A 53386-nucleotide genomic window follows, 5' to 3' on the forward strand; every position below is an offset into this window, starting at 1 on the left:
CTATTTGCTGGGCGGCGGCGGCGGTATGATGATCGCACTGGTGTTCGCTGTCGGCATGAACTTGTTCGGCTACTGGAACTCCGACAAGATGGTGCTGCGCATGTACAATGCACAGCAGGTGGATGAACGCACAGCCCCGGATTATTACCGCATGGTGAGCGGACTTGCCGCCAATGCCGGTCTGCCCATGCCGAAGGTGTTCATCATCCACGAAGACCAGCCCAATGCTTTTGCCACCGGGCGCAATCCCGAAAATGCAGCCGTCGCCGCCACCACGGGTCTTCTTCAGCGCCTGACGCCGGAAGAAGTCGCAGGCGTGATGGCGCATGAGCTGGCGCATGTGCAAAACCGCGATACGCTCACCATGACCATCGTGGCGACGCTGGCTGGCGCCATTTCGATGCTCGGCAACTTCGCTTTCTTTCTGGGCGGCAACCGTGAAAACGGCAATGGCGTCATTGGCGTCATCGGCACCATTCTGGCGATGATCGTCGCGCCCTTTGCCGCAATGATCGTGCAGATGGCCGTCAGCCGTACCCGCGAATATGCCGCCGACAAACGCGGCGCGGAAATCTGCGGCAATCCGCTGTGGCTGTCTTCCGCGCTCAACAAGATTGCGCGCAGCGCCAAGGCTACCGTCAATGAAAATGCCGAACACAACCCGGCAACCGCCCATATGTTCATCATCAATCCGCTGAGCGGACGCGGTGCCGACAATCTTTTCTCGACCCACCCGGACACCGATAATCGCATCGCAGCGCTTGAACAGCTGGCCGGGGAAATGGGTATTCGCTCGGCCGGAATGGCTCCGCGCGCTGCTGCCCCTTCCCAAAGCAGTGGTCCATGGGGTAATGCAGGCGATAACAACAGTGGCGGTTCCGGCTATCGGGGCCCATGGTCCTAAAAGCGTATGCCAAAAAGCGCACAGCCATTTTTGGATGAGATGCGCGCCAGATAAAGTAGAACAGCGTGAACGATAAGAAACCCGCGCCAAAGCGTGGAAACAACAAGCCGTTAGTACAGAACAATACAGTGGATCGCCCGGGCTTGCCGGCGCGCCAATGTGCGGCGCGTCTGCTGGGTGCGGTGATAGAAAAGAACACCTCACTCGACGGACTGACCGACAACAGTCACGGCCACCCGCAATATCTGGCGCTGGAACCCCGCGACCGTGCGCTGGTGCGCGCCATTCTCGGCGCAAGCCTGCGCAATCGCGGCGCTATCGAACGGGCCATTTCCAAGCGTCTCGACCGGCCTTTGCCGGAAAACGCCGTCGCGCTCAAGCATTTGCTGCACGTCGCTGTGGCGCAGATTTTCTATCTCGACCTTCCCGACCATTCGGCCGTGGATCTGGCGGTGGAAGCCGCCAATGGTGATCCGCGCAACCGCAAATATGCCGGTCTGGTCAATGCATTGTTGCGCCGTCTGTCGCGCAACAAGGAACGCGCGCTCGCACATACATTGCTACCGGAAGGCAATGTGCCCGAATGGTTCTCCAAGAGCATCGTCGATGCTTACGGCGCGGAAAAAGCCGCAGCCATCTTTGCCATGCATGCCTATGAGCCGCCGATCGACTTCACCGTGAAGGGCGATCCGAAAGTCTGGGCTGAGAAACTCGGCGGTATTGCATTACCGAACGGCTCGGTTCGCGTGCATACCGTTGATGGCGCGCTGACCGACCTGCCCGGCTTTGCCGAGGGTGACTGGTGGGTGCAGGATGTGGCGGCAAGCCTGCCTGCGCGCCTGATGGGCGAAATCAAGGGCAAACGCGTCGCCGATCTTTGCGCAGCGCCGGGCGGCAAGACGGCCCAGTTGGTTCAGCAAGGTGCTGATGTCACCGCGCTCGATCTGTCCGAAAACCGGTTGAAGCGTCTGCGCGGCAATCTGGAGCGCCTCGGTTACGAGGCGAAGACCGTTGCGACCAATCTGATGGATTTCGTGCCGGAAGAGCTTTTCGACGCTGTGCTTCTCGACGCGCCCTGTTCGTCCACCGGCACGGTGCGTCGCCATCCCGACGTCCCGTGGACCAAGACGCCGCAAGATATCACAAAGCTCGCCGACCTTCAGGGCAAGCTGCTGGCCCATGCTGCAACGCTGGTGAAGCCGGGCGGCGTGATCGTCTTTTCCAATTGCTCGCTGCATCCGCTTGAAGGCGAGGAAATGGCTCGCAAGGCGGCGGAAAATCCGCTGCTGGAACCCTTCCCGATCACCCTTGATGATTGTCCCGGCCTCGAAGGGCTGATCACCGGCGAAGGATATCTGCGCTCCACGCCAGCCGATCTGCCGTCAGACCGTTTCGACGACGATCCGCATATGGCGGGCATGGACGGTTTCTTCGCAGCACGCTTCAAGCGGCGCTCGTGAGCCAGCCAAATCGTAAAAATTGTCATAACGGGTAGCGATACCCGTTATGGTTAACGCTCGATTCATCATTCTATAGAATTGTAAAGAAGGCCGGAATTCTGACCCGGCCTAGAGGATTAGAGCATTTCCAGCAAAAGTGCGAAGCGGTTTTGCGTTGGATATGCGTAAACACAATGACAAACGATACGGAGAAAGACCGGGTGGCAGTCGCGCTGAGCGAAACCCCTCACCTTTGGGGACTGGCCGTAGCACAGGCGTGGCGCAAGTTCAGCCGCCGCCTGCGTATGGGGCCGCTCTACAGCTGGCGCTTCACCGGCTTTACGCCCGACCGTATCCTGATTGCACCGCCGGATCTGCGTGTTGCCGACCCGCAGCTGGCGCAGGAATTCTATCACGGGCGCTTCGCGCTTGCAGGCCGTCTCGTCGAAACCGGCGGGCTTTCGCCCTTTGCCGTCGAGCCGCCGACACCCGAATGGGAAGCAGCGTTGCAGAGCTTCGGCTGGCTGCGCCATCTGAAAAGCGCAAACAGCGAACTGGCGACTGCCAATGCGCGGGCGCTTGTCGATGACTGGATGCGCATGTTTGGCAAGCGCATCGGCGGCCTCGCCTGGGCGCCGGAAGTGACGGCGCAGCGCATCATCGCCTGGTTGCAGCACTCCAATCTTATCCTTTCCGGCGCAGAAATGCCCGCCTATCGCAAGTTCATGCGTTCTCTCGCCATGCAGGTTCGCTATCTGCGCACGGTGGCAGGTGCGATGGACGACGGCGAAGAGCGGCTGCGCGCACGTATCGCGCTGGCTTTCGCGGCGCTCGCATTGCCGGTTTCGCCACCGACCGCACGTGCGGCCCGCCGCAATCTCGAATATGAGCTGAAGCGCCAGATTTTGCCCGATGGCGGGCATATCTCGCGCAATCCGGTGACAGTTCTGGAGTTGCTGGCTGATCTTCTGCCACTGCGCCAGACCTATGCCAATGGCACAGAATCGCCGCCGAAAGCCCTGATTGAAGCAGTGGAGCGCATGCTGCCCGCATTGCGCTTCTTCCGGCATCAGGATGGCAGCCTTGCGCTGTTCAACGGCGTTGGCCCGACCATGCCGGAGCGCATCATCTCCGTGCTGCGCCACGATGAAACGGCTGGTTCACCGCTGACCCATGCGCCCTATTCCGGCTATGAACGTCTTTCCATGGGATCGACGACCATCATCGCCGATACGGGCCTGCCGCCGCCGGTCACCGCATCGAGGGACGCCCATGCAGGCTGTCTCGCCTTCGAAATGTCCTCCGGACGCCAGCGCTATATCGTCAATTCCGGCATCGACCGTTTCGGCCCGCCGGAATTTCGTCCATTGGGACGCTCGACCGCCGCCCACTCAACGGCGACCATCAACGACACATCGTCGTGTCGGTTCAGCCTCAATGCCGGGCTTTCCAACATGATCGGCACGCCGATCATTGCCGGGCCGACGCGCGTGCAGCGCGACCGTATCGAAGAAATGGGCCGTCAGGGTTTTGTGGCAAGCCATGACGGCTATGCGCGCCTGTTCGGCATTTATCACGAACGCCGCCTCGTGCTCTCGCACAATGGCAGTGTCATTCAGGGTGCCGACCGCTTCTATCGCGGCGACGGGCGGCCATTGAAATCCAATGGGCGCGACAATATTGCGGTGCGGTTCCATCTGCACCCCACGGTCGATATTTCCTACGATGAAAATGGCCTGATCGTCCTGTCTGCTGACCGCGACGACACCTGGGTTTTCTCCTGTTTCGAGGTCGCGCCACAGCTCGAAGATACGATCTTCTTCGCCGGTTTCCGCGGGCCTGTCACATCCAAACAGATCGTACTGTCTTTCCCGGCTTCCGAACTGCCGGAGGTTAACTGGCAGTTCAGCCGTGTGGCGCTGGGAAGCTACGTCTGACCCACCCTTCCGGTCACGGATGCGGCGACGGGAAGCCGTGCCGCTCCGTTAACGCGGCCAGAATTTTGTGCGGATCGGCAATTAGCGAGCGCCCCTGATAAGTGCCCGTTTCGAATGACGTGCGGTCGCCATCTTTCAAAACCAGCAACGGCAGAGACTGATTTTCCTCACCCGCAAGCTGGATCACCTTCTCGCGCGGTCTTGCAAATGCGATGCGCTCGATCTTCAAATCTCCACCGAGCGACGGAAACGACGCCAGAACACCCTCGATCAGCGCGCAATGCCAGCAGTAGAATTCCTGTCCGGGATAGGCCGTATCTTTGAAACCCGGCGTCAGAAGAAACAACGTATCTTGGGTCATTTTGCTTTAGCCTCAGAGCGAATGGATTTACAAATCACTGTTACATCATTCCATAGCAGTTCTTCACCAAGCCGTCTTCAAAAGTGAGTAACCGTTGCGGAACTGGATGCACTGCATATCGTTCCGGTTCGACACCGGTCCTCAACAACAGGAGTTACCCCATGGGCGAAAAGATCAACCAGCGCATCGTGCTCGCATCGCGTCCGGACGGACGCCCCACGGCGGAAAACTTCCGGCTTGAGGAAGCGGCAGTTCCGGGCGCTGGCGAAGGCGAAGTGCTTCTGAAGCTGCGTTATCTTTCGCTCGACCCCTATATGCGCGGCCGCATGAGCGCCGCCAAATCCTATGCGGCACCAGTGGAGATCGGTTCGGTCATGGAAGGCGGCACAGTGGGCGAAGTGGTTGAAAGCCACAGCGCAGGCTTCGCGCCAGGCGACTTCGTACTGTCCCATTCCGGCTGGCAAAGCTATGCGGTGGCCAATGCCTCAACCTTGCGCAAGCTTGATCCCGAGCAGGCGCCGTTGACCACCGCGCTTGGCGTCCTTGGCATGCCGGGCTTCACCGCCTATTCCGGCCTCTTGACCATCGGCCAGCCCAAGGAAGGCGAAACCGTTGTCGTTGCAGCAGCTACCGGTCCCGTTGGTTCCGCTGTCGGGCAGATCGCCAAGCTGAAGGGTGCACGGGCGGTCGGCATTGCGGGCGGCGCGGACAAGTGCAAGGCGCTGATAGACGAATTCGGTTTCGACGTTGCCGTTGACCATCACAGCCCGAACTTCGCCCAGGAACTGGCGCTGGCCTGCCCGGACGGTATCGACGTCTATTTCGAGAATGTCGGCGGCAAGGTTTTCGCAGCGGTCTTCCCGTTGCTGAATCCTTTTGCCCGTGTGCCGGTTTGCGGGCTCATCGCGCAATATAACCAGAGCGGCCCATTCGACGGTCCCGACCGCCTGCCGCTTGTTATGCGCGATATCCTGTCCAAGAGCCTGACCATTCGCGGCTTCATCCAGCGCGACTTTGCCGATCAGCGCCCCGCTTTTTATCACGATATGGCAAAATGGATCGCCGACGGTCAAATCCGCTATCGCGAAGACATTGTGGAAGGGCTCGAAAACGCACCGAAAGCCTTTATTTCGATGCTTGAAGGCGGCAATTTCGGCAAGCTCGTCGTAAAGCTCTCATAGAATACAACTATTCCGCTTGCAGAACCACGTTGCAAGCATAATGCTACACCGGGTTTCGGGGATGCGAGTCACTTCGGCGAGGCAGGCAGATCATGGGTGAACGCCAGCAGGCTGGCATAGGCGAGGATGCAGGCGGTCCGGGACGCGAGCGCCAGGAAGAAGCGCGCCGTATTCTGGATCGGCTGGACCGCGAACAGACCGGGGCGGAAGGTCTCGTCCGTCGCGGTTTTGCCCGCACCACCAATCACCTTGCCGCCGGGGACGCGCCGGAAAACGACCGCATCGAACTCTGGGCCACCCGCATCGGACGAACCCTCGGCCTTCTCATCACGCTGGCGATCATCGTCTGGCTCCTCTTTTATCTCATGCAAAGCTAGGTCTAACATGACGCTTTCTGCGCCTTCGGACGCGACAACCGTTATTGTCATTTCAAGCCATGTCGTGCGCGGTTCGGTGGGCAACCGGGCCGCTGTTTTCGCATTGGAAACACTGGGGTTTCCTGTCTGGGCCGTGCCAACCGTAGTCCTGCCCTGGCATCCCGGCCATGGCCCAGCCGGGCGCATCGTGCCGCCGCCGGAAGAATTTCTGCGCCTTATGCAGGATCTTCAGCGCGCTCCATGGCTTGGGGAAGTCGGCGCAATCCTGACGGGCTATCTCGGCCACCCGGAACAGGCGGCAGCCGTTGCTGAGTTGGTCAAGGGCGTCAAGGCCCAAAACCCGAACGCCGTCTATCTCTGCGACCCGGTGATCGGCGATGAGAAAGGCCTCTATGTGCCGGAGGCAACCGCTATCGGCATCCGCGACAAACTCATGCCGCTTGCCGATATCGCCACACCCAACCGGTTCGAACTGTCCTGGCTGACCGGCGTGCCACTGGAAGACAACAAATCGCTGATGGAAGCTGCACTGGACGCCGGACCGGCAACCATGCTTGTCACCTCCGCCTTCCCGCTGATGGCTGGCAGTATCGGCAATATATTGCTGACGCCGACCATGGCGCTGATGGCCGAGCATCGTCGTGTGGATGGTCCGACCAACGGACTTGGCGATCTGACCTCTGCTGTGTTTCTCGCGCGCCGCCTTTCCGGGCAATCGGAAGAAAAGACCTTGCAGAGCACAACGGCTGCTGTGTTCGAAATCATGGCGCGCTCGGCAAAACGCGGTGCCGATGAACTGATGCTGGAAGCCGACGCCTCCAGCCTTGCCACGCCCATGGCCATGGTGCAGACGCGACGTCTTGTACACCCAACCAAGGGATTGCGCGCTTGACGCGTGAAGCGACGCCCGTTGCTGGCGTCGATGGCTGCCGAGGCGGCTGGATCGCCGTGTCGGGCGAAGGCAGTGGCATGCGTGCCGACGTTTTCAGCAGCTTTGCTGCACTGATTACGGCGCTGCCGGATAATGCCATTATCGCGGTTGATATGCCGATCGGATTACCGGAAACAGGCACACGCGCAGCCGAACGCACAGCGCGGGCGCATCTTGGCGCAAGACAATCGAGCCTCTTTTCCATTCCTCCGCGCGAAGCCGTTTATGCCGAAGATTATCGCGAAAGCTGTGCCCGCTCGATGGAGCGGTCCGATCCACCCCGCAAGGTTTCCCGACAGGCCTTTGGACTGTTTCCGAAAATCCGCGAACTCGACACGGTTCTGCGCGGCGAGCCACGCTTGCGCGAACGTGTGATCGAATCTCACCCGGAACTCGCCTTCGCCATGCTGAACGGCGGCCCCGGTGGTCCCAGCGCCATGACGCTGCCCAAGAAGATCAAAGGGCGTGTCAATCCAGAAGGCATGGCCGAACGCCAAGCCTTGCTGATACGCTGTGGTCTGTCAGAAAATTTTGTCAGCCTGCGCGCTCCACGTGGCGCAAAGGATGATGACTTTCTCGACGCCTGCGCCATGTTTCTCGTGGCCAGACGTTATACGCACGGCGAAGCCCGAGCACATCCTGCCCTTGCCGAGCATGATGCACACGGTCTGCGAATGACGATATGGGCCTGATCATTTTGATTGATCTCGGTTTTCGATAAGGATATTGAAACGCCATGGCTGATCTTCCGGACACACTCCTCTCGGGTTACAAAACCTTCATGACGGAGCATTTCGCACGGGAAACCGCGCGCTATCGCGAACTGGCGGAAAAAGGACAATCACCGGAAACTCTGGTTATTGCCTGCTGCGATTCCCGCGCTGCTCCCGAAACAATCTTCAACTCTGCGCCCGGCGAAATCTTCGTCCTGCGCAATGTTGCCAATCTCATTCCCCCTTACGAGCCCGACGGCGAGTTTCATGCGGCATCGGCTGCGCTGGAATTCGCAGTGCAAAGCCTCAAGGTGAAGCACATCGTGGTCATGGGCCATGGACGATGCGGCGGCATCAAAGCTGCGCTCGATACGGAAAGCGCGCCTCTGTCGCCCGGTGATTTCATCGGCAAGTGGATGAGTCTGATTGCGCCTGCGGCTGAAGCTGTCAGCGGCAACAGCCTGATGACGCCGACCGAGCGCCAGACAGCACTGGAGCGCATTTCGATCCGCTATTCGCTGAATAATCTGCGCACCTTCCCTTGCGTCGATATTCTGGAGAAGAAGGGCAAGCTCAGCCTGCACGGCGCATGGTTCGATATTTCGACCGGTGAGCTTTGGGTAATGGATCACCAGACCGGCGATTTCAAACGCCCTGAAGCCGGCGAACCCATTTTGTAAATCTTGCCAGACGGCAATAAAAAGCCCCGGTTTGACCGGGGCTTTTTTAGTTTCAGAACATGAGGAGCGCTTCAGCAGCGCTCCATCATTCTTCTTAATTCCCGTCGATAGCCTTGCCCATGACGGCGATGGCGCGCTGGTAAACCTGCGCTGCATTCCAGCCCTGAATCGCGCCGTAATTCGGCTCACCCGGCTGATAGCCTGCACCACGGCTCCAGCCATGGCCAACCAGGAAGTTGGCGGTCGAATGAAGAGCGTCCGCCTTGTTCTTCAGATCGAAATGGGCACCGCCCGAACCGCTGACGCCGTATTTCAGGACGTTTGCCGGCATGAACTGGGTCTGGCCAACTTCACCATGCATGGCGCCGACAGCCTGCGGGCTGAGGTCGCCCTGATCGACGAGCTTGAGTGCGGCATAGAGCTGTTCGGTGAAATATTCGGTACGGCGGCAGTCATAGGCCAGCGTTGCAACGGCCGAAACCGTGTTCTGCTTGCCCAGATAGTTGCCGAAGCCGGTTTCCATGCCCCAGATCGCGATCAGCGGACCGGCAGGAACACCGTAACGCTTTTCGATATTGGCGAAGAGAGCCGCATTCTGCGCCTTCATGGCCTTGCCGCGCTTGATGATCGTATCCGCGCCGCGCTTCTTCATGAAGTCTTCGAAGGAGAGCTTGAAGCTCTTCTGGTTGCGGTCGGCATTGATGGTGGCCTGCGCATATTTGGTGCTGGCCAGCGCGCTGATGCCCGCCTTGCCAACGCCGCGCGATGGCGCTTCCTTCAGGGTCTGCTGCAGCCACGCATTGTAACCGGCAGCATTATTGCCGCATTGTGCGGCCTGCGCCGCGCCTGCACCCGCAAACATGCCCGCTGCAAGAACTGTCGCCGCCCAAATCCGGCCCTTGGCAGTCAACGCCATTCTTATCTCCTTGTGAGTGATCTGCTGTGAACTGTTCCGCGAAAATGATTCGCCTTATGCGGGAATTTGCCATTCCCACACCGTAATGTCATCGGCGGATATGCGCTAAATCGGGTGAAAGAACGGCAAAACGACCGAGTTTTGCTTGACATTCCGCACTTTGAGCCCTAATCCACCCCTCAATCTATCCGCGATCTTCAGAACGCGAGCCACCGACCGGGACCCATTTTGGTATAAAGCGATCCCGGAGGTCCACATCCGACAGCGCGTTGCGCCCTCGGGTGCTGTATCGCTTTGGGTGCTTCTTGAACTGGCAGACACGCGGGACGATCTATCCCGGATAAGCCTCCCGCCTACTCCCGGATATAAGGAAACGCGATGTTTGAATCACTTCAGGAGCGTCTTGGCTCCATCCTGAACGGCCTCACCGGACGCGGCGCTCTCTCTGAAAGCGACGTGACGGCAGCGCTGCGCGAAGTGCGTCGTGCGCTCATTGAAGCCGACGTTTCGCTGGAAGTGGTTCGTTCCTTTACCGACCGCGTTCGTGAGAAGGCAGTCGGCGCAGAGATTCTCAAGAGCATCAAGCCCGGCCAGATGGTCGTTAAGATCGTCCATGACGAGCTTATCGAAATGCTCGGCACCGAAGGCGTTTCCATTGATCTCAACGCGCCTGCGCCAGTCGTCATTATGATGGTCGGCTTGCAGGGTTCGGGTAAGACGACCTCCACCGGCAAGATCGCCAAGCGCCTCACCGAGCGCCAGCGCAAGAAAGTACTGATGGCGTCGCTCGATACGCGCCGTCCGGCCGCGCAGGAGCAGCTTCGTCAGCTGGGCATCCAGACCGGCGTCGACACGCTGCCGATCATCGCCGGTCAAACGCCGGTCGAAATCGCCAAGCGCGCCGTTCAGGCCGCCAAGCTTGGCGCGCATGATGTCGTCATTCTCGACACCGCCGGCCGCACGCATATTGACGAGCCGCTGATGGTGGAAATGGCGGATATCCGCAAGGCCGCCAATCCGCATGAAATTCTGCTCGTTGCCGACAGCCTGACCGGTCAGGACGCTGTCAATCTGGCGCGCAATTTTGATGAACGCGTCGGCATCACCGGTATCGTTCTGACCCGTATGGACGGTGACGGTCGTGGCGGTGCAGCCCTTTCGATGCGCGCGATCACCGGCAAGCCGATCAAGCTGATCGCCACCGGCGAAAAAATGGATGCGCTTGAGGAATTCTATCCCAAGCGTATTGCCGACCGTATTCTCGGTATGGGCGATATTGTTTCGCTCGTCGAAAAAGCTGCTGAAAACATCGACGCGGAAAAAGCCGCTGCGATGGCCAAGAAGATGCAGTCCGGCAAGTTTGATCTCAACGATCTCGCCGACCAGCTGGGCCAGATGAAGAAGCTCGGCGGCATGGGCGGCATCATGGGCATGATGCCCGGCATGGGCAAGATGAAGGATCAGGTTGCTGCAGCCGGTCTCGACGACAAGGTCTTTGACCGCCAGCTCGCCATTATCGGTTCCATGACCAAGGCTGAGCGCGCCAATCCGGACCTGTTGAAGCACAGCCGCAAGCAGCGCATTGCCAAGGGTTCCGGTACCAACGCCGCTGACATCAACAAGCTTCTCAAGATGCACCGCCAGATGGCCGACATGATGAAAGTCATGGGCAAGGGCAAGGGCGGAATGATGAAGCAGATGATGGGCGGTCTTGCCAGCAAGATGGGCCTTGGTGGCGGCATGGGCGGCCTCGGCGGCATGCCGGATCTGTCGAAGATGGACCCGAAGCAGCTTGAAGCGCTTGCCAAGCAGGCGGAAGCGGCTGGTCTGACGAAAGGCGGCGGCTTGCCTGGACTTTCTGGCGGCGGTCTCCCCGGTTTGGGCGGCCCCAAGCTTCCGGGTCTTGGTGGCGGCCTTCCAGGTCTGCCGAAGAAGAAGTGAGCATTATGAGCGACGAACAGAACACTGCACCCGCCGAACTTCTGTCACTGCGTGCCTCCATCGACAATATCGATGCGGCGCTGATCCATATGCTGGCCGAACGCTTCCGCTGCACAAAGGCAGTGGGCGTGCTGAAGGCCGAACGGGGCCTCGCCCCGGCTGACCCGGCTCGCGAAAAGCGTCAGGTCGAGCGCCTTCGCGCTCTGGCCGTCGACGCCCATCTCGACCCCGATTTCGCCGAAAAATTCCTGAACTTCATCGTGAAGGAAGTCATTCGGCATCATGAGCATGCCGCTGCCAATCACAGCGGAAAATAAATAGCCGATAACGGCTTGATCCATTGCCCTGACGGGCAGAACTACCGATAGCCCGTCAGGGCCAAACAATTGTCTAAAGGAAAGAAAAAATGTCCCTCAAGATTCGTCTCGCCCGCGCTGGCTCCAAGAAGCGTCCTTACTACCACGTCGTCGTTGCCGACGTCCGCAGCCCGCGTGACGGCCGTTTCATCGAAACCGTTGGCGCATGGAACCCGATGCTGGCCAAGGACGCTGAACGCGTAAAGCTCGACGCCGACCGCATCCAGCATTGGATCGCTCAGGGCGCACAGCCGACCGATCGCGTTCTGCGCTTCCTCGACCAGGCTGGCATTGCCAAGCGTCCGGCTCGCAGCAACCCGACCAAGGGTGAGCCAGGTAAGAAGGCTCAGGAGCGTATCGCTCTGGCCAAGCAGGCTGAAGAAGAAGCTGCTGCCAAGGCTGCAGAAGCCGCTGCTGCTGCAGCTGCTCCGGCTGAAGAAGCTGCTGCAAGCGAATAATCTTTCGCGCAGTTTGCGTGTTTGAGAAAGCGGCGGAGCAATCCGCCGCTTTTCTTTTATGCACTGGCCTTCATTTGTCCGGAAAGACTTGCCGTGAGGTCTAACTCCCACGTCTGGCCGATCAAATCGACACCGAAGGAATGGTGCGGCGCTTCTTCGACAAGCCTGAACCCAGCCCGCTCATAAAGACGCCGTGCAGCTGTCAGCACACTATTCGTCCAGAGTGTGAGGCGCTCATCGCCGACAGCACGTGCACGCTCGATGCAGGCGTTGACGAGCTTCGCTCCGACACCCGCGCCCCGCGCATCCGGTTCGACATAGAGCAGACGCAGCTTGCCAAGTTTAGGCTGGTCGCCCTTGACCAGAAAGACCGATCCCACGATGCGACCGTCGATTTCCGCCACCCATGCCGCATCATGCGCAGGGTCGAAAGCCTGCTTGAAATCGGCGAGAATGCGGGCGACGAGTGCTTCATAATCATTGTTCCAGCCATATTCGCCGGTATAGAGAACGGCTTGGCGATGGATGATCCAGCCGAGATCACCGGCTTTGAGATCACGCAAGAGCACCTGCCCGGTCTGACCTTCGTCGAAAACGCGCATGATCGCATCGGTTGCCGTCAGCAGATCGCGGCGGCGGTCAGGTTGTAAACCATCGAGAAGTTCGCCCACGGCATCGCAGGTATTGCGCTCCAGAGCGCTGAATGTCGTGCAGCCAGCCTCGGTCAACAGAATGGGGCGGCTGCGACCGCCTTCCGGATGCGGCTCCGTCTCGATCAATCCGCGCTCTGTGAAGCGCTTCAATGTCCTGCTCAGCTGGCCACGGTCAAGTCCCAGCGCCCGCATGATATCCGCGGCAGTCGGCGCGGAACGATGTGCGATTTCGTAAAGAATGCGCGCCTCGGTCAAGGTGAACGGGCTCTTGTCGAGATGAGCGTTCAACAGGCCAAGGCGGCGCGTATAGACACGATTGAAAGCGCGCAATGCGCCAATGTCATCTCGCTTTTCCACTTCCGTCATCGCTTCATACGCCGTGGCGCGGCGTCTCCCTATGTTGACTCTATCAATATCCAAAGTGTTGACTAAGTCAACATAGAGTTGAAACGCATGGCATACTCTCACCAAACGGACTGGACGAGGCGCGAAATTACGCTATCTTATTGATTTGACGGCTCGCATTTGCGTGATTGCGAATATTCGGGCCACGACATCAGTATTCGGGCGCTTGGCAAAGCGTCCTTTTTCAGGAGAAACCCATGTCGGCTGCGACGGTTGCCTCTTCTTTTTCTTTCCGCCGTATTTTCATTGCTCTTGGTCTCACCCTTCTTGTTCCGCTGCTCTCCGCATGCGGTTTCAACACGATCCCGACCAATGAGGAAAAGGCCAAGGCCGCCTGGAGCGAGGTGCAGAACCAGTACCAGCGCCGTGCCGATCTCGTGCCAAATCTGGTTGAGACCGTGAAGGGCTATGCGGCCCATGAAAAGGACACGCTGCAAGCGGTGATCGATGCGCGCGCCAAGGCGACGCAAGTGCAGATCACGCCGGAAACGCTCAACAATCCTGAACTCTTCAAGCAGTTCCAGGACAATCAGGCCAATCTCACCAGCGCCCTGTCGCGTCTGATGGTGGTGGTCGAGCGCTATCCGGACCTCAAGGCCAATCAGAACTTCCTCGCGCTGCAATCGCAGCTGGAAGGCACGGAAAACCGCATCGCCGTGGCGCGCCGCGACTATATTGAGGCGGTTCGCGTCTACAACACCACCCTGCGGACCATGCCAACTATGATCTGGACCTGGATCTGGTATCGCGACGCCCAGCCGATGCAAACCTTCAGCGCTGATGCTGGCAGCCAGGCAGCACCGCAAGTCAAGTTTAACTGACGGTCGCTACCGTGGCGGCGGGCACAGCATTTTCACGCGATCATCGCGGCCTTCACTGGCCGCGATACCTGTTTGCATGCATCGTTCTGTTGTTTTCCGCTATCCTGACCCTGCAACCGATGACGGTTGCCTATGCGCAGGACACGACGAAGCAGACACCCGCCCTCACCGGTCGGGTGGTCGACAATGCGGGCATCATCGATCCGGCGGAGCGTCAGCAACTGACCCAGAAACTGGCGGATTTTGAAGCCAAGTCGTCCGATCAGGTAGTGGTGGTGACGGTGCCGAGCCTCAATGGCGAAGACATCGAATCCTATTCAAACCGCCTGTTTCGTAGCTGGGCTCTTGGCCAGAAGCAGGAAAACAACGGCATCCTGCTCGTTGTCGCGCCGAACGACCGCAAGGTGCGTATCGAGGTCGGCTACGGGCTTGAAGGCACGATGACCGATGCGCTGTCGAGCGTTATCATCAACGGCACCATCATTCCCGCCTTTCGCACTGGCGATTATAGCGGCGGCATCGTGCAGGGCGTGGACGGCATTCTTTCCGTTCTATCCGGTGATGCAGCCGAACTTGAAGCGCGCGCCAAGCGCAATGCGCAAACCAGCTCGGACGATGTGGACTGGGTTGCCGTCATCTTCATCACCTTCTGGTGCCTGATTTTCTTCGGCGGTTTCGGTTTCGCGGTGCTTGCCCCGATCTTCGGACGCAAGCTCGGCCCCGGGCGCTATGAGTGGCTGGGCATGACGATCAACACCAATTCAAGCGGCGGCTCCGGCGGTCGTGGTGGCGGCTGGGGCGGCGGCGGCTGGTCATCCGGTGGCGGTGGCGGCGGCTTTGGTGGCGGCGGCGGTTCATCGGGTGGCGGCGGCGCCTCGGGAAGCTGGTAGGGAGACGCGACGATGAAGCATCACACGCTGATTGGCGCTGAGGACCATACCCGCATTGCAGAGGCAATCCGGCAGGCGGAAGCCGAGACCAGCGGCGAAATCTACGCCGTTCTGGCGCGCAGCAGTGACGACTATTTCTTTGCAGCGGGTTTTGTCGCGACTTGCGGCATCCTGCTTGCTTCGGTCATCGCCGCCTTGCTCGCGCATTGGTACTGGTTTGATATCAGCCTGCCGATGTTCGGCCTTGCCATTTTGGCCGCCTTCATTTCGGCGATGCTGGTTCTCTGGCTGTTGCCATCGATCCGCATGCTGCTGGTGCCGCGCCGTATCCGCTACAAGCGCGCCCATCTCAATGCGCTGCAACAATTCCTGGCGCGCAACGTCCACATCACGGAAAACCGCACCGGCATTCTGCTCTTCGTTTCCATGGCCGAACACTATGCCGAAGTCATCGCCGATGCCGGTATTCATGCACGTGTCGAACAGGACGAATGGAACGCCATTGTCGCAACGCTGATCCATCATGCGTCGCGCTCGCAGATGGCGGAGGGGTTCGTCATGGCGATCGGTCAGGCGGGCACGCTTCTGGAAAAACACTTCCCCGCAGGCACTGACAATATTAACGAATTGGACGATCATCTGATCGAACTTTGATAGCGCCTACATCTCAGAATCATCTACGACTTTGGTCTGAATTGTGGCGAAGCGGAGCCTTTTCCGCCGTCAACGGACGTCGTTTTATAGCGCACGGTGAATTTCTCCGGTATTTTTAGAAAAATTGCCCGAAGTTTTCGATATTTTGTTCCAAATTAAATGGATTAGATGCCAATTTTCTGACTTTTCGGGAAATTTTTCGTTATTCGCAGCGATTTGTCATCGAAAGAAAAGTCTAATCTGCTAGTTTGGCGCGCATTGCCATCATGACAGGAGTATCCGACGTGACTGCAAAGCAGGATCGGTCGAGCAAAGTTAAGAATTCCAAGGCAAGCAAAGAGGAAAAAAAGGGAGGGAAGCCGAAGGCACTGGCAGCCTTCTCACAGCTCCTCTTCGAGTGGGCTCCGCCAGAAGATCTGGCTGCTTACGATGCCGAAGCTCTCGACAGTTCTGCCCGCCATGGCTATGCGGCGCTTGAATCCTACCGCAAGGGTAAGAGCATCATCAGCGTCGATAATGGCATCGAGCGTCACGGTCGCCCGGTGAATGTCATCACCATCGTCAACGACAACATGCCGTTCCTGCTCGATTCCATTCTGGGCGAGCTGAACAATCACGTCAGCCAGATTTTCATGGTCGTGCACCCGGTTCTCGATATTGCTCGGGAAAAGGATGGATTGGTCATTCTCGGCGAAGCATCGCAGCTCGCCCCCGCCAAGGGCGTTGAGCGCGTCAGCCTTGTGCAAATTCACCTCCCCGCGCTTGGCAAACAGGCCAAGGCCGATCTGACGGACGGGTTGAAGCGCGTTCTCGGTCAGGTGCGTTTTGCCGTCAGCGACTGGAAGCCGATGTTGAAGCGTCTCGATGACGCCATTGCAGATTACAAGCGCGCTTACGAGCTGAACGGCAACGCCGCCATGCCCGAAGCCATCGCCTTCCTCGAATGGCTGCGCGACGATCATTTCATCTTTCTCGGCATGCGTGAGCTTGCCTTTGAAGGCTCAGGCAAGAAGCGCAGCCTCGTCGCTGTCAAGGAGCCGCTCGGCGTTCTTGGCGACAATGAAGTGCGCGTCTTGCGCAAGGATGACGACGATACGGTAACGCCGCGCGAGGTCACGGAATTCCTCGACAGCAACGAACCGCTGATCGTCACCAAGGCCAATACGCTGTCGCTGGTGCATCGCCGCTCCTATCTCGATTATATCGGCGTGAAGATTTTCGGACCGAAGGGCGAAGCCGTGGGCGAACTGCGCCTCGTCGGCCTGTTCACCTCGGTCGCTTACATCAGCTCGGTCGCCAGCATTCCGTTCATTCGCTCAAAGGCCGATGCGGTCATCAAGCATCTGGGCTTCAACCGCGAAGACCATTCGGGCAAGGCGCTGATCAACGTGCTGGAAGAATATCCGCGCGATGAGCTTTTCCAGATCGACACGGAAAGCCTGACGGCCAATGCCGAACTCATCCTCGCGCTGGGCGAGCGTCCGCGCGTGCGCGCCATCCCCCGTCTCGACCGTTTCGGACGTTTCGCGACAGTGCTGGTCTATATCCCGCGTGATCGCTACGACTCGGTCGTGCGTGAAAAAATCGGCCGCTATCTCGTTGACGTTTATGGCGGCGACAGCTTTGAGTTCCACCCGGTCTTTCTTCAGAACGGCCTGACGCGCGTTCAGTTCGTCATTCGCCGTCACGAACGATCCACGCCGCATATCGACCGCGAAGCGCTCGAAGCGGAAGTCCGCGCCATGGTCCGCACCTGGGAAGATGCGGTGCGTGAAAGCGTTGAAAATGCCGATGCAGGCGTCGTGGCGCTGGCTGCGAGCTTCCCGCCATCCTATCGCGAAATCTTCACCGCGCCGGAAGCGCTGGTCGATGCCGCGCGCATTGCCGGTCTCAGCCCGGAAGCGCCGCTTTTCGTGGATTTCTACCGGTATCGCACCGATGGACCGGATGCGGTTTCGCTGAAGCTCTATCATCACGGTGCGCCGGTCGTGCTGTCGCAGCGTGTGCCGCTTTTAGAAAATATGGGCTTCCGCGTCGTCAGCGAACAGACCATCGACCTGCCGCAAGCCGGTAAAGACGGTGCGCCGGTCTATGTTCACGACATGCAGCTCGTTAACGCCTATGGCGCTCCGGTCGATCTCACCGATGACGGCGAAATGCTGGAAGACGTGTTCCGCACCGTCTGGGACGGCTTTGCCGACAATGACGGCTATAATGCACTGGTGCAGACGGCACGCCTGACCGCGCGCCAGATCATGATCCTGCGCTCCTATGGCCGTTATCTGCAACAGGCGGGTATCGCCTATTCGCAGGGCTTCATCGCAGCCGCGCTCAACCGCTACCCGGAAATCGCCAGCGATCTCTATTCGCTGTTCGATCTGCGTTTCAACCCAGCGGCGAAGCGCCGTGACGCCGCCGAAAAGAAGCTGATCGATGCCATCGAAACAGCACTTCTCGGCGTACCAAGCATCGATGACGACCAGATCCTGCGCCGGTTCCGCAACCTGATTGAAGCGACACTGCGCACCAATGCCTATACGCTGGATGGTGACGGCAAGCCGCGCGTGACCTTTGCCTTCAAGCTCAATCCGCGTCTCGTTGACGGGCTGCCTGATCCGCGCCCGTATCGCGAAATCTTCGTCTACGGCCCGGAAGTCGAAGGCGTGCATCTTCGTTTCGGCGCAGTGGCTCGTGGCGGCCTGCGTTGGTCGGACCGTGCACAGGATTACCGCACCGAAGTGCTGGGCCTCGTGAAAGCACAGCAGGTCAAGAATGCCGTGATCGTGCCGGTCGGCGCCAAGGGCGGTTTCTATCCGAAGCGCCTGCCAGTGGGCGGTGACCGCAACGCCGTCTTCGAAGCGGGTCGTGACGCCTACAAGGTGTTTATCTCGACGCTTCTTTCGGTGACCGACAATATTCACGACAACGATGTGGTGCCGCCACAAAATGTCGTGCGTCACGACAATGACGATCCTTATTTTGTCGTCGCCGCCGACAAGGGCACGGCCACCTTCTCCGATACGGCCAATGCCATCAGCCAGGCGCATGATTTCTGGCTGGACGATGCTTTCGCATCGGGCGGTTCCGCTGGTTACGACCATAAGGGCATGGGCATCACCGCCCGTGGCGGCTGGGAAGCCGTGAAGCGGCATTTCCGTGAATTCGACATGGATATCCAGACCGAGCCGTTTACGGTTGTCGGCGTGGGCGACATGTCGGGCGACGTGTTCGGCAACGGCATGCTGCTTTCCGAGCAGATCAAGCTGGTTGCCGCCTTCGACCATCGCGACATCTTCATTGATCCGAACCCGGTTCCGGCTGACGGCTTTGCAGAGCGCAAGCGCCTGTTCGAACTGCCGCGCTCGAGCTGGCAGGATTATGATCGCTCCAAGCTGTCGTCGGGTGGCGGCGTCTATAGCCGCAGCCAGAAGACCATCACATTGTCTGCCGAAGCAGCAGCCGCAATCGGCCTTGCCAAGACCACGGCGACACCGCAGGAAATCATGACGACCATCCTGAAAGCTCAGGTTGATCTCTTATGGTTCGGCGGTATCGGCACCTATATCCGCGCCTCCAGTGAAACGGATGCGCAGGTCGGCGACCGCGCCAATGATGCCATTCGTATCACCGGCTCGGATGTACGGGCCCGTGTGATCGGCGAAGGCGCCAATCTCGGCATGACCCAGCGCGGACGTATCGAATATGCGCTTGCTGGCGGCCGCAGCAACACCGACGCCATCGACAATTCGGCTGGCGTCAACTGCTCGGACGTCGAGGTCAACATCAAGATTGCGCTGGCTGCAGCCATGCGTTCAGGCAAGCTGAAGCGCCCTGCCCGCAACAAGCTTCTGGTCAGCATGACCGACGATGTTTCGGAACTGGTGCTGCGCAACAACTATCTCCAGCCACTGGCGCTTTCGCTGAGCGAGCGTCAGGGTTTGGCGGAGCTGCCTTATCAGGCACGCTTCATGGCGGAGCTGGAAAACCGGAAGCTTCTGGACCGCAAGGTCGAGTATCTTCCTTCGGATGCGCTTTTGACCGAACGCCAGAAGGCTGGCCAGCCGCTGACCCGTCCGGAACTGGCGGTTCTGCTGGCCTATGCCAAGCTGTCGCTCTCGGACGATCTGGTGGCAAGCGCACTTCCAGACGAGCCTTACTTCCAGTCGCTGCTGTTCGGCTATTTCCCGAAGCGCATGGCAAAAACCTATGCCGAGGAAATCTCCGGCCACCGCCTGAAGCGGGAAATCGTCGCAACCTTGCTGGCAAATGATGTCATCAATCGCGGCGGCATCACCTTCATCAGCCGTCTGGCCGATACGACCGGCAAGTCGCCTTCGGATATCGTTCGCGCCTATGTCGCAGTGCGTGACGGTTTCGAGATCGATGCGATCTACGACGCCATCGACGCCTTGGATAACAAGGTGCCGGGCGATGTGCAGAACCAGTTCTACCATCTGGTCGGCGAAATGTTGCAGGCGACGACGGCTTGGGTTCTGCGCAACGATACGACCCGCGCAAACCTTACCGAGCTGGTTGGCACCATCGTCAAGGCGCGTGCCGAACTGGAACCGCGTTTCGAAGGCCTGATGCCGGAATTCCTGCGCAACGCCGTGCGTACCGACAAGGCCGCCTTCGTTGAGAAAGGTGCGCCGGAAAAGCTGGCCCAGCGTCTCGCCAATCTCCAGCTTGCGGGCATCATGCCGGATATCGCGCTGATCGCGCATCTGGCAGAAGCCGATCTGGTGGCAACTGCCAAGGCCTATTTCGGCGTGTCGGAAGCCTTCCGCATCGGACGCATCGAAGATGCGGCACGGTCCATTCCCGTCACTGACTATTATGACGGACTGGCCCTCTCGCGTGCCAGCGAGACCATCACGCAGGCCGCGCGCGGGATCACCATCGCCGCTCTGAAGCGCTTCGCCAAGGAGAAAGACCCGGCTGCGGCTTGGCTCGATGCGGACGGCGTCCGGATCGAACAGGTGAGAAACCGCATGGTCGCGCTCACCGAAGGTGGAGACCTCACCGTCTCGCGTCTGGCCGTTGCGGCGGGCCTGATGTCGGATCTGGCGCAGTAATCCGCACCGACAACAAAAATTTAAAGGGCAGCTTAGAGCTGCCCTTTTCATTTCTTGTCGGGCAACCACGGTCCGTATAAGCTCCGGCCACATTCGCAAGGGAGTGGCATTTGACCGATCAGGCAGTCAGCGAACGCAGCTACGCATCTCGTCGCGGCATATGGGGCTGGATGCTGTTCGACTGGGCGGCGCAACCGTTTTTCACCGTTGTCACGACCTTCGTTTTCGGCCCCTATTTCATTTCCCGCATGGCGGCAAACCCGGAAGCCGGACAGGTTGCATGGGGCTATGGCATCGCTGCGGCAGGCTTTATCATTGCGATTTTGTCGCCAGTTCTCGGTGCTGTTTCGGACCGCACGGGCGCACGCAAACCCTGGATCGGCTTCTTCGCCGTTTTGAAGATCGTCAGCCTTTCGCTCCTTTGGTTCGCAGAACCGGGCGCTAGTCTGTTCTGGGTGCTGCTGGTCTTTGCCATCGCCTCGATTGCCGCCGAATTCTCCATCGTTTTCAACGATTCCATGATGCCGCGCCTCGTGCCGCGCGCGGATATTGGACGTATCTCCAACATAGCCTGGGGGCTTGGCTATCTGGGCGGCATGATCGTGCTGATCTTCGTCGTACTGTTTCTGGCGGGATCGCCGCAAACCGGCAAAACGATCATAGGCATTGAACCGCTCTTCGGCCTCGACCCTATAACCGGTGAAGATGCGCGCATCACCGGCCCGCTCGCAGCGCTCTGGTATCTGGTATTCGTGCTGCCGATGTTCCTCTTCACGCCGGATTCGGCGCGGGGCGAGCCTTTGTTCAAGGCGATGCGTCACGGCCTCTCGGAACTGAAAGCCACACTGCGCGAAGTGCGCCAGCGTTCCGGTATCTTGCGCTTTCTGATTGCCCGCATGGTCTACCAGGACGGCGTCAACGCTTTGCTGGCGCTGGGCGGAGGCTATGCCGCCGCCATGTTCCACTGGTCGATCACCGAGATTGGTCTGTTCGGCATGATCCTCAATGTCATGGCGATCTTCAGCTGCCTTGCCGCCAGCCGCGTGGATACGCGCTTCGGCTCGAAAGCCGTGGTTATCGGGTCGCTGGTGCTGCTGCTGCTAGCCACGCTCGGCATCGTATCGACAGGGCGTGACTACACGTTTTTCGGGCTGCTTCCCTTTGCGGAAAGTACAGCACAGGGGCTTTTTTCGACGCCAGCAGAACATGCCTATCTGATCTATGGTCTGATGATCGGCGCGGCATTCGGCCCGGTGCAGGCGTCATCGCGCTCATGGTTTGCACGCAGCATCCAGCCGGAAGAGTCCGGCCGTTATTTCGGCATCTACGCGCTGGCTGGTCGTGCGACCAGCTTTCTGGCCCCGTTTATGATTGCAACCGTGACGGCAATCAGCGGATCGGCAGCGATTGGAATGGCGGTGCTGGTGATCTTCTTCGCCGCGGGTCTCTATCTGACGAAAATGACGCCCTATCCAGCCGAGCGCCCATCGTGAAAACTGGTGCGAGGATAATCGCACCAGTTCTGTGATCTCAACTTACATCATGCCGACTGCGCTGGCCGCGCCGATAGCCAGTAGTCCACCAATGATCGGTGCGGCGACGGGTACCCATGCGTAAGACCAGTCCGATCCGCCCTTACCCGGAATCGGCAAGAGCGCATGCGCGATGCGCGGTCCAAGATCACGTGCAGGATTGATGGCATAACCTGTCGGCCCGCCAAGCGAGACGCCGAGCGCCCAGACGAGAAGACCGACCATCAGCGGAGCGAGAACGCCATCGGCACCGACAGCCTTGGCACCAATCGCGATGACCACGAAGACAAGCACGAAAGTGCCGATGATTTCGGTCACGCAATTGGCCGGAATGTTGCGGATTGCCGGGGTCGTGCAAAACACGCCAAGCTTCAGCGCCTTGTCGTCGGTCGGCTTCCAGTGTGGGAGATAAGCAAGATAGACAAGCACTGCCCCGACGAAAGCACCCAGCAATTGCGCGGCGATATAGGGAACCACTTCCGCAGCCGGAAAGCTCCCCGCCGCATAGAAAGCGAGCGTGACGGCAGGGTTGAGATGGCCGGCAGCCCCCGCCGCAACTGAAACCATAACGCCGCAGAGCACAGCCAGACCCCAGCCGACCGAAATAACGATCCAGCCGGAATTTTGTCCCTTGGATTGTGCCAGAAGCACATTTGCGACGACCCCGTCGCCCAGCACGATCAGCACCATCGTGCCAAGGAATTCGCCTAAAAAACCACTGGTCATAATCTCATCCCGAAAAAATTCACATTGCAGAAATTCATCCGGTGGACGCGTAATGCCCACCGGCCTGCTAAAAAGGTTTTGCAATTCTCTGTTTCGCTCGGTCTCAACGACCGAGCTTCAGCTTCAATCCACCCAGTTCAGGGAGCGTTGCACCGCTTTTTCCCAGGACGCGAAAAGGCTCTCCCGCTCCTTCTTCGGCATCTTCGGATGCCAGCGATGACCAACCTGCCAGTTTTCCACGACATCTTCCGTGGATTTCCAATAGCCGACGGCAAGGCCGGCGGAGTAAGCCGCACCCAGCGCCGTGGTTTCCACGATCTTGGGGCGAACCACTGGCACGTGTAGAATATCGGCCTGAAACTGCATGACGAAGTCGTTGACGGTCATGCCGCCATCAGCGCGCAGTTCGCTGATCTCGACGCCGGAATCCTTCACCATGGCTTCCAGCACTTCACGCACCTGATAGCAGCTTGCTTCGAGCGCCGCGCGGGCAATATGGCCCTTATTGGCAAAGCGGGTCAGCCCAGCAATTACGCCACGCGCCGACGATTCCCAATGCGGCGCGTAAAGCCCGGAAAATGCAGGCACGAAATAGACGTCGCCATTATCGTCGACGGTGCGGGCGAGCGTCTCGATATCGCTGCTGTTGCGAATAATGCCAAGATTGTCGCGCAGCCACTGCACCAGCGCCCCGGTGATGGCGATGGAGCCTTCCAGTGCATAGGAGGGCTTGGCATCACCGAGCTTGTAGGCGACAGTCGTCAGCAGGCCAAAATTCGACGAAACGAGCTTGTCGCCCGTATTCATCAGCATGAAGCAGCCCGTACCATAGGTGTTCTTGGCCGCACCCGGCTCAAGACAGGCCTGTCCGAAAAGCGCAGCCTGCTGATCGCCGAGAATACCCGCTAGCTTGACGCCGTTCAGGGCCCGGACGGTAATCTCGCCATAGACCTCGCTTGAGGAGCATATCTCCGGCAGACAGGCGCTTGGTATCTGGAAGAGATCCAAAATTTCCGCGTCCCATTGCAGACTTGCAATATCCATCAGCTGTGTGCGCGAGGCGTTGGTCACGTCAGTGATGTGGATGCCGCCCTTCGGACCGCCGGTCAGGTTCCAGGCAAGCCATGTGTCTATGGTGCCAAACAGCGCCTCGCCTGCCTCAGCCTTTTCACGGGCGCCCGGAACATTGTCGAGAATCCAGCGCAGTTTCAGCCCTGAAAAATAAGTGGTGATCGGCAGGCCGGTTCTGGCGCGCAAACGATCCGCGCCGCCGTCCTTGATATATTGCGACACGAGGTCGGCAGTGCGCGTATCCATCCAGACCAGCGCATTATAGAGCGGCTGGCCGGTAGCCTTATCCCAGAGCAGCGTTGTCTCGCGTTGATTGGTAATTCCAACAGCAGCAATATCAGATGCCGTCAGCCTGGCCTTCTTCAGCGCCTCGGCGACAACATGCTGGGTGTTGCGCCATATCTCAAGCGGGTTGTGTTCAACCCAGCCAGCCTTGGGATAAATCTGCTCATGCTCGCGCTGATCCATGGCGATGACGTCGCCTTGCTGATCGAAAATGATGCAGCGCGTGCTGGTGGTTCCCTGATCGATGGAACCGATAAATTGCTTCGTACTCACGGTATCCTCCCGTCGAATATCTTTCTGTAAAACGCATTCAGTTTACATCAGGTGATGAAACGCTCCGCTCGTGCCTTGGGCACACTCCTTCTGATGCAAAGCATGCCCACATTTGCGGGATCGCCTACAAACGAATGTAAAACGAAATAATTCGAAACTCAATGAAAACAAAAAGCCCCGAAATTTTTCGTTTCGGGGCTCGTTTCTCAGATTATAAGCCAATGAATTAATGGCGGAAATGACGCATTCCTGTCATCACCATGGCAATGCCATGCTCATCGGCAGCAGCGATCACTTCTTCGTCACGCATCGAGCCACCGGGCTGAATCACCGCGGTTGCACCGGCCTGAACAGCCGAAAGCAGGCCATCCGCAAACGGGAAGAACGCATCGGAAGCGACCACACAGCCCTTGGTGAGCGGCTCCGCAAGACCAGCGGCTTCTGCCGCATCTTCTGCCTTGCGGGCAGCGATGCGTGCGGAGTCGACACGGCTCATCTGGCCTGCGCCAATACCAACCGTTGCGCCGTCCTTCACATAGACGATGGCGTTCGACTTCACGTGCTTGGCGATGCGGAAGGCGAATTTCATGTCGTTCAATTCGGCTTCTCTCGGGCTCCGCTTGGTCACGACCTTGAGGTCGAGATCGTCGACAACGCCGTTGTCGCGTGACTGAACCAGCAAACCACCGGCAACCGTTTTCGCGGCGATGCCTTTTGCGCGCGGGTCGGGAAGACCACCCGTCACCAACAGACGCAGGTTCTTTTTGGCGGCAACGATGGCCTGTGCACCCTGCGTTGCATCGGGAGCGATGATAACTTCCGTGAAAATCTTAACGATTTCCTCGGCGGCTTCTTCATCCAGCGTCTTGTTGAGCGCGACAATACCGCCAAAGGCCGAAACCGGATCGCAGGCGAGCGCCTTCAGATAGGCATCCTTAATAGATGCGCCTTCTGCCACGCCGCACGGATTGGCGTGCTTGATGATAGCAACCGCAGCCGTGCGTGCAGGGTCGAACTCGGCAACGAGTTCGAAAGCCGCATCGGTGTCATTGATATTATTGTAGGAAAGCTGCTTGCCCTGAAGCTGGGTTGCCGTGGCAACGCCCGGGCGCTTTTCGCCAGAGAGATAGAAACCTGCGGTCTGGTGCGGGTTTTCACCATAGCGCATGACCGAATGCAGTTTGCCTGCAACCGAGCGCCAAACCGGCGTTTCTTCTTCAATGGCTTCGGCGAACCAGTTGGAAATCGCCGCGTCATAAGCCGCAGTGCGCGAGAATGCCTTGGCAGCAAGCTTCTTGCGGAAAGCAAGCGGCAACGAACCGCCATGCTTCTCAAGCTCGGTGACCACTTCGTCATAATCTGTCGGATCGACAACAGTTGCGACATAAGCGTGGTTCTTGGCCGAAGCGCGGATCATCGCCGGGCCACCAATATCGATATTTTCAACCGTGGTGTCGTAATCGCCACCCTGGAAGCGGACTTCTTCGAACGGATAGAGATTGATCACGGCGAGATCGATGCCACCAATCTTGTGCTCTTCCATTGCGGCAACATGTTCCGGGTCGTTGCGCACGGCGAGCAGACCGCCATGGACCGCCGGATGCAGCGTCTTGACGCGCCCATCCATGATTTCGGGAAAGCCGGTGATTTCGGAAACATCACGGACCGGAATGCCTTCTGCGGCAATGGACTTGGCCGTACCGCCGGTGGAGAGGATCTCCACGCCATGCGCATGAAGCGCCTTGGCGAATTCGATCAGGCCGGTTTTGTCGGAAACGGAAAGGAGGGCGCGGCGCACCCGATGAAGATCGGGAGCGGGAATATGCTTTGAGCTGACAGCCATAGGAAACGGTCTCTTCGTTGCTGAAGCGTTTTGCGTTCAGGAAAGGGGACAGCGTCGCCGTAGCACAGTCGGACAAGGAATCCTACCGCAAAAGACCGGAAACCACCGGCGAAAGAAAAACCCCGCCATGAAGGCGGGGTTTCGTTTGGGAGGCAATGGGTTATTTCATCGTCGGGATGACGAACTCAGCTCCATCCTTAACCCCAGACGGCCAGCGCGAGGTGACAGTCTTGGTCTTGGTGTAGAAGCGGAATGCATCCGGTCCGTGCTGGTTGAGATCGCCGAAGCCGGAAGCCTTCCAGCCGCCGAAGGTGTAATAAGCGATCGGAACCGGGATCGGCACATTGATACCTACCATGCCGACCTGAACGCGGCTTGCGAAATCGCGGGCCGCATCGCCGTCACGGGTGAAAATGGCGACGCCGTTGCCAAATTCATGATCGTTCGGCAGAGCCAGCGCTTCCTCGTAGTTCTTGGCGCGAACCACCGAGAGAACCGGGCCGAAGATTTCTTCCTTATAGATGCGCATGTCGCGCGTCACATTGTCGAACAGGCAGCCGCCCATGTAGAAGCCATTTTCATAGCCCTGCATCTTGAAGTTACGGCCATCGACGACCAGCTTCGCGCCTTCTTCGACACCGAGATCGACATAACCGCGAATGCGATCAAGGGCAGCCTGCGTGACAACCGGGCCGTAATCGGCGGAATTGTCGGTGGACGGGCCGATCTTGAGCGATTCAACGCGCGGGATGAGCTTTTCCATCAGGCGGTTGGCGGTGTCTTCACCGACAGGAACCGCAACCGAAATTGCCATGCAGCGTTCGCCTGCCGAGCCGTAACCAGCACCGATAAGCGCATCGACGGTCTGGTCCATATCGGCATCCGGCATGATGAGCATGTGGTTCTTGGCGCCGCCAAAGCACTGCACGCGCTTGCCGTTCGAGCAGCCGCGACCATAGATATACTGGGCAATCGGCGTGGAACCAACGAAGCCGATGGCCTGTACATCCGGATCGTCGAGCAGTGCATCGACAGAATCCTTGTCGCCGTTGACGACGTTGAAAATACCGGCAGGCAGACCGGCTTCCATGAACAGTTCAGCCAGACGCATCGGGACGCCCGGGTCACGCTCGGACGGCTTCAGAATGAAGGCGTTGCCGCAGGCAATTGCCGGACCGGCCTTCCAGAGCGGGATCATGGCCGGGAAGTTGAACGGGGTGATACCGGCAACAACGCCAAGCGGCTGGCGCATGGAATAGGTGTCGATCCCCGTACCGGCATTGTCTGTGAATTCGCCTTTCAGCATATGTGCGGAACCGAGGCAGACTTCTACCACTTCGAGACCGCGCTGAATGTCGCCCTTGGCGTCGGCAATGGTCTTGCCGTGCTCGCGTGCCAGCAGTTCGGCCAGGCTGTCATATTCGGCTTCGACGAGTTCGAGGAACTTGCGCAGGATGCGGACGCGGCGCTGCGGGTTGGTTGCGCCCCATGCAGGCTGTGCAGCCTTGGCGTTTTCGACGGCAGCGCGCACTTCAGCCTTGGTGGCAAGCGCGACTTTGGCCTGTACCGTGCCGTCGAGCGGCTGGAAAACGTCGGCGGTGCGACCGCTATTACCGGCAACATGCTTGCCGCCGATGAAATGTCCGATATTGCGCATCGAGAAACCTCCCTGATTACCGTTTATGAGAACATACCCTGCCCCCATCGTTGCACCTATCCTGACTCTGCAAATTCATGATTGCAAGGCGCTGAAAAGCGTATCCGTTGTGCATTTTTTATAGTACGAAACATGATCCCGAAAAGTGGGAACCGGTTTTCGGGATCATGGTCAGGCGAAGTACATTATGAACTGGGATGATATTCGCATATTCCTCGCGGTCGCGCGCTCAGGCCAGATTCTGGGTGCAGCCAAGCGGCTTGGCCTGAACCACACCACCGTGGCGCGGCGGCTGACGGCGCTTGAAACCGCGCTTTCCACCACGCTTTTGACGCGCCGGACCAATGGTTCGACGCTGACGCAGGCGGGTGAGGAATTTCTGCTTGCCGCCGAGCGCATGGAAGCGGAAATGCTGTCCGCCCGCGCGCAGGTTGGTAATGCGGATGTTGCGGTTTCAGGCACGGTACGCATTGGCGCGCCGGACGGTTTCGGCGTGACCTTTCTGGCACCGCGCCTCGCCCGGCTAACACAGCAATATCCAGACCTCACCATCCAGCTGGTGCCGGTACCGCGCTCCTTCTCGCTCTCCCGACGCGAGGCCGATATCGCCATCACCGTCGAACGTCCGGATCAGGGACGGCTCATCGCGCGCAGACTGGTCGATTATACGCTCGGCCTCTATGCCCACCGCAGCTATCTGGAAGCCAACGGCACGCCCGAAAATTCAGACGACCTCAACCACCATCGCCTGATCGGCTATGTGGAAGATCTCGTCATCAACCCGTCGCTTGCCTATGCGCCGGAAATCAGCCGCGACTGGAAACCAGCTTTCGAGGTGTCGAGCGCCCTGGGACAGGTGGAAGCGGTGCGCGCAGGTGCGGGTATCGGCATTCTGCATTCGTTCATCGCCCGCGCAGATCCCGATCTCGTGCCGGTTCTGCCCGACCGGGTGATCCGGCGCGCCTATTGGCTCGCCTATCATGAATCCGCCCGCACATTGCGACGCGTGACAGCCGTATCGGCTCTCATCTCCGAACTGGTGGAAGGCGAAAAATCGCTGTTCAGTTGAGGGCAGGCTTGCTCAATTAAGCCGCATATAGGCGATCATAACGCCGACAATCATCGCAGCCGGAACGAACAATGCGTCAAGGCCGATGAACGCGTGGCCGAGGCCACCGGCAACAGCGCCGAGCATCAAGGCCAGCCAGACGGAAATATGCTGCAACCAGCGCCACTTTGGTGTTTCGCCGCGCAGCGAACAGGCAAGGTCGGCGGCGGCATTGAAAAGCGTTCCGGTCACATAGGTCACGCCGAGACGCGCCGCCCCTATCGGCTGTACGGCTGCATTCTGCGCACCCATGGCGGCGGCGAGCAGCAGCACTGGCTGGATGAGCATCGATCCCTCGCGCCGCAGCACGCCTACTGCCAGCAAGATCACCACGACGCTTGCCATCACATAGAGGCTGCCCCATCGCCCATAGGCGCGCACGGTCAGTGTGCCGAAAAAAGCGCCCAAAAAGAACAGTATGATGAGGATCGCGGGAAACCAGACCAGCACGGAGCCTTGCACGCCCGGTTGCCCCGCGAGTGCGACGCCGAGCTGCGTGGTGTTACCGCTCATGAAGGAAGCGAAGAAACCACCCAGTTGCAGAAAGGCTATCGCATCAACGAAACCAGCCGATGCGGTAAGAACCAGACCGAGCGACAGTTTGGAATTCGGTGTCATTTCACTGGACTTCGGGAAAGGAAACGACCCGGCTTCGACAAAGCCGGGTCTTGCAAGAAATGGAACTGATAATCAGACGCGTTTGACGATGCGCAGAATGATCAGAAGTATTGCCGCGCCGATGAATGCGTTGATGATCGAGGCAATGATACCGCCGCCAACGGAAAAGCCGAGGCGCGGCAAAAGCCAGCCTGCAAAGAACGCACCGATCACGCCGACAATGATATTGCCGATCATGCCGAAGCCGCCGCCCTGCACGACCTTGCCGGCCAGCCAGCCTGCGACGAGACCGACAAAAAGAAATACGATTAGACTTCCAACATCCATGCGCTTTTCTCCCTCCAGAGCACATCCCGAAAAGTGTGAAACGGTTTTCGGGCGAGATGTGCGTCAAAACAAACTGTTAGAGCGCCGTCACCCGGCGCATCTGGACTGAGTTGACAATATGTTTGTCGAGCACACAAGAGGGGTGCGAAAATTTGAGCACAACCTGAAACAGCCTCGCATTTTTCAGGATGTGCCTGAAAATTACGGCGCCAGATGCCGGAATGCGGCGACGACTTCCTCGTAGACCTTGCGCTTGAACGGCACGATCAGTTCCGGCAGCTGCTGCATCGGCTTCCAGTCCCAGCTGTCGAATTCAGCCGTGTGACCACCGGGCGGCGGATTGATCGCGATCTCGCTTTCATCGCCCTCGAACCGATAGGCAAACCATTTCTGCGTCTGGCCGCGATATTTGCCCTTGAGCGCCTGCCCCACCAGATGCGCCGGCAGATCATAATTGATCCAGTCCGGCGCTTCGGCAAGCAGCGAGACCGACTTCATGCCGGTTTCTTCATAAAGCTCACGCAATGCGGCTTCAACCGGGTCTTCACCCTTGTCGATGCCGCCCTGCGGCATCTGCCAGAGCTGTGTCGCACCATCCATCTCGTCGCCCGGAATGACGATGCGATGACCGGCCCAGACCAGACCGGCCTTGTTCAGCACCATCAGCCCGACGCAGGGGCGGTAGGGCAAGCTTTCAGGATCGACAGGGCCTTTGTGCTTCGACATGACATTCTCCATGATATGCAAACTTAGAGCATTTCCTGCAAAAGTGCGTAGCGGTTTTGCGTAGGACAATGCGTAAAAACAAAAAGTTAGAGCGGTTCCACGGTTCCGATTTAACAGGAACCGCTCTAGTTGCGCTCCGGGTCGCGAACCAGCGCCGAAACGGGAACGATTTCGATGCCGCGCTTCTTGACCTCATTCGCCCAATCCCGCACCGCATCGACGGTCACGCCGAATGCGGAGCCGGTGCCAATTGCGCTGCCATTGGCGCGCGCAATGCGTTCCAGCTCATTAAGCCGGTCGAGCACCGCCGAGCGATCCTGCGAAGCGTCGATCAGCACATCGGCTGCCGCATAGGGCACAGCGTCCTTTTGCGCGATCTGATCGGCCTGACTACGGGCAGACGTACCATCATCCAGATAATAAAGCCCGCGCCTGCCGATCTCGCCCAGCACCGGCGCGAACGCATCCGCCTCGCCGGTAAAGCGCGCGCCCATATAGTTCATCACACCGGCATAATTTGTCATGCGTGACAACGCCCACAAAAGCGACGTCTGGTTCTTGGCGGCTCCGTCATCCACGGTCAGCGTGTTGCGCCCGGGATTGATGCGCGGATAGTCGAATGGCTCCATCGGCAATTGCAGCAAAAGCTCATGGCCGTTCTGACGCGCCGCCTGCATCCAGCGTTGCAGGCTGTTGCCCTGCGGCGCGAAGGCCAGTGTCACTTCCGATGGCAGCTTCTCTACAGCTTCCATGCTACCGGTCTGTGACAGGCCAAGCCCACCAATGATCAGCGCGATCCTTGCGCCCCGCGCACCCGACCAGCCGGCGGCATAGGCATCCATTGGCCGCAGGCCGTCAGAGCCGCGCACAGGCAACGGCCCGGTCGCGCTTTGCTCTACCAGTTCTTTTTCCGGCAGATGCGCAACGCGCGGATCTTGCCCCGTCTTGTGCTGGTTCTGCACGACGACAACATTGCCATCTGCCGTACCAGCGGTGACATTCGGCATATCAGGCGTGACCTTGATGATTGCCGGGCCGGTTTGCTGCCCTCCGGTGCCGCGCAGCGCGGTTCCCGGCGCAGGTGTATTGCCAGTCGTGGTCGATGGCTGCCGACCTGTTTTGGCTGCGGCGTCGGGCGGCGTTTGCGTCTCGGCAACCACAGCTTTTTCAGGCTTGCGAAAAGCATCGCGGTTGATCTGCCAGACGGTGAACATCGTGCCACCCGCTACACCCAGAACCACTGCTGCACCTAAGCCAAGCAAAGACCAACGAAAAGCGCGGGAGCGTTCGCCCCCGCGCTTTCGCGGTTTCTTATCCAGTCCTAACGGGCTGTTCAGATCCAGCATGGAACGATCAGTTCAACACGCCCTTCTTCGGATCCGGCGGGAATGCGGCATTTGCCACTTCACCACGCAGGAGCTTCAGAGCTTCATTGAGCTGGATATCGTCCTTCGGATCTGCAGGAACATATGCCGACGAACCGGAGCCGTTATCATCTTCGGCATTGCCCTTGATGTGGCCCTTGAGCTCGGATTCGCCGCGAACAACATCTTCACCCTTCAATTCCGGAGGCAAAGGCTGATCGACCTTGATATCAGGCGTAATACCCTTGCCCTGGATCGACGTGCCCGACGGCGTATAATAAAGCGCCGTGGTCAGACGCAGCGATCCGTTTTCGCCCAACGGAATGATCGTCTGCACCGAACCCTTACCGAAGGATTGCGTGCCGAGCACCGTCGCACGGCGATGGTCCTGAAGAGCACCAGCAACGATTTCCGAAGCACTGGCCGAACCGCCATTGATGAGAACGATTACCGGCTTGCCGTCGGTCAGGTCGCCCTTGCGGGCATCGAAGCGGGTCACGTCCTGCGGATCGCGGCCACGGGTCGAAACAACTTCGCCCTTGTCGAGGAAGGCGTCGGAGACAGCGACGGCCTGATCGAGCAGACCACCCGGATTGAGGCGCAGATCGAGCACGAAGCCCTTCAGCTTGTCGCCCGGGATCTTGCTCTGAATGTCCTTGATCGCCTTGCCGAGATCATCCGCCGTCTGCTCGGTGAAGGAAATCACGCGCACATAACCGACATCGTTCTCAACACGATAACGAACGGCCTTCACCTTGATGACGGCACGCGCGATCTTGAGTGTGATCGGCTTGTCGACGCCCTGACGCATGAGCGTCAGCTCAATCGAGGAGCCGATTTCGCCGCGCATCTTGTCGACCGCATCACTGAGGCTGAGGCCGCGCACTTCCTGACCGTCGATCTTGGTAATCAGATCGCCTGCGAGAACACCGGCCTTCGAGGCAGGCGTATCGTCGATCGGCGCAATGACCTTTACAAGATCATTGTCCATGGTGACTTCAATGCCGAGACCGCCGAATTCACCCTTGGTCTGCACGCGCATATCCTGCGCGGCTTCCGGATTGAGATAGGACGAATGCGGATCGAGCGAGGTCAGCATGCCATTGATGGCGCTTTCCGTCAGCTTCTTGTCATCCGGCGGCGTCACATATTGCGCGCGCACACGTTCGAAAATATCGCCGAAAAGCGCCAGGTCCTTATAGACGTCAGCATCCTTGGCGGCTGCGAAAGCCGTCGAAGCTGGAGCGCCCTGCACCATCACCATGGCGGATGCCCCCATCAGGGCCCCGGCGAACAGCAGCGACAGTTTACGTATCATTTTTACGTCCTTCCAGAAAGCCGCTCGGTCCACCAAGGGGCCGGATCGACGGGTTTTCCATCTTTTCGAAATTCAATGTAAAGCAACGGCGCACCATTGCCCACCTCTATCGGCGCCACACTCGCGAGAAGTTTATCTCCCATCGCCCCGACCGGTTCGCCCGCCAGTACAAACTGGCCTTGCGCCACGTCGATTCGCCCCATGCCTGCCATCACAATATGATATCCATTGCCCGCATCGAGGATCAAGAGTTGCCCGTAAGATCTAAACGGTCCCGCATAGAGCACAACGCCATCGGAAGGTGACGTAATCGTGGCAGAAGGCAAGGTTTCCAGCACCTGGCCCATCATGGCGCCGCCAGCACCATCCTTATCGCCGAAGTGGCGCGACGTCTTGCCCGCTGCCGGTAAAACCAGTTTTCCCTGCAAGGAGGCAAAATTCGTCTGCGCGCGCAGATGGTTTTCGTCCGGCGTACCTTCGCCAGCCCGCTCCCGGGCGGAGGCAAGACGATCGGCCTCGGCCTTGCGCGCTGCATCGGCGGCATCACGCACACCGGCCATCTGCTTGTCGAGCCCGTCGATCAGGTCCTTGAGGCTGCCTGCCTTGGCCGCCAGTTCTTCGGAGCGCTTGCGCTGCGCTTCCATTTCCTGTTCGGACTGGGCTTGCAGCTTCTTCTTTTCATCGAGCAAAAGTGACTGGCGCTTCTGTTCCTCAGCCTGCGTGGTGCGGGTCTGTTGCAGCTTCTCACGCTCCTGCGTAATGGAAGCGGTCACCGTCTGCATATCTTTCAGATCGCCTGTCAGCTCTTCCACCTGCTCGCGCATTTCCGGCACCACTGCACCAAGCAGCACTGCACTGCGCACTGAGGCAAGGGCATCATCCGGTCGGACCAGAATAGCAGGCGGCGGGTTAAGCCCCATGCGCTGCAACGCAGCCAGCACTTCGGCCAGAACCCCGCGCCGCGCCCGCAGCGACGTGCGAATGCCAGCCTCCTGCTCATGCAAGGAGACCAGTTTTTCGGCGATATCCGTGATGTCCTGCTGCAGTTTCTTGTCGGTCTTGGCCGACTGGATCAAGGCAGCGGTGATCGTGTCCTGATCCTTCTTGAGGCTCGCGACCTCGCTCTCGAGCTGCTTGACCTTGTCTCCAGACACGGTCAGCTCGCCGGTCAGCTTTTCGTATTCGCCAGCCGCCTGATCGCGTTGCTGCTGCAAAGCATCCTGCGCCAAGCCGAGCTGCGGAAAGGCCACCGCGCCCAAAAAGGCGCAGGTCGCAAAAAAGCCCGCCCGCGCTAGAGCGAGCAGCCGGAGCTTGCTGAAAAGACGTACAGGACTCATGCGTGTTCTATCAGGGCGAAACAAGGCTAAAATCAGGGCCAAAAATCAGGCTCAGATCAACCTATCCCGATACCGTTAACGAAACATCAACCATAAGCCCCGCGATCCCAATCATTGGCTCGCGCAACTTAATCCAGCCCGTGCGGATAAAATGTGAAAAATGCCGTCTTTCAGTGGGAAACTTCAGGACTCCACAAGTCCAAGCTCAACTTTTCTGCGCCGCATCATCTCGCGCATTGATGCCGTGCGGTGGCTTGCCTTCTCGTCAACCGTATCGGTTTTCTTCCAGATACCGTGTTGCTGCCGGAAATAGTCGATCACCAGCAGGTCTGCATCCACGCGATCCTGTCCATCTTCAACAAAATCGAGCAAAGCACTCACGCAGCTACCCTTGCCCTCGGCCCGACGACTGTTTTGACCGATCATCCAGATGGGAATGCCACGCCTTTCCAGATGGCCCGAAATCCACGGATCATCCACGGTCCACATGACGTCGGGAATATTGTAGAACAACTCGTCGAACCATTCAGGTTGAACAAAAACACCTGCAAAGCCGGAAATCTGGTCGACATAGCCGGGCATGCCGAGTTCCGGCTTGTGGAGAAACAGGGAAGCGATGCGCTTCATTCTGTAGTGCCGGTCCTTGACCTTCCATCGGCTGCGCGGAAGCCGGTCGGCAGGCCTGCCCACATCGGCAATATCGGGGAATGTTTCACCGACCTCAACAATGCAATGGCCCGGCTTGCGCGCCGCTTCCGCCTTGAAGCGTCCATACCACCCGGCGTCATAAATCTTGTCGTCGTCGCAGAACAGGATATCCACGTCCTGCCCCTTCAGATCGCGAGCGGCAGGCAAAACCTTGGTCGCGGGTCCGAGATCTTCATCGCAGCGGACGATTGTTATGCCCGCAGGCACGTTGGGCAGCTGCCCATCCCAATCGGGAAAACGCCGATATTTGTACGGTATATAAAGCCGAACCTCTGCGGCCCTCAGTCTTTGCGACAGAAGCGACAACAGCGTGGGCCTTAAAAGATGAAAGCGCGGGGGAATGGTCGATAGTGTTATAACAGTAGGCTTGCTCATTTCACTCGCGCATTTTAGATTATTCTAATAAAAACAATAAGGTAAATACATTTACACGTATCTGGTTGCGGAGCGCAATCCCAAGTTTCAACGCTTTAGCAACGAAACAAAGATAATCTCAATGCAGGATGATGCGGCAAGGTTGGATGTCATTGAACTGACGCTTCCATCAGCTCTATGCGGTTTCCAAATGGATCGGAAACGTAGCAGCGATTATAATCCGCCAGAGGCTCATCTTCCGTCACGGCATATCCTGCATCGGTCAACCTTTGCACCAACGCCCTCAAGCCACCGACGATAAAAGCTGGATGCGCTTTGCGCGCCGGGACAAAATCGGGATCGACGCCCAAATGAATTTTCAGTGCGCCGTTTTCAAACCAGCAACCGCCTCTTGCGATAAGATTCTGCGGCTTGGTGACTTCCGGTAAGCCGAGAAGAGCGCCATAAAAGGCACGCGCCTTTTCTTCCCCGCCTTTCGGCATGGCCAGCTGAACATGATCGAGTTGCTTGATCCACATGGTTCCGTTCTCCCGCTGTCGCGAACGGCCCGGTTCATGATCGATGATAAGGATGACCGGCCAGAATAGTCGCGGCGCGATAAAGCTGTTCGGCAACGAGAATGCGGGCAATCTGGTGCGGCCAGGTCAGTTCTCCCAAAGCCAGAACCAGATCGGCGCGCGACCGTAAAGCCGGGTCATGCCCATCCGGGCCGCCGATAGCAACGATCAGCTGCCGTTTGCCGTCATCACGCATACGCCCGATGCGCTCGGCAAAAGCTTCGGAACCGAGCGCCTTGCCGCGCTCGTCCAACAGAATAAGAGCCGCGCCATTATCCAGCGCTTCATTGATGCGCTGCGCTTCTTCCGTCTTGCGCAATTCTGCCGTCTGGCCACGACTTTCCGGGATTTCGCTCACACCGGCGAATTCAAGCCCTAAAGGCGGCCCCGCTTTGGAAAAACGGTCGAAATAACGCTCGACCAACTCCCGATCGGGGCCGGCTTTCATCCGGCCCACGGCAAAAACACTCACACGCATCGCGCCCTCAATATGGCAGGGAGTTAAAGCACCTGCCGGGTCGCAGCAGACGACAGATCAATGGACGGTTTCCAACGCGCGTTCGTCGTCGAAATCGTCATCGAGCCATATCTTCTCGATATTGTAGAAGTCACGGACTTCCGGTCGGAAGATGTGCACGATGATATCGCCCGTGTCGATCAGGACCCAATCGCCACTGTCTAGCCCTTCGACACGCACATTCTTGCAGCCCGCTTCATTGAGCGCCTGCAAAAGATGGTCGGCCACAGCCGTCACGTGACGGTGCGAACGGCCCGACGCGACGATCATATAATCGCCGATCGTTGATCTTCCGCGAATGTCGATGGGGATGATGGATTCTGCCTTGGAGTTTTCGAGACTGGCCAAGGCCGCGTCGAAGGTCTGGGACACGAGATCGGTCTCGTTCATCCTGACCAGTGAAGGCGCGTGGAGAGCCTTCTTCTCAAGTGCTGTTCTCAGTGTATTGCCTTTCTAACAAGAACAACCCGCTACGGCAGTAAAAGCACCGTACAGACCTAAGATAGGCAGAGTCCCTGTTTTGTTTCAAGAGTCACGACCTTGCAGGGCCGTTCACTTTTTCGATTATCTCGCTTTTTTCGCATATATCTTGTTAAAACCGTCACGGAACTATCAAGATCGTGTGCCGGACTTGCGAATAGCGCTTGATGAAAGTGACGAACGCGGGCCATGGATAAAGGTCCAGGCTGGCGGCGAGCGGCGAGCCAGCATCGGCGCATATTGCTCATCGAGACGGCTGTGGGAAAAGGTCTGCGCCATGCGCGACGACAGGTAAGCCAGCGTCGAGCCGGGACGGTCGATCACCGCAATCGGGAAATTATTGGCGATTTCGCGCCAGCGCTGCCAGCGATGGAACGATGCCAGATTGTCAGCGCCCATCACCCAGACAAAATGCACGCCGGGATTGGCATCGCGGATCAGGGCCAGCGTATCGGCGGTGTAGCGCACATTGAAGGCCGCTTCGAGCGCCGTCACCTTGATGCGCGGGTCACTGGCGATTTCTTCGCTCCACCGCAGCCTCTCCGCCAGAGGGGCCAGTTCGCGCGTGTCTTTCAGCGGATTGCCCGGCGTCACCATCCACCAGAGCTGATCGAGCTTCAGTCGCCTGATGGCAATCTCCGCGACCAAAGCGTGACCGCCATGCGGCGGGTTGAACGAACCGCCAAACAGCCCAACCGCCATGCCTTTTTCGGCATGAGGCATGCGCAGATAATGCGCATCCACATCCGGATATTGTTCTTTCAGTGCGGAAAGCCCGAAGCCAAAGCGCATCAGCTTCGAATCTGCCCGTTGCCGCGAACGCGATACTTGAATGAGGTGAGCTGTTCGACACCCACCGGGCCGCGCGCATGCATCTTGCCCGTGGCAATGCCGATTTCCGCACCCATGCCGAACTCACCGCCATCGGCAAACTGCGTCGAGGCATTGTGCAGCAAAATGGCCGAGTCGATTTCATTGAAGAACCGCGCAACCGCTTCCGCATCCTCGGCGACGATGGCTTCGGTATGATGTGAGGAATAGCGGTTGATGTGCCGGATCGCACCATCGACGCCATCGACAAGCGTGACTGAAATGATCGCATCCAGATATTCGGTGGACCAGTCTTCTTCACTCGCCGCAATGGCTGCTGGATAAAGCGCCTTCACCTCGTGGCTGCCGCGAATTTCGCAGCCCTTGGCGGCCAGATCTTCAAGGATCGGCACGAGATGCGTCGAGGCGACGGCGCAATCCACCAGCAGCGTTTCCGCCGATCCGCAAATGCCCGTACGCCGCATCTTGGCATTGACCGCAATGTTGCGCGCCATGTCGAGATCGGCAGTCTTGTCGACATAAAGATGGCAGATGCCTTCCAGATGCGCGAAAACCGGCACACGCGCTTCCGATTGGACGCGCGCGACAAGGCTTTTGCCGCCGCGTGGGACAATCACGTCGATAGCGCCGTCGAGCCCTTTCAGCATTTCACCGACCGCCGCACGATCGGTCACCGGCACGATCTGGATAGCGTCGGCAGGCAGGCCGCCAGCTTCCAGTCCAGTCACCAGTGCCTTGTGAATAGCCGCAGACGAATGGGCCGAATCCGATCCGCCGCGCAGGATCACCGCATTGCCAGCCTTGAGGCAGAGCGCACCGGCATCAGCCGTTACATTCGGACGGCTTTCATAAATGACGCCGATCACACCAAGCGGCGTGCGCACGCGCTCGATATGCAGACCATTGGGACGATCCCATTCGGCAATCACCGCACCAACAGGATCAGGCAATGCTGCAATGGCGCGGATGCCTTCCGCGATCCCCTCAATGCGCTTGTCATCGAGCGTCAGGCGATCCACGAAGGAAGCAGCCATTCCACTCTGGGCGGCATTGGCCAGATCAAGCTTATTAGCCTCGAGGATGGCGTCGCGGCTTTGGAGAATAGCGCCGGCTGCCGCCAGAAGGGCCTTGTTCTTCTGCTCCGCGCCAGCAATCGCCAGTGGTGCTGCGGCGGCTTTCGCCTTGCGGCCCACTTCGGCCATGATCGCGGCTATGTCGCTTCCAGCTTCCACTTTATTCAGCATCCTCTCCCGCCTTTCAGTGTTTAGGCATCTTCCGTCTCGGTTGCCACGGCTGCGCCGCGCACCACGAGATCATTGCGATGGATCATTGCCGCACGGGCATCATAGCCAAGAATGGTGCTGATCTCATCGCTTTTATGCCCGGCAATCTTGCGCGCATCCTCGGCATCGTAAGCGATCAGCCCACGTGCAATCTCACGACCGTCTTCATTGAGCACAGCCACCGTATCACCGCGCTCGAAATGACCGTCAACGTCCCTCACGCCTGCAGGCAAAAGCGACTTGCCCGATTTCAGCGCCTTGGCAGCGCCTGCATCGATCGTGAGACGGCCCGCCGGCTCCAGATTGCCGGAAATCCATGTTTTCCAGGCATTGACCGGGGCACGCGCAGCTTCGAACAGGGTGGCACGCTCACCGCGATCAATCGCCGAAAGCGGTCCCATGCGGATACCGGACGTGATGATCATCGCTGTTCCAGCGGCATTGGCGATCTTGCCCGCATCGAGCTTGGTCTTCATGCCCCCGCGCGACAGTTCCGAAGCCGCAGCGCCTGCCATGGCCTCGATCTGCGGGGTGATGGTTTCCACCAGCGGCAGAAACGCGGCATCCGGGTTCTTGTGCGGCGGCGCCGTATAAAGCCCGTCAATGTCGGAAAGCAGGATCAGAAGGTCAGCGCCCATCATGGTCGCCACGCGGGCGGCCAGACGATCATTGTCGCCATAGCGAATTTCTGTTGTCGCCACCGTGTCGTTTTCATTGATGACCGGAACGGCCTTGAGCTTCAAAAGCGTCTCGATGGTCGCGCGCGCATTGAGATAACGACGGCGCTCTTCGGTGTCGGAAAGTGTCACCAGAATCTGGCCCGACTTGATGCCATGACCACCAAGCACGTCGGCATAGGCCTTGGCCAGTGCGATCTGACCGGCAGCCGCGGCTGCCTGACTTTCCTCAAGTTTCAGCGCTTTCTTCGGCAGGCCGAGCACAGTGCGCCCCAGCGCGATAGCCCCGGATGAGACCACCAACACCTCGACGCCTGCGTGATGCAGGGCGGCAATGTCCTGCCCCAGGCTTTCCAGCCATTCGCGCTTCAGGCCCTTGGCGCGATCCACCAGAAGAGCGGAACCAATTTTTACAACAATGCGGCGATAGTCTTTCAGTTGCTTCAGCATGCTTTCATTCCTCTCGCCGCATTCAGCCTTATTCGTCGACTTTCGCCGTTCCGGCTTCCTGCGCACGACTCGCGTCGATAACAGCGCCAAGCTGGCGGAGCGCATCGTTCAGGCCTTCATGGCTGACAGCGGAAAGCAGCAGCGGATCGCGTCCGCAGGCCTTCTTCAGCGCCTTGACCTTGGCCTTGCGCGCATCGGGGTCGAGCGTGTCGATCTGTGACAGCGCGACGATTTCCGCCTTGTCTGCGAGACCGTGCTCATAAGCTTCAAGCTCGCCGCGAATGACCTTGTAGGCCTTCGCCACGTCTTCTTCCTGCGCCGACACCAGATGCAGCAAAACTCGCGTGCGCTCGACATGACCGAGGAAACGGTCGCCAAGGCCAACGCCTTCGCTGGCGCCTTCGATCAGGCCGGGAATATCCGCGATCACGAATTCACGCGCATCCACACGCGCAACACCGAGATTAGGGTGCAGCGTGGTAAACGGATAATCGGCAATCTTCGGCTTGGCTGCTGTCACACTGGCCAGGAACGTGGACTTGCCTGCATTGGGCAGACCGACCAGACCGGCATCGGCGATCAGCTTCAGGCGCAGCCAGATGGTACGCTCGATGCCTTCCTGTCCGGGATTGGCGCGGCGCGGCGCGCGATTGGTCGAAGTCGTGAAATGCAGATTTCCAAAACCGCCATTGCCGCCCTTGGCCAGACGATAACGCTGGCCGACTTCGGTGATGTCACAGATCAGCGTTTCATCATCTTCTTCGAAAACCTGCGTTCCAACCGGCACCTTGAGAATGACATCGTCACCCTTGCCGCCGGTCATGTTGCGGCCCATGCCATGCATGCCGGTCTTGGCCCGGAAATGCTGCTGATAGCGATAGTCGATCAGCGTGTTGAGGCCGTCGACCGCTTCAACCCAGACATTGCCGCCACGTCCGCCGTCGCCGCCATCAGGACCGCCAAATTCAAGAAACTTCTCGCGGCGAAACGATACGGCCCCTGCCCCGCCGTCGCCGGAGCGGATATAGATCTTGGCCTGATCGAGAAATTTCATTGAACCTTACCTCTTGCGGCGCAATCGCGCCTTAAACCCGGGCCCGCGCATCATCTTGCGCGAGCCAAATTGCAATTACAGCAAAACCCGTTTCCTGCAAACAGTTGCAGTGGTTGGATTTCATCAGAACTTGTCTTTCCAGACAGGTTCGCTGAAGTCGATATAGAGCAGTTCCTGATCCAGATACTGCCCTTGCACAAAAAGCGACTTCGGCTCAAGCCCGTAGGTCTTGAAGCCGAGCGCATGATAGATCCGCTTTGCCGGTTCGTTCGTCGCCACCACCTTGGCATCGAGAAGCACAACCTGTGCCGCGGAATGTTCGATCACTTTTTGAACCAGAGCCTTGCCCAGTTCCAGCCCGCGCGCTTCCGGCGCTACAAACACGCCCCAAAGCGTTCCGCGATGGCGCTCGGATTTGCGGTCGTGGCGAAACATACCTGCCGTACCCAGCAGATTTTCACCGTCGAATGCGCCAAAGATAATGTTGCCATCCACCTGCTCCAGACGACGCGCAAACACGCTGTCGGAATAGGCATTTTCTTCCTCGAAGCTCGATCCGAAGGACATCGGCGCGCGGCTCAGCGCACTCAATCTGATAGCGCGATAGCGATGCAGGTCGCCCTTGTCGAGGGCGCGCACCACAATCTTTTCGGGTGCACTCACATAAGCGTCGTTCATTGCATTCCCCATTCTCTTTATTATTTTCTCGACCATCTGCCGAAAACCACTTCATGCTTTTCGGGACGTGTTCATGGCGGCCCTGCGAAACACGCAGGGCCTTGTGTTCTTATGACTGCCAACTTCTCAGGCCGATCCAGGTGCGCCGGTCGAGAACATAGCGTTCAACGGGCACGTTTCCGGCAGCAAGCGTATCCGACATGCCCATATTGCTGAACTGGAAACCGCACTTGTGGATCACACGACGCGATCCATTGTTGGTCGCCCGGCAGGAAATATGCAGGCGGTCGATCGCCGTCGCCCGAAACACCAGATCGATCAACGAATGGGCGGCTTCGGTGGCAAAGCCATCCCCCCAATAGGGCTCGCCCAGCCAGTAGCCGATCTCCAGACCGTCGCCATGTTTATTCGCATGAATGCCGCAACAGCCCATAAAGATGCCGGTCTCGGCTTGCGTAATGGCGTAGATGCAATTGCCCATCTCGCCTTTTCGCACGCGCTCGACAAAGTCGACGGCATTCTCACGCGTGTATGGATGCGGCATGCGAGTGAGCATGCCTGAGACGCGAAGATTGTTGGCAAGATAGGAAATGGCATCTACGTCTTCGACATGCGGCGGGCGCAGAACCAGCCTTTCGGTGACCAAGACGGGGCAATCTAGCTCAGGGGCTAACTCAGGAGCCAACTCGGGCTCCAGATCAGCTGCCAGACCGGGGGAGAAATCGGCGAAACGCTCTCTCCGGCTCGTACAGCTTTCTGCGTAACTATCTTCTTCTAAAACGTCGACAACCATTTGTCTGTCCTCCAGATGCAAAAAGGGAAGATGGTGGCCCCATCTTCCCTTCGATCTTTTGGCTAGGCTGCCATATACACCGGGTCCGATGGGACGCCGGTGGTTTTAAGAGGCCCGGCTTACTCTGCTGCTTCCGCGATCGGGTCTACCGATACGTACGTGCGGCCGTTGGCTTTCGTACGGAAAGATACGGAACCGTTCGTGGTTGCAAAAATAGTGTGGTCCTTGCCGAGGCCAACATTGGCGCCCGGATGCCACTTCGTGCCGCGTTGACGCACGATGATGTTGCCAGCGAGCACAGCTTCGCCGCCAAACTTCTTCACGCCAAGGCGTTTGGATTCTGAATCGCGACCGTTACGCGAGGAACCGCCAGCTTTTTTGTGTGCCATTGGTGTTCTCCTTTAATCTCTCTACTTACTCAGCCGACTCGGCCTTGGCTGCAGCCTTCTTAGGCGCTGCCTTCTTCGGCTTTGCGGCTTCGCCTTCAGCGGCTTCTGCCTTCGGAGCCTTCTTCTCAGCGGCCTTCTTCGAAGGCTTTGCGCCGTCGGTGAGGATCTCCGAGATGCGGATGGTCGTCAGTTCCTGACGATGACCACGGGTGCGCTTCGAATTCTGACGACGACGCTTCTTGAAGGCGATGACCTTGCGAGCACGGCCCTGTTCGACGACTTCGGCGGTCACAAGAGCGCCTGCGACGACTGGTGCGCCAATGGTCGTGCCGACCATCAGAACTTCTGCGAATTCTACGATGTCACCGGCTTCGCCAGCAACTTTTTCGACCTTGATCAGGTCATTTGCGGCAACGCGATACTGCTTGCCACCGGTCTTGATGACTGCGAACATTTGTTGTCCTTTCGGTTGTTCGGTCCGGCTCTCATTTCCACGACATTAGCGCCGAAGTGATGGGCCGTCTTTTTATCAGTCGGTTAAGTGAAGGGCTTGCACCCCTTGATCGCGGCCCGGAAACTCGGAAATCCTCAATCAAAACAATAGGCGCGGACTGCCCCACGCCTAAGGTCTGGTGCTTATAGGTTCGGAACGTGGGAAAAGTCAAGAATTTTCACGAGAGATTGCAAATTAGGTCTTGTCTAATTGCAATCAGCCCGCTATTGAGCCGCTACACACTTAGCATTCGCTTTTGATGCTGTTTGACGGTGCGGTTATATAGATCGTTTTACCGGATTGCACAATGCGGAGAGGTGGCTGAGTGGTCGAAAGTACCGCACTCGAAATGCGGCGTGGGGGTAACTCCACCGTGGGTTCGAATCCCACCCTCTCCGCCATTTGTTTAATTAAATCAAATACTTAGATGGATTTCTATAGTTTTTGTGCGCTTTCAAATATCCCGCTTACTGTCACGATATGAACAAGGCCGCGCTTGCGGCACGCAGGAAAGCTTTCCAGAGGCCATTTGTTTTATAACGAGACGCCGCCTTGGCACGATTCCCCAGCATGATCATGCTGCCCATCGAAAAAATATCATAAGCCATAAGGATCAATTCCGACTGACGCGCCTTTTAATTCCCGCTTTGCAAGGACGATGAATTCTTCCCAAGATTTTGCTAAGTTAGATGTCATTTGGTTAAGCAACGCGATCTTCCCCATGACTTCCTTGTAAACATCATCTGGCACCCAACGCTCATCTGCGGTTCGCCAAGTCATTCGCCCTCGACCATCTGCGGTGTAAAGAGAATAGAGATCGTCAAGAAAGGTGTCAGAATCTTCACAAAACTTCACGTAGAGCCGCTGTATTTTCTCGTTATGAAAAGGGAATATGTCGTCTTGCCGAAAGTAAATAATGTCCCGAAGTCCGTTATAGGCGTCATCGTTCATATACGTTTCAATTGCATGCTCTCTCAATATATAGAATTGTCGCCTGTCCACAATTTTTAGAAGTGAGTTGAGTTTTCTGACATCATCCACCAACAAATTGTTTTTCATGCCGGTGTCATTAGCGAAATCCGCAAGCTCGATGCCCAACCACGTAACGAGTGATCCGATCAAGAGGATTACGCCCGCGATATTCAGATTATGAAAGTCAATCGGCCATTGCACCCAGATAAGTGACCCCATGACAGCCAAGCAGGATCCAATTCGTGCTAGCTTACTCGGATGTTCGGGGATTGCGCGCATGTAGAATAACTCCTAATAAATCTGTCGACCGCATCTCCAGCTCAGCACTTCCAAAACCGCACCGGGTTTTGAACATGCTTCAATTCTGGATTCGTAATCTGCTTCCCCCGGTTTCCTACATACAGTTCCCAAACACTTTCCGGTGCTTCTTTGCCAATAAATCCAAATCGATGCCCCTCAGCGTCTGAGGCGTGTGGCACATCTGAGAAATTTTCAAGCGTCGCGGGTAGCCAAATCTCAGGCGAGAACACTCCAACGGCCACACCTCGGACGACTGCAACTACGTAAGTGGCATTCTCCGCCCGATTCTTATTGATGCGCCAGCAGTATCGGGTGAGATCATACATCGCTTTTCGATTGAAACGCTCCTCAAGCTTGTTGATGCAAATAAGGACCAAGCTTTCTGTAGGTTCAATCGGGAACTCAGGAAGACTGTATTTGTCGATTAATTCGATGTGGTTCATCGGACCACGATCAGTGCTTGCATGACCACCTTGAATGTTGGTTAATCCGGGATAAGCATCGATCAGAGCCGCTTCTACTTCGAATATCGCTTCGTCCGGAATTTCGTGCCTGTGAATGACGTGGGTGACCGAAAGACCGGCATTCTTGATTGCCCGAATACGATCCAGCTTTGCGCCAAGGATTTGATCACCGTCGCCGTCGCCAGCGGCAACGCCTGCAGCATGGTCAAACACACGGTTACCTTTTCCTTTTCCGACATAAAACGTCTCGCCGTTGCGCGGATCGATTAGTCGATAGACATAATTGCCAAGCTTCTCGCAAACTTCTTCAGAAAAACGCATCGTTACATCTCAGTTCAAAGTGATGACTTTGGCAGGCGCGAACGTCTCGTATCGTTTGACACCCGTGACCAGCCCCTTCCCGAAGGTCGGTGACCCCACAGCTCCTTTTAGCCAACATTCCTTTTTCGGCTTAATGTAAGTGAAAGCTACGCACTGACTGTTATCGATACAGGCAAGGCGACACGCGAGAGGGGTTTTTGCTGCCGCGTGAGGCCGACGCGATAAATCCCCACCGGGCAGATCGATATCATCGAAAAGCGCCTTGGCCGGATCAATCATGCCAAGAGAAAATGGGGCAGGATCAGAATCGGCTCCGCTAAGGAAGCGGCCTGAGAACGCTACGCTGTTTCCATCGGCTCGCCCCTCGCTTGCTTTCAAGAAACAATTTGGTCCTTTTTTGATCCTCGGATTGGTATTGAACGTAAATGCCTTACACTGCCCATTCATTGCGAGACAGCTTTTGGCACACGCCGCAGCATCATCCACGCGAATGGTCGATATATCCTCCCCGAAGAGATCCAGCCCCGTATACAGAGCGATTCTGTTCGGCCGCTTGGTGAATTCTTCCAACGGTGAGAGCTTCGCTACAGATTCGGTTTCAACGGTGGGCTGCGAAACCGGAGCAGCGGTTGAAACACCAGCTACAGTTTTCTCAGTTTCCTTTACATTCTCATTTTTTTCAGTGGGAACAGCACTTGCCACCGGTGTATTAACTACTGCTTGTTCCTCACCAGACCGATTGAGCTTGTATCGTTCAATTTCTTCGTGACTGAATACATGCATGTCGTCAGGGCGCGTCTTGAACATGACCTGCATAACTTCCGGCGGAGTGTCAAACCTGCTTAGCACTTCAATTATGTCGGAGATCGCCAATTGAGCGCCCACGAGGTCTGGTGAATCGGAGGATATCTGATGCACACCGAGCGCACCGTCTACCTTTCGTTCCTTGCCAGCCAAGAAAATATAGGAACATGCGGAATAGCATTTGCTTGTTTTTGGGATATAAGTCGTCAAACCCCGTTGATTTATATCGTCAGCAATCAACAGCCCGGCTTGAACATTGCCACCACCGCTATTTAATGTGATTAACTTCGCTTGTGGTGCTGCACGAAGGGCTCTACGAAAATCTAAAGCCGTGCCCTGTTCAACAAGACCATTCATCGCAATGACGTCTGGCTTGGCGTCATCAATAGAAAACGGCCCAAATGTCTTTTCGGCGGCCGAGACTGTTGTGCTCGTCATGGCCGAAAACAACCAAACAATGCCCGCAAAGGCGTAACAGAACGACTTACGCATAACCCCACCCCAATACCTGAGCTATGTAACAACAGGCGCGCCAAGCTGACAAGGATACATTGTATTCTGGCCGCGCTTTAAGCCGAGACAAACAGCCATGCTGGAATGGTCCTTGGCTCCAACGCTGGGCATCCTAAGCGTGATCTCCATCGGGGATCACGCTTGAGGCGCGATAATGGGCATTTCAATTTATCCGATCAGCTAACGTTGCTCGCCAAGCCGACGTTTGTTCTTTACATATTTGAAGTCAAAACTGCTTTCAAAATGAGAACGCCATGACCGAATACCTGTATTCAAACTCAGACACACCAGCTCAGTCGAATCCAGAGGACGATTCGGTCTTTGGAGATCTCAACCACCTTCAAAATTTGATGAGTGGCCTTGATGATCGAGGCCTTGCAATCGCTCTAGCAGCATTCGCCGAAGATTCACTTGGAACTCTGCTAAAGTCTTTTTTGGTTCAATCTGATGCTACAAGCAGATTAATTGATGGTTTCAATGCACCTCTTGGAACATTTTCTGCTCGAATTAAGGCCGCCTTTGGGCTTGGTTTAATAAATAAAAACCAGTTTTCTGACTTGGAACGCTTAAGAAAGATTAGAAACTACTTCTCTCATACGTGGAAACCTGCCTCTATAAATGATGAAGAAGTATATAAACTTATAAATGGACTAAATTTCAGCAGATTAAGCTACAAATACCCAGAGAATCTCACTTCTAAATTGAGAGAATCAGGACATTGTTTACTATTAGAAATACATGTCACCGAATCGCAAATTAATAAAAATAATAAGAGATTGAAAACGATAGGAAGCGATATACTACCTCTTATATCTGGGTCACCCCTAGAGAAATTCACGAGAATTAGGGATATATACTATAATCTGACTAAAGAATTAGGAACGGCGAAAGATGATAAAAAGCGCTTCTGTGAAGACCAGCTGAGCGCTTTAAAGGTGGTTTTTGGATTAGGATATTACAGAGAGTCTGAATTCGCTAACATTGTTCACGAAAAAGATGATAAATTATTGGAATTACTTAAGTAATCACTAAAATTAACTCCTTCACCGGGACAATCCTTGGCTCCCCATCCGGGGCGTCCTACGCGTGATCTTCAATATCTATTGGAGATCACATGGCAACGATCCGCAAGCTCAGAGGCCGCTGGCAAGCGCAGGTGCGCAGACGCGGTATGAAACCGCGCTGCAAATCATTCGATAGCAAAACAGAAGCAGAGAAGTGGGCGCGTGATCTGGAGAGCCAGGTCGACAAGTTCGGCGCTGCGCCAGACACGCGCATTCTCGAAAGCACGACGCTCGGGTCTTTGTTAAAGCGATATGCCGATGAGGTATCGCCGTCGAAACGTGGATCCGCTCAAGAGATACAGCGCCTTGACGTGCTTCAGCGTCATGATCTCGCTTACCGGACGCTGGTCGGCTTGTCGCAGCAAGATATTGCATCGTTCCGCGACGAACGCCTGAAAACCGTCAAGCCTGCGACGGCTGTTCGAGAGCTTGCGATCCTGAGCCACGTTCTTGACGTCGCCATGCGCGACTGGGGTTATCCCCTCGCCCAGAATGTCGTGAAGATGGTGCGCCGCCCGACGATTAACAATAGCCGGTCTCGTCGCCTGACTGCTTCAGAGGAACAACGCATTCTCGACGCCTGTGGCGATGGCAAAGTGGAATGCTTCCGAACGCTGGTCGTTCTGGCAATCGAGACCGGGATGCGCCGTGGCGAGATTCTTGGCTTGAAATGGACGGACATCTCACATAACCGGCGCGTGATTTCCTTGGCGCTGACCAAAAACGGCACCAGCCGCGAGGTTCCCCTGTCTCAGCGAGCATATGAAGCGCTTATGATGCTGAAGCAGAATGGGAACATAGATCAATCTACGCCTTTTGCGATGACCACGTCCGCCTTCGAGCAGACATGGCGCCGTGTTCTGAAGCGCGCCAATGTCCGCGACCTAAAATTCCACGACCTTCGCCACGAAGCCGTCAGTCGCTTCTTTGAGCTTGGTCTGAACATCATCGAGGTCAGCACGATTAGCGGGCATAAGGAGTTATCCATGCTGAAACGCTACACACATCTGAACGCCGAAAGCCTCGTTTCGCGCTTGGGGTGATGCCTCTTCGGTGTCACCGACTTGCGCAAACTTTACATTTTGCCTTGCGGGACGCTGATTGTGTCAAGTTCCGACGCTGGACAACGCCGAAGATACATATCTTTGGTTGTATTTTGACAAGATTCAAGACCGCAATCGTTGCGGAAACCTGACGAAACTTGCGCTAACTTTACGTTAACTTGACAAAAATCAGGGATTTCAGCTTTTTCAGCCGAACTGTCAACTTTCCGAAACCCGCATGGGTTGTATCTTTACGCTTGCAATCCCATTCAGGTAGATTGATCTACGTTACCACCCGATACTGCGTGTCCACCGGAAGCGGACGCACCCACCGAGCAAGACGGACCCCTTGCGGACCAACGCCGAAAACATTTCCGCAACGTCCTCGGCACATGACCACCGCATAACAATTCTCAGCACGACGGCATGAGATAATTGGACCGCGGCGTCATCGTCGAACTGAGAAAATTGGTTGTTCTGGTGATCGTTCGCCAACACCGGACGATGTTTCGGAACGCGCCGTCCTTTTGTTCGCAGCCGTCCGGCGGTCTGGAGCCTCCTGTCCTGTCATGCCAGCTATCACCAGTTGAGCGGACAACCGCACAGCTGTGAGAGCGAAGTCCTAGAAAAACGCAAGCTCTGCGATGGGGATGCTTTCCGCGTCGGCAGCGATCCGGCTGTTGGAACCTCCCATGCCAAAATCGATAGGGAAGCTAGCTGGCGAGCGCCAGTAAGTTTCCAGTCCGTCGAGCAGAATGTGCGACAAAGCCAGCCGGTGCGAATCCTCGAGTTAGAGGGAATGCATCGCTCGCGACCTGCTGCGGTTCCATGACGTCCTAGCTATACGCTGAGGGGAGGAACCCGCTTCCTCGAAACCCAACTGAGTTGATGGTCAAGCGACCGAGGAGCAGAACATGATCCCCTATAGCCCTTCTACCCAGCGCCGCCTTGATGACACCGTTGAAGCCATGCGACTGTTGCAGCCTAAAGTGCTCGCACATGAGCGGCAAGTTGCGCATAAGAAATGGTATGGATATCGCTTCATGACGCCGCTGGCCGCAACCCGGTATTTCGCCACGCTCTATCGAGAGGGCTTCAAGTCGTATGTCCGCCGTCACAAGGACCGTGAAGAAGCCGAGCGATGCCACGGCCTAACGCCCGGCATTTTCCAAAAGCCCAGCGGATCTCTCACTCAGCTTTGGAAAGCACGTCAACGCGCTGACGAACTCGGCCTACCGTATGAACTACTAATTGAATTCGGCTTTGAATTCGCGAGCCGTCGTATATGGAAACACATTCCGAACCCGGTGCAGCTTTTTGGCAGCAAAAACTCAAGTGTGGCGTGGCCGATCGAATTCGAGAAATTCATGAAAGAACGTATGCCGCTTTTTGCCCAGCGCTTTTCTGGCTTGCCTCAGTATCGCACAGAGAACTATCGCGGCTTTCCAGTGCAAGATGAGTTTCGCGCGTATCTGATCGGCCACATTGAGAAATCTGAACGAGGATGGCAACAGCGGCTAGAAGGACCAACGGTCCGCACTCGCCATTTACCGTTGTTAATTGGTCTTCGCCTCGCTCCGAAAGATCGGCGCCGCCGGATCATTCAGGATATGAAGGAAGACGTCCGCAACAGCTTGATCGTGCCGGAGCCTGTCGAGAAGCTTCCCTTGATCGCGTTCGCACCGGCATGTTTTGGAATGCCTGTGGCGAAGAAGGGGGCAAACACCTCAAACTGTGCGTCATGCCCGTTCGCGGAAAAGTGCGATCATTTCTCTGATGTTGCCGGGGTTGAATTGCTCAGGCGTCACCCAGCAGAATGCGCCGAGCGTGCGGAAAAGAGGAGGCAGCAACTGGAGGGTCAACGCCGGAGGACGGCAAACTGCCGGAAGCGTAAAGAGGAATCATTAAAGATGTCCGCTGCCGCGTGAATCGAGCCGCAGGCATGAATTCTGTAACGCTTTTCCTATTTAATGTTAATAATTATAGAGAGAGTATGTAATAACTTAGGGGAGGAGTTACATAAATCCTTGAATAAAGTCTCCGGGAGGCAGTTACGCGAGACCAAACAATAAAGAAGTAGAGGCTCCGGTTCGGTGTTTCTTTGGGACTTGCTTGATTGAAAGTCCCTCTCCATCCCGGTTCGGCGCCTTCAATAGCATCGCGAGCGTCTAAGGAGAATCTGTTGGTCTCCAGCGAATCTCGTCCCGGTGCGCTGGTTCACCTTCTCTTGGCACTCATTGTATCAACCAAGCCAAGGCCGCTCCGGGTCTTTCGGATTGGCGACGAAGTCGGTTCCGGTCAGACGCTGTCGAGCGCGAGCGCTGGCTGCTCCAGCGGACTTCTGTGCTGGTGATAGCGCGGCGATAACGATCAATGCCACGAGGCTGAACAGAAACCCCAGCGCGAACCAGCCCAGCGGGTCGCGTTTCTTATTGGCTGCGATGATCGCACAGCCTCCGCCGAATACCACGCCAGATGCGAAGATTACTCCCCAGAAGCCCATAATTCCCCCTTCGATCAGATGACCCGAGGGAACGAAAGGGAACCTTTGTCCGATAGACGATCCGAGCAGGAACTGAACTGGTCGCGTATTGGGTTTTCAAAGGCTTCCGGTTCTGTCCCATTTTAAGCCCGACAGAGCGAAAAGGTTCCTTTATGTCAATTACTTAGGTGATATCGTAGTAAGAGAAATGTGCAATGAGACTGGTCGGTTACGCACGGGTTTCGACGGTTGAACAAAACCTCGATCTTCAGATTGCAGCATTGAAGTCTGCAGGATGCACAGAAGTCCTTACCGACCAAGGTTTGTCTGGCGCCGACTTTCAACGACCGGGTCTGAGAAAAGCTCTGCGGCATCTGAAAAGCGGTGACATGCTCGTAGTCTGGCGGCTCGACCGTCTTGGACGTTCGCTGGTCGATCTGATCCAGACCGTCAATGGGCTTTCCAATCGAGGCTGCGAGTTCCGGTCGCTTACAGAGAGCATAGACACCTCGTCGTCAGGAGGGCGACTGGTCTTTCACATGATGGGCGCAATGGCAGAATTCGAGAGAGCAATTATCAGCGAGCGCACCAAAGCAGGTATGGAAGCGGCGAGGAGTCGTGGTTCTCGGATAGGTCGGCGCCCCTCTATGTCGCCGGAGCAGATCAACTCTGCTCGTCGCGCAATTGAGCTGGAACAGCGTCCCTTCGCAGAAATTGCGGCCAGCTACGGCGTTCATCCCAAAACCCTCGCTCGGCTCTTGCGCGATGTGGCTAAACCTTAGCATTTGGGGCCAGCCATTTTTCCAAAGCAGCATCATGCCCTGAGGTGCACCCCGAATTTGGACCACGGAGAGCTGGAATTTTCCGGGTTTATGGCTCAAAGCGGCGGGGATGCCGCTGAGCCATTCATAAGCGAAATCGGCACCTTATTGCCAATGGCGCTATGTGGCCGGAATTCGTTATAGTCTCTACGCCAATCCTCCATCTTAATGCGGGCGTCGTCAAGGCTCATGAACCAATGGGCGTTCAGGCACTCGGCTCTGAACTTGCCATTGAAGCTCTCGATGTAGCTGTTATCGGTCGGCTTGCCGGGCCGGGAGAAGTCGAGCACCACCCCCTTATGGTAAGCCCATAAATCCAGGTCACGAGAGATAAATTCGCTGCCATTATCCACACGAATAACCGCAGGATAACCGACCTGACGACATATCCGTTCCAGGGTCTGCACCACATCCTCACCACGATAACTGAAGCGGGCATC

The 53386-nt window shown here is 57.3% G+C and carries 52 protein-coding genes and 1 tRNA gene (1 of these 53 cut by a window edge); 22 read left to right on the forward strand and 31 right to left on the reverse strand.

Translation table 11 applies throughout. The features are described from left to right. From htpX to FHW03_RS17225, 3 genes are all read left to right on the forward strand, one after another. A protein-coding gene (htpX, locus tag FHW03_RS17215) for a zinc metalloprotease HtpX (protein WP_182521732.1) crosses the window boundary here: on the forward strand, nucleotides 1–904 show its 3' portion. The gene continues 62 nt to the left of window position 1, outside the view; only the last 904 of its 966 coding nucleotides appear in the window; its start codon lies beyond the left edge, outside the window; its stop codon occupies nucleotides 902–904. Nucleotides 905–969: 65 nt separating this feature from the next. After that, nucleotides 970–2364 carry an RsmB/NOP family class I SAM-dependent RNA methyltransferase gene (locus tag FHW03_RS17220; protein WP_182521733.1) on the forward strand — a complete coding sequence of 465 codons (1395 nt, stop codon included), beginning with the start codon at nucleotides 970–972 and terminating at the stop codon, nucleotides 2362–2364. 173 nt (nucleotides 2365–2537) lie between these two features. Further along, nucleotides 2538–4280, forward strand: coding sequence for a heparinase II/III family protein (locus FHW03_RS17225; RefSeq protein WP_182521734.1), 1743 nt, complete (start codon nucleotides 2538–2540; stop codon nucleotides 4278–4280). Between the two features lie 13 nt (nucleotides 4281–4293). On the opposite strand, the gene FHW03_RS17230 is transcribed toward FHW03_RS17225, so the two are convergent. Then, nucleotides 4294–4641: a DUF3088 domain-containing protein gene (locus FHW03_RS17230; protein WP_182521735.1), complete on the reverse strand. Its 348-nt coding sequence runs from the start codon at nucleotides 4639–4641 to the stop codon at nucleotides 4294–4296. A gap of 161 nt (nucleotides 4642–4802) precedes the next feature. On the opposite strand from FHW03_RS17230, the gene FHW03_RS17235 reads away from it, so the two are divergent. The 5 genes from FHW03_RS17235 (at nucleotide 4803) to FHW03_RS17255 (ending at nucleotide 8523) form a co-directional block, all read left to right on the forward strand. Beyond that, nucleotides 4803–5822 (forward strand): NADP-dependent oxidoreductase, encoded by a 1020-nt coding sequence (locus FHW03_RS17235; RefSeq protein ID WP_182521736.1) that lies wholly within the window; start codon nucleotides 4803–4805, stop codon nucleotides 5820–5822. Between the two features lie 92 nt (nucleotides 5823–5914). Next, a complete protein-coding gene (locus tag FHW03_RS17240; RefSeq protein ID WP_182521737.1) occupies nucleotides 5915–6199 on the forward strand; it encodes a hypothetical protein in 285 nt (94 codons plus the stop codon). 7 nt (nucleotides 6200–6206) lie between these two features. After that, nucleotides 6207–7091, forward strand: a complete 885-nt coding sequence (pdxY, locus tag FHW03_RS17245) for a pyridoxal kinase PdxY (RefSeq protein WP_078339568.1) — start codon at nucleotides 6207–6209, stop codon at nucleotides 7089–7091. Further along, nucleotides 7088–7822, forward strand: a complete 735-nt coding sequence (locus tag FHW03_RS17250; RefSeq protein WP_182521738.1) for a DUF429 domain-containing protein — start codon at nucleotides 7088–7090, stop codon at nucleotides 7820–7822. Before pdxY ends, FHW03_RS17250 begins: the two co-directional genes overlap by 4 nt. 44 nt (nucleotides 7823–7866) lie before the next feature. After that, nucleotides 7867–8523 carry a carbonic anhydrase gene (locus FHW03_RS17255; protein ID WP_182521739.1) on the forward strand — a complete coding sequence of 219 codons (657 nt, stop codon included), beginning with the start codon at nucleotides 7867–7869 and terminating at the stop codon, nucleotides 8521–8523. A 94-nt stretch (nucleotides 8524–8617) separates the two neighbouring features. Here FHW03_RS17255 and FHW03_RS17260 read toward each other — a convergent pair whose 3' ends face one another. Continuing rightward, the gene (locus FHW03_RS17260) at nucleotides 8618–9439 is read right to left on the reverse strand and encodes a lytic murein transglycosylase (RefSeq protein ID WP_182521740.1); all 822 of its coding nucleotides are present in this window, start codon (nucleotides 9437–9439) and stop codon (nucleotides 8618–8620) included. A gap of 378 nt (nucleotides 9440–9817) precedes the next feature. Between FHW03_RS17260 and ffh the strand changes: the two genes are divergently transcribed. From ffh to rpsP, 3 genes are all read left to right on the forward strand, one after another. Then, complete coding sequence (gene ffh / locus FHW03_RS17265) at nucleotides 9818–11380, forward strand: signal recognition particle protein (protein WP_182521741.1); 1563 nt, start codon at nucleotides 9818–9820, stop codon at nucleotides 11378–11380. Between the two features lie 5 nt (nucleotides 11381–11385). Next, nucleotides 11386–11697: a chorismate mutase gene (locus FHW03_RS17270; RefSeq protein WP_078339573.1), complete on the forward strand. Its 312-nt coding sequence runs from the start codon at nucleotides 11386–11388 to the stop codon at nucleotides 11695–11697. Between the two features lie 89 nt (nucleotides 11698–11786). Then, nucleotides 11787–12194 (forward strand): 30S ribosomal protein S16, encoded by a 408-nt coding sequence (gene rpsP / locus FHW03_RS17275; protein ID WP_078339574.1) that lies wholly within the window; start codon nucleotides 11787–11789, stop codon nucleotides 12192–12194. A 56-nt stretch (nucleotides 12195–12250) separates the two neighbouring features. Here the strand turns inward: rpsP and FHW03_RS17280 are convergent, their stop codons facing one another. After that, nucleotides 12251–13213 carry a helix-turn-helix domain-containing GNAT family N-acetyltransferase gene (locus FHW03_RS17280; protein ID WP_182521742.1) on the reverse strand — a complete coding sequence of 321 codons (963 nt, stop codon included), beginning with the start codon at nucleotides 13211–13213 and terminating at the stop codon, nucleotides 12251–12253. A gap of 236 nt (nucleotides 13214–13449) precedes the next feature. Here FHW03_RS17280 and FHW03_RS17285 point away from each other — a divergent pair, with 236 nt between their 5' ends. The 5 genes from FHW03_RS17285 to FHW03_RS17305 all read left to right on the forward strand — a co-directional run bounded on the left by FHW03_RS17285 (nucleotide 13450) and on the right by FHW03_RS17305 (nucleotide 22185). After that, nucleotides 13450–14073, forward strand: coding sequence for a LemA family protein (locus FHW03_RS17285; protein ID WP_182521743.1), 624 nt, complete (start codon nucleotides 13450–13452; stop codon nucleotides 14071–14073). 80 nt (nucleotides 14074–14153) lie between these two features. Next, entirely contained in the window at nucleotides 14154–14963 is an 810-nt protein-coding gene (locus FHW03_RS17290; RefSeq protein ID WP_182521787.1) for a YgcG family protein, read from the forward strand. 12 nt (nucleotides 14964–14975) lie between these two features. Beyond that, nucleotides 14976–15617, forward strand: a complete 642-nt coding sequence (locus tag FHW03_RS17295) for a TPM domain-containing protein (protein ID WP_182521744.1) — start codon at nucleotides 14976–14978, stop codon at nucleotides 15615–15617. Between the two features lie 284 nt (nucleotides 15618–15901). Continuing rightward, the gene (locus FHW03_RS17300; RefSeq protein ID WP_182521745.1) at nucleotides 15902–20692 is read left to right on the forward strand and encodes an NAD-glutamate dehydrogenase; all 4791 of its coding nucleotides are present in this window, start codon (nucleotides 15902–15904) and stop codon (nucleotides 20690–20692) included. Nucleotides 20693–20862: 170 nt separating this feature from the next. Further along, nucleotides 20863–22185, forward strand: a complete 1323-nt coding sequence (locus FHW03_RS17305) for an MFS transporter (protein ID WP_377515101.1) — start codon at nucleotides 20863–20865, stop codon at nucleotides 22183–22185. A gap of 42 nt (nucleotides 22186–22227) precedes the next feature. On the opposite strand, the gene FHW03_RS17310 is transcribed toward FHW03_RS17305, so the two are convergent. From FHW03_RS17310 to FHW03_RS17325, 4 genes are all read right to left on the reverse strand, one after another. Further along, nucleotides 22228–22950, reverse strand: coding sequence for an MIP/aquaporin family protein (locus FHW03_RS17310; protein ID WP_182521747.1), 723 nt, complete (start codon nucleotides 22948–22950; stop codon nucleotides 22228–22230). Nucleotides 22951–23073: 123 nt separating this feature from the next. Continuing rightward, nucleotides 23074–24579, reverse strand: coding sequence for a glycerol kinase GlpK (gene glpK / locus FHW03_RS17315; RefSeq protein ID WP_182521748.1), 1506 nt, complete (start codon nucleotides 24577–24579; stop codon nucleotides 23074–23076). A gap of 226 nt (nucleotides 24580–24805) precedes the next feature. Continuing rightward, a complete protein-coding gene (purH, locus tag FHW03_RS17320) occupies nucleotides 24806–26422 on the reverse strand; it encodes a bifunctional phosphoribosylaminoimidazolecarboxamide formyltransferase/IMP cyclohydrolase (protein WP_182521749.1) in 1617 nt (538 codons plus the stop codon). 160 nt (nucleotides 26423–26582) lie between these two features. Further along, on the reverse strand, nucleotides 26583–28079 hold the full coding sequence (locus FHW03_RS17325; RefSeq protein ID WP_182521750.1) for a CoA-acylating methylmalonate-semialdehyde dehydrogenase: 1497 nt from the start codon (nucleotides 28077–28079) through the stop codon (nucleotides 26583–26585). A 187-nt stretch (nucleotides 28080–28266) separates the two neighbouring features. Between FHW03_RS17325 and FHW03_RS17330 the strand changes: the two genes are divergently transcribed. After that, entirely contained in the window at nucleotides 28267–29148 is an 882-nt protein-coding gene (locus tag FHW03_RS17330) for a LysR family transcriptional regulator (protein ID WP_078340930.1), read from the forward strand. Between the two features lie 12 nt (nucleotides 29149–29160). Here FHW03_RS17330 and FHW03_RS17335 read toward each other — a convergent pair whose 3' ends face one another. The 18 genes from FHW03_RS17335 to rplU all read right to left on the reverse strand — a co-directional run bounded on the left by FHW03_RS17335 (nucleotide 29161) and on the right by rplU (nucleotide 44123). After that, complete coding sequence (locus FHW03_RS17335) at nucleotides 29161–29805, reverse strand: YoaK family protein (protein ID WP_182521751.1); 645 nt, start codon at nucleotides 29803–29805, stop codon at nucleotides 29161–29163. 72 nt (nucleotides 29806–29877) lie between these two features. Beyond that, nucleotides 29878–30132, reverse strand: a complete 255-nt coding sequence (locus FHW03_RS17340; protein ID WP_078340905.1) for a GlsB/YeaQ/YmgE family stress response membrane protein — start codon at nucleotides 30130–30132, stop codon at nucleotides 29878–29880. Between the two features lie 201 nt (nucleotides 30133–30333). Further along, entirely contained in the window at nucleotides 30334–30858 is a 525-nt protein-coding gene (locus FHW03_RS17345) for an RNA pyrophosphohydrolase (protein WP_182521752.1), read from the reverse strand. A 125-nt stretch (nucleotides 30859–30983) separates the two neighbouring features. Further along, nucleotides 30984–32204 (reverse strand): divergent polysaccharide deacetylase family protein, encoded by a 1221-nt coding sequence (locus FHW03_RS17350; RefSeq protein WP_182521753.1) that lies wholly within the window; start codon nucleotides 32202–32204, stop codon nucleotides 30984–30986. A gap of 7 nt (nucleotides 32205–32211) precedes the next feature. Beyond that, nucleotides 32212–33540 carry a S41 family peptidase gene (locus FHW03_RS17355; RefSeq protein ID WP_182521754.1) on the reverse strand — a complete coding sequence of 443 codons (1329 nt, stop codon included), beginning with the start codon at nucleotides 33538–33540 and terminating at the stop codon, nucleotides 32212–32214. Between the two features lie 2 nt (nucleotides 33541–33542). After that, entirely contained in the window at nucleotides 33543–34877 is a 1335-nt protein-coding gene (locus FHW03_RS17360) for a murein hydrolase activator EnvC (RefSeq protein ID WP_182521755.1), read from the reverse strand. Nucleotides 34878–35060: 183 nt separating this feature from the next. After that, complete coding sequence (locus FHW03_RS17365; protein WP_182521756.1) at nucleotides 35061–35960, reverse strand: glycosyltransferase family 2 protein; 900 nt, start codon at nucleotides 35958–35960, stop codon at nucleotides 35061–35063. A 149-nt stretch (nucleotides 35961–36109) separates the two neighbouring features. Further along, complete coding sequence (locus FHW03_RS17370) at nucleotides 36110–36478, reverse strand: VOC family protein (protein WP_182521757.1); 369 nt, start codon at nucleotides 36476–36478, stop codon at nucleotides 36110–36112. 34 nt (nucleotides 36479–36512) lie between these two features. Next, nucleotides 36513–36995: a 23S rRNA (pseudouridine(1915)-N(3))-methyltransferase RlmH gene (gene rlmH, locus FHW03_RS17375; protein WP_182521758.1), complete on the reverse strand. Its 483-nt coding sequence runs from the start codon at nucleotides 36993–36995 to the stop codon at nucleotides 36513–36515. 57 nt (nucleotides 36996–37052) lie between these two features. Next, the gene (rsfS, locus tag FHW03_RS17380) at nucleotides 37053–37424 is read right to left on the reverse strand and encodes a ribosome silencing factor (RefSeq protein WP_078340911.1); all 372 of its coding nucleotides are present in this window, start codon (nucleotides 37422–37424) and stop codon (nucleotides 37053–37055) included. Between the two features lie 222 nt (nucleotides 37425–37646). After that, nucleotides 37647–38306, reverse strand: a complete 660-nt coding sequence (locus tag FHW03_RS17385) for a nicotinate-nucleotide adenylyltransferase (protein ID WP_182521759.1) — start codon at nucleotides 38304–38306, stop codon at nucleotides 37647–37649. Continuing rightward, nucleotides 38306–39589: a glutamate-5-semialdehyde dehydrogenase gene (locus FHW03_RS17390; RefSeq protein WP_182521760.1), complete on the reverse strand. Its 1284-nt coding sequence runs from the start codon at nucleotides 39587–39589 to the stop codon at nucleotides 38306–38308. Before FHW03_RS17390 ends, FHW03_RS17385 begins: the two co-directional genes overlap by 1 nt. A 20-nt stretch (nucleotides 39590–39609) precedes the next feature. Beyond that, a complete protein-coding gene (proB, locus tag FHW03_RS17395; protein WP_182521761.1) occupies nucleotides 39610–40755 on the reverse strand; it encodes a glutamate 5-kinase in 1146 nt (381 codons plus the stop codon). A 28-nt stretch (nucleotides 40756–40783) separates the two neighbouring features. Beyond that, nucleotides 40784–41809 (reverse strand): GTPase ObgE, encoded by a 1026-nt coding sequence (gene obgE, locus FHW03_RS17400; RefSeq protein ID WP_182521762.1) that lies wholly within the window; start codon nucleotides 41807–41809, stop codon nucleotides 40784–40786. Nucleotides 41810–41932: 123 nt separating this feature from the next. Beyond that, on the reverse strand, nucleotides 41933–42487 hold the full coding sequence (locus tag FHW03_RS17405) for a GNAT family N-acetyltransferase (RefSeq protein ID WP_078340932.1): 555 nt from the start codon (nucleotides 42485–42487) through the stop codon (nucleotides 41933–41935). 109 nt (nucleotides 42488–42596) lie between these two features. Next, complete coding sequence (locus tag FHW03_RS17410; protein ID WP_182521763.1) at nucleotides 42597–43280, reverse strand: GNAT family N-acetyltransferase; 684 nt, start codon at nucleotides 43278–43280, stop codon at nucleotides 42597–42599. 119 nt (nucleotides 43281–43399) lie between these two features. Further along, the gene (rpmA, locus tag FHW03_RS17415; RefSeq protein WP_010661520.1) at nucleotides 43400–43669 is read right to left on the reverse strand and encodes a 50S ribosomal protein L27; all 270 of its coding nucleotides are present in this window, start codon (nucleotides 43667–43669) and stop codon (nucleotides 43400–43402) included. Nucleotides 43670–43694: 25 nt separating this feature from the next. Then, a complete protein-coding gene (rplU, locus tag FHW03_RS17420) occupies nucleotides 43695–44123 on the reverse strand; it encodes a 50S ribosomal protein L21 (protein WP_078340917.1) in 429 nt (142 codons plus the stop codon). Nucleotides 44124–44473: 350 nt separating this feature from the next. On the opposite strand from rplU, the gene FHW03_RS17425 reads away from it, so the two are divergent. Continuing rightward, a tRNA-Ser gene (locus FHW03_RS17425) sits at nucleotides 44474–44563 on the forward strand. Nucleotides 44564–44635: 72 nt separating this feature from the next. On the opposite strand, the gene FHW03_RS26080 is transcribed toward FHW03_RS17425, so the two are convergent. From FHW03_RS26080 to FHW03_RS17440, 4 genes are read right to left on the reverse strand one after another with little or no spacing between them, the layout of a single operon-like run. Beyond that, nucleotides 44636–44770 carry a hypothetical protein gene (locus tag FHW03_RS26080; RefSeq protein WP_377515087.1) on the reverse strand — a complete coding sequence of 45 codons (135 nt, stop codon included), beginning with the start codon at nucleotides 44768–44770 and terminating at the stop codon, nucleotides 44636–44638. Further along, nucleotides 44760–45413 carry a hypothetical protein gene (locus tag FHW03_RS17430; RefSeq protein WP_182521764.1) on the reverse strand — a complete coding sequence of 218 codons (654 nt, stop codon included), beginning with the start codon at nucleotides 45411–45413 and terminating at the stop codon, nucleotides 44760–44762. Before FHW03_RS17430 ends, FHW03_RS26080 begins: the two co-directional genes overlap by 11 nt. A gap of 41 nt (nucleotides 45414–45454) precedes the next feature. Beyond that, the gene (locus FHW03_RS17435) at nucleotides 45455–46219 is read right to left on the reverse strand and encodes a hypothetical protein (RefSeq protein ID WP_182521765.1); all 765 of its coding nucleotides are present in this window, start codon (nucleotides 46217–46219) and stop codon (nucleotides 45455–45457) included. A gap of 9 nt (nucleotides 46220–46228) precedes the next feature. Beyond that, the gene (locus FHW03_RS17440; protein ID WP_377515090.1) at nucleotides 46229–47515 is read right to left on the reverse strand and encodes a PAN domain-containing protein; all 1287 of its coding nucleotides are present in this window, start codon (nucleotides 47513–47515) and stop codon (nucleotides 46229–46231) included. Between the two features lie 275 nt (nucleotides 47516–47790). On the opposite strand from FHW03_RS17440, the gene FHW03_RS17445 reads away from it, so the two are divergent. The 3 genes from FHW03_RS17445 (at nucleotide 47791) to FHW03_RS17455 (ending at nucleotide 51571) form a co-directional block, all read left to right on the forward strand. Then, nucleotides 47791–48561 (forward strand): MltR family transcriptional regulator, encoded by a 771-nt coding sequence (locus tag FHW03_RS17445; protein ID WP_210277315.1) that lies wholly within the window; start codon nucleotides 47791–47793, stop codon nucleotides 48559–48561. 89 nt (nucleotides 48562–48650) lie between these two features. Continuing rightward, the gene (locus FHW03_RS17450) at nucleotides 48651–49643 is read left to right on the forward strand and encodes a site-specific integrase (protein ID WP_182521766.1); all 993 of its coding nucleotides are present in this window, start codon (nucleotides 48651–48653) and stop codon (nucleotides 49641–49643) included. A 914-nt stretch (nucleotides 49644–50557) separates the two neighbouring features. Further along, nucleotides 50558–51571 carry a hypothetical protein gene (locus FHW03_RS17455; RefSeq protein ID WP_182521767.1) on the forward strand — a complete coding sequence of 338 codons (1014 nt, stop codon included), beginning with the start codon at nucleotides 50558–50560 and terminating at the stop codon, nucleotides 51569–51571. A 314-nt stretch (nucleotides 51572–51885) separates the two neighbouring features. Here FHW03_RS17455 and FHW03_RS17460 read toward each other — a convergent pair whose 3' ends face one another. Beyond that, on the reverse strand, nucleotides 51886–52146 hold the full coding sequence (locus tag FHW03_RS17460) for a hypothetical protein (protein ID WP_182521768.1): 261 nt from the start codon (nucleotides 52144–52146) through the stop codon (nucleotides 51886–51888). Between the two features lie 194 nt (nucleotides 52147–52340). Here FHW03_RS17460 and FHW03_RS17465 point away from each other — a divergent pair, with 194 nt between their 5' ends. Beyond that, nucleotides 52341–52907: a recombinase family protein gene (locus FHW03_RS17465; RefSeq protein ID WP_182521769.1), complete on the forward strand. Its 567-nt coding sequence runs from the start codon at nucleotides 52341–52343 to the stop codon at nucleotides 52905–52907. Nucleotides 52908–53002: 95 nt separating this feature from the next. Here FHW03_RS17465 and FHW03_RS17470 read toward each other — a convergent pair. Further along, nucleotides 53003–53386: integrase core domain-containing protein (locus tag FHW03_RS17470; RefSeq protein ID WP_182521770.1), on the reverse strand; the 384-nt coding region annotated here is incomplete at its 5' end.

Origin of the sequence: Ochrobactrum sp. RH2CCR150, from assembly GCA_014138095.1 — a bacterium.
GTDB classification, from domain to species: domain Bacteria; phylum Pseudomonadota; class Alphaproteobacteria; order Rhizobiales; family Rhizobiaceae; genus Brucella; species Brucella gambitense.

Bases quoted from the DNA above. Each gene is read 5' to 3' on its own strand.
- FHW03_RS17255 (WP_182521739.1), top strand. From the start codon at position 7,867: ATGGCTGATCTTCCGGACACACTCCTCTCGGGTTACAAAACCTTCATG.
- FHW03_RS17460 (WP_182521768.1), bottom strand. From the start codon at position 52,146: ATGGGCTTCTGGGGAGTAATCTTCGCATCTGGCGTGGTATTCGGCGGA.
- rlmH (WP_182521758.1), bottom strand. From the start codon at position 36,995: ATGCGTGTGAGTGTTTTTGCCGTGGGCCGGATGAAAGCCGGCCCCGAT.
- FHW03_RS17285 (WP_182521743.1), top strand. From the start codon at position 13,450: ATGTCGGCTGCGACGGTTGCCTCTTCTTTTTCTTTCCGCCGTATTTTC.
- FHW03_RS17235 (WP_182521736.1), top strand. From the start codon at position 4,803: ATGGGCGAAAAGATCAACCAGCGCATCGTGCTCGCATCGCGTCCGGAC.
- FHW03_RS26080 (WP_377515087.1), bottom strand. From the start codon at position 44,770: ATGGCTTATGATATTTTTTCGATGGGCAGCATGATCATGCTGGGGAAT.
- FHW03_RS17345 (WP_182521752.1), bottom strand. From the start codon at position 30,858: ATGTCGAAGCACAAAGGCCCTGTCGATCCTGAAAGCTTGCCCTACCGC.
- FHW03_RS17335 (WP_182521751.1), bottom strand. From the start codon at position 29,805: ATGACACCGAATTCCAAACTGTCGCTCGGTCTGGTTCTTACCGCATCG.
- FHW03_RS17260 (WP_182521740.1), bottom strand. From the start codon at position 9,439: ATGGCGTTGACTGCCAAGGGCCGGATTTGGGCGGCGACAGTTCTTGCA.
- rplU (WP_078340917.1), bottom strand. From the start codon at position 44,123: ATGTTCGCAGTCATCAAGACCGGTGGCAAGCAGTATCGCGTTGCCGCA.
- rpmA (WP_010661520.1), bottom strand. From the start codon at position 43,669: ATGGCACACAAAAAAGCTGGCGGTTCCTCGCGTAACGGTCGCGATTCA.
- FHW03_RS17225 (WP_182521734.1), top strand. From the start codon at position 2,538: ATGACAAACGATACGGAGAAAGACCGGGTGGCAGTCGCGCTGAGCGAA.
- FHW03_RS17450 (WP_182521766.1), top strand. From the start codon at position 48,651: ATGGCAACGATCCGCAAGCTCAGAGGCCGCTGGCAAGCGCAGGTGCGC.
- rpsP (WP_078339574.1), top strand. From the start codon at position 11,787: ATGTCCCTCAAGATTCGTCTCGCCCGCGCTGGCTCCAAGAAGCGTCCT.
- FHW03_RS17350 (WP_182521753.1), bottom strand. From the start codon at position 32,204: ATGCTGGATCTGAACAGCCCGTTAGGACTGGATAAGAAACCGCGAAAG.
- FHW03_RS17435 (WP_182521765.1), bottom strand. From the start codon at position 46,219: ATGCGTTTTTCTGAAGAAGTTTGCGAGAAGCTTGGCAATTATGTCTAT.
- FHW03_RS17270 (WP_078339573.1), top strand. From the start codon at position 11,386: ATGAGCGACGAACAGAACACTGCACCCGCCGAACTTCTGTCACTGCGT.
- FHW03_RS17370 (WP_182521757.1), bottom strand. From the start codon at position 36,478: ATGTGGATCAAGCAACTCGATCATGTTCAGCTGGCCATGCCGAAAGGC.
- FHW03_RS17445 (WP_210277315.1), top strand. From the start codon at position 47,791: ATGACCGAATACCTGTATTCAAACTCAGACACACCAGCTCAGTCGAAT.
- FHW03_RS17440 (WP_377515090.1), bottom strand. From the start codon at position 47,515: ATGCGTAAGTCGTTCTGTTACGCCTTTGCGGGCATTGTTTGGTTGTTT.
- FHW03_RS17355 (WP_182521754.1), bottom strand. From the start codon at position 33,540: ATGATACGTAAACTGTCGCTGCTGTTCGCCGGGGCCCTGATGGGGGCA.
- FHW03_RS17280 (WP_182521742.1), bottom strand. From the start codon at position 13,213: ATGACGGAAGTGGAAAAGCGAGATGACATTGGCGCATTGCGCGCTTTC.
- purH (WP_182521749.1), bottom strand. From the start codon at position 26,422: ATGGCTGTCAGCTCAAAGCATATTCCCGCTCCCGATCTTCATCGGGTG.
- FHW03_RS17240 (WP_182521737.1), top strand. From the start codon at position 5,915: ATGGGTGAACGCCAGCAGGCTGGCATAGGCGAGGATGCAGGCGGTCCG.
- FHW03_RS17405 (WP_078340932.1), bottom strand. From the start codon at position 42,487: ATGAACGACGCTTATGTGAGTGCACCCGAAAAGATTGTGGTGCGCGCC.
- FHW03_RS17430 (WP_182521764.1), bottom strand. From the start codon at position 45,413: ATGCGCGCAATCCCCGAACATCCGAGTAAGCTAGCACGAATTGGATCC.
- FHW03_RS17385 (WP_182521759.1), bottom strand. From the start codon at position 38,306: ATGCGCTTTGGCTTCGGGCTTTCCGCACTGAAAGAACAATATCCGGAT.
- FHW03_RS17230 (WP_182521735.1), bottom strand. From the start codon at position 4,641: ATGACCCAAGATACGTTGTTTCTTCTGACGCCGGGTTTCAAAGATACG.
- obgE (WP_182521762.1), bottom strand. From the start codon at position 41,809: ATGAAATTTCTCGATCAGGCCAAGATCTATATCCGCTCCGGCGACGGC.
- FHW03_RS17455 (WP_182521767.1), top strand. From the start codon at position 50,558: ATGATCCCCTATAGCCCTTCTACCCAGCGCCGCCTTGATGACACCGTT.
- FHW03_RS17310 (WP_182521747.1), bottom strand. From the start codon at position 22,950: ATGACCAGTGGTTTTTTAGGCGAATTCCTTGGCACGATGGTGCTGATC.
- FHW03_RS17365 (WP_182521756.1), bottom strand. From the start codon at position 35,960: ATGAGCAAGCCTACTGTTATAACACTATCGACCATTCCCCCGCGCTTT.
- pdxY (WP_078339568.1), top strand. From the start codon at position 6,207: ATGACGCTTTCTGCGCCTTCGGACGCGACAACCGTTATTGTCATTTCA.
- proB (WP_182521761.1), bottom strand. From the start codon at position 40,755: ATGCTGAAGCAACTGAAAGACTATCGCCGCATTGTTGTAAAAATTGGT.
- FHW03_RS17340 (WP_078340905.1), bottom strand. From the start codon at position 30,132: ATGGATGTTGGAAGTCTAATCGTATTTCTTTTTGTCGGTCTCGTCGCA.
- FHW03_RS17305 (WP_377515101.1), top strand. From the start codon at position 20,863: ATGCTGTTCGACTGGGCGGCGCAACCGTTTTTCACCGTTGTCACGACC.
- FHW03_RS17465 (WP_182521769.1), top strand. From the start codon at position 52,341: ATGAGACTGGTCGGTTACGCACGGGTTTCGACGGTTGAACAAAACCTC.
- FHW03_RS17295 (WP_182521744.1), top strand. From the start codon at position 14,976: ATGAAGCATCACACGCTGATTGGCGCTGAGGACCATACCCGCATTGCA.
- FHW03_RS17325 (WP_182521750.1), bottom strand. From the start codon at position 28,079: ATGCGCAATATCGGACATTTCATCGGCGGCAAGCATGTTGCCGGTAAT.
- FHW03_RS17390 (WP_182521760.1), bottom strand. From the start codon at position 39,589: ATGCTGAATAAAGTGGAAGCTGGAAGCGACATAGCCGCGATCATGGCC.
- FHW03_RS17330 (WP_078340930.1), top strand. From the start codon at position 28,267: ATGAACTGGGATGATATTCGCATATTCCTCGCGGTCGCGCGCTCAGGC.
- ffh (WP_182521741.1), top strand. From the start codon at position 9,818: ATGTTTGAATCACTTCAGGAGCGTCTTGGCTCCATCCTGAACGGCCTC.
- rsfS (WP_078340911.1), bottom strand. From the start codon at position 37,424: ATGAACGAGACCGATCTCGTGTCCCAGACCTTCGACGCGGCCTTGGCC.
- FHW03_RS17410 (WP_182521763.1), bottom strand. From the start codon at position 43,280: ATGGTTGTCGACGTTTTAGAAGAAGATAGTTACGCAGAAAGCTGTACG.
- FHW03_RS17360 (WP_182521755.1), bottom strand. From the start codon at position 34,877: ATGAGTCCTGTACGTCTTTTCAGCAAGCTCCGGCTGCTCGCTCTAGCG.